This window comes from Azotobacter armeniacus (assembly GCF_054779355.1).
In genome coordinates, this window is sequence record NZ_BAAGYK010000112.1 from 1 (window position 1) to 55,052 (window position 55,052).

56 protein-coding genes (1 of these 56 running past the window's edge) are annotated in these 55,052 nt (G+C 64.3%); 47 read left to right on the forward strand and 9 right to left on the reverse strand.

Going from position 1 to position 55,052, the window contains the following annotated elements:
• From ACYVD0_RS14740 to ACYVD0_RS14765, 6 genes are all read left to right on the forward strand, one after another.
• Nucleotides 1–858: 3-hydroxyacyl-CoA dehydrogenase family protein (locus ACYVD0_RS14740; RefSeq protein ID WP_460427501.1), on the forward strand; the 858-nt coding region annotated here is incomplete at its 5' end.
• Nucleotides 859–876: 18 nt separating this feature from the next.
• Entirely contained in the window at nt 877–2,052 is a 1,176-nt protein-coding gene (gene fadA, locus ACYVD0_RS14745; RefSeq protein WP_460427502.1) for an acetyl-CoA C-acyltransferase FadA, read from the forward strand.
• A 92-nt stretch (nt 2,053–2,144) separates the two neighbouring features.
• Nucleotides 2,145–2,381, forward strand: coding sequence for a DUF1653 domain-containing protein (locus ACYVD0_RS14750; protein ID WP_460427503.1), 237 nt, complete (start codon nt 2,145–2,147; stop codon nt 2,379–2,381).
• Between the two features lie 269 nt (nt 2,382–2,650).
• Nucleotides 2,651–5,257 carry a type I DNA topoisomerase gene (gene topA / locus ACYVD0_RS14755; protein ID WP_460427504.1) on the forward strand — a complete coding sequence of 869 codons (2,607 nt, stop codon included), beginning with the start codon at nt 2,651–2,653 and terminating at the stop codon, nt 5,255–5,257.
• Nucleotides 5,258–5,391: 134 nt separating this feature from the next.
• The gene (locus ACYVD0_RS14760; RefSeq protein ID WP_460427505.1) at nt 5,392–5,916 is read left to right on the forward strand and encodes a DUF6586 family protein; all 525 of its coding nucleotides are present in this window, start codon (nt 5,392–5,394) and stop codon (nt 5,914–5,916) included.
• A 90-nt stretch (nt 5,917–6,006) separates the two neighbouring features.
• Nucleotides 6,007–6,240, forward strand: a complete 234-nt coding sequence (locus ACYVD0_RS14765; RefSeq protein ID WP_460427506.1) for a hypothetical protein — start codon at nt 6,007–6,009, stop codon at nt 6,238–6,240.
• A gap of 66 nt (nt 6,241–6,306) precedes the next feature.
• On the opposite strand, the gene sulA is transcribed toward ACYVD0_RS14765, so the two are convergent.
• The gene (gene sulA, locus ACYVD0_RS14770; RefSeq protein WP_460427507.1) at nt 6,307–6,786 is read right to left on the reverse strand and encodes an SOS-induced cell division inhibitor SulA; all 480 of its coding nucleotides are present in this window, start codon (nt 6,784–6,786) and stop codon (nt 6,307–6,309) included.
• An 8-nt stretch (nt 6,787–6,794) separates the two neighbouring features.
• Nucleotides 6,795–7,403, reverse strand: a complete 609-nt coding sequence (gene lexA, locus ACYVD0_RS14775; protein ID WP_460427508.1) for a LexA family protein — start codon at nt 7,401–7,403, stop codon at nt 6,795–6,797.
• A gap of 165 nt (nt 7,404–7,568) precedes the next feature.
• On the opposite strand from lexA, the gene ACYVD0_RS14780 reads away from it, so the two are divergent.
• Genes ACYVD0_RS14780 through ACYVD0_RS14795 form a run of 4 tightly spaced genes read left to right on the forward strand, consistent with a single transcriptional unit; the run spans nt 7,569 to nt 10,631 of the window.
• Nucleotides 7,569–8,306: a TetR/AcrR family transcriptional regulator gene (locus tag ACYVD0_RS14780; protein WP_460427509.1), complete on the forward strand. Its 738-nt coding sequence runs from the start codon at nt 7,569–7,571 to the stop codon at nt 8,304–8,306.
• 45 nt (nt 8,307–8,351) lie between these two features.
• Entirely contained in the window at nt 8,352–8,876 is a 525-nt protein-coding gene (locus ACYVD0_RS14785; protein WP_460427510.1) for a L,D-transpeptidase family protein, read from the forward strand.
• Between the two features lie 9 nt (nt 8,877–8,885).
• A complete protein-coding gene (gene nagZ / locus ACYVD0_RS14790) occupies nt 8,886–9,884 on the forward strand; it encodes a beta-hexosaminidase (RefSeq protein WP_460427511.1) in 999 nt (332 codons plus the stop codon).
• Nucleotides 9,885–9,893: 9 nt separating this feature from the next.
• Nucleotides 9,894–10,631, forward strand: coding sequence for an S-methyl-5'-thioinosine phosphorylase (locus ACYVD0_RS14795; RefSeq protein ID WP_460427512.1), 738 nt, complete (start codon nt 9,894–9,896; stop codon nt 10,629–10,631).
• 70 nt (nt 10,632–10,701) lie between these two features.
• Here the strand turns inward: ACYVD0_RS14795 and ACYVD0_RS14800 are convergent, their stop codons facing one another.
• Both ACYVD0_RS14800 and mfd read right to left on the reverse strand, forming a co-directional pair.
• Complete coding sequence (locus ACYVD0_RS14800; RefSeq protein WP_460427513.1) at nt 10,702–11,226, reverse strand: CsiV family protein; 525 nt, start codon at nt 11,224–11,226, stop codon at nt 10,702–10,704.
• A gap of 11 nt (nt 11,227–11,237) precedes the next feature.
• Nucleotides 11,238–14,684, reverse strand: a complete 3,447-nt coding sequence (gene mfd / locus ACYVD0_RS14805) for a transcription-repair coupling factor (RefSeq protein ID WP_460427514.1) — start codon at nt 14,682–14,684, stop codon at nt 11,238–11,240.
• Nucleotides 14,685–14,824: 140 nt separating this feature from the next.
• Here mfd and ACYVD0_RS14810 point away from each other — a divergent pair, with 140 nt between their 5' ends.
• The 10 genes from ACYVD0_RS14810 to sthA all read left to right on the forward strand — a co-directional run bounded on the left by ACYVD0_RS14810 (nt 14,825) and on the right by sthA (nt 25,235).
• Complete coding sequence (locus ACYVD0_RS14810) at nt 14,825–16,291, forward strand: glyceraldehyde-3-phosphate dehydrogenase (RefSeq protein ID WP_460427515.1); 1,467 nt, start codon at nt 14,825–14,827, stop codon at nt 16,289–16,291.
• 311 nt (nt 16,292–16,602) lie between these two features.
• Nucleotides 16,603–17,940 (forward strand): Na(+)-translocating NADH-quinone reductase subunit A, encoded by a 1,338-nt coding sequence (locus ACYVD0_RS14815; RefSeq protein WP_460427516.1) that lies wholly within the window; start codon nt 16,603–16,605, stop codon nt 17,938–17,940.
• 3 nt (nt 17,941–17,943) lie between these two features.
• Nucleotides 17,944–19,155, forward strand: a complete 1,212-nt coding sequence (locus ACYVD0_RS14820; protein WP_460427517.1) for a Na+-translocating NADH-quinone reductase subunit B — start codon at nt 17,944–17,946, stop codon at nt 19,153–19,155.
• Nucleotides 19,148–19,936, forward strand: coding sequence for a Na(+)-translocating NADH-quinone reductase subunit C (locus ACYVD0_RS14825; RefSeq protein ID WP_460427518.1), 789 nt, complete (start codon nt 19,148–19,150; stop codon nt 19,934–19,936). Before ACYVD0_RS14820 ends, ACYVD0_RS14825 begins: the two co-directional genes overlap by 8 nt.
• Entirely contained in the window at nt 19,933–20,607 is a 675-nt protein-coding gene (locus ACYVD0_RS14830) for an NADH:ubiquinone reductase (Na(+)-transporting) subunit D (protein ID WP_460427578.1), read from the forward strand. Before ACYVD0_RS14825 ends, ACYVD0_RS14830 begins: the two co-directional genes overlap by 4 nt.
• Complete coding sequence (gene nqrE / locus ACYVD0_RS14835) at nt 20,607–21,215, forward strand: NADH:ubiquinone reductase (Na(+)-transporting) subunit E (RefSeq protein WP_460427519.1); 609 nt, start codon at nt 20,607–20,609, stop codon at nt 21,213–21,215. The genes ACYVD0_RS14830 and nqrE overlap by 1 nt, the downstream gene beginning before the upstream one ends.
• A gap of 15 nt (nt 21,216–21,230) precedes the next feature.
• Nucleotides 21,231–22,454 carry an NADH:ubiquinone reductase (Na(+)-transporting) subunit F gene (nqrF, locus tag ACYVD0_RS14840; protein WP_460427520.1) on the forward strand — a complete coding sequence of 408 codons (1,224 nt, stop codon included), beginning with the start codon at nt 21,231–21,233 and terminating at the stop codon, nt 22,452–22,454.
• A gap of 13 nt (nt 22,455–22,467) precedes the next feature.
• The gene (locus tag ACYVD0_RS14845) at nt 22,468–23,481 is read left to right on the forward strand and encodes an FAD:protein FMN transferase (RefSeq protein ID WP_460427521.1); all 1,014 of its coding nucleotides are present in this window, start codon (nt 22,468–22,470) and stop codon (nt 23,479–23,481) included.
• The gene (gene nqrM / locus ACYVD0_RS14850) at nt 23,478–23,711 is read left to right on the forward strand and encodes a (Na+)-NQR maturation NqrM (RefSeq protein WP_460427522.1); all 234 of its coding nucleotides are present in this window, start codon (nt 23,478–23,480) and stop codon (nt 23,709–23,711) included. Before ACYVD0_RS14845 ends, nqrM begins: the two co-directional genes overlap by 4 nt.
• A 129-nt stretch (nt 23,712–23,840) precedes the next feature.
• The gene (gene sthA, locus ACYVD0_RS14855; RefSeq protein WP_460427523.1) at nt 23,841–25,235 is read left to right on the forward strand and encodes a Si-specific NAD(P)(+) transhydrogenase; all 1,395 of its coding nucleotides are present in this window, start codon (nt 23,841–23,843) and stop codon (nt 25,233–25,235) included.
• A 42-nt stretch (nt 25,236–25,277) separates the two neighbouring features.
• Here the strand turns inward: sthA and ACYVD0_RS14860 are convergent, their stop codons facing one another.
• A complete protein-coding gene (locus ACYVD0_RS14860; protein WP_460427524.1) occupies nt 25,278–26,000 on the reverse strand; it encodes a glycerophosphodiester phosphodiesterase in 723 nt (240 codons plus the stop codon).
• Between the two features lie 311 nt (nt 26,001–26,311).
• Here ACYVD0_RS14860 and ACYVD0_RS14865 point away from each other — a divergent pair, with 311 nt between their 5' ends.
• The 3 genes from ACYVD0_RS14865 to ACYVD0_RS14875 are packed head-to-tail and all read left to right on the forward strand — an operon-like array spanning nt 26,312 to nt 29,500.
• On the forward strand, nt 26,312–27,562 hold the full coding sequence (locus tag ACYVD0_RS14865; protein ID WP_460427525.1) for an ABC transporter permease: 1,251 nt from the start codon (nt 26,312–26,314) through the stop codon (nt 27,560–27,562).
• The gene (gene lolD / locus ACYVD0_RS14870; RefSeq protein WP_460427526.1) at nt 27,555–28,253 is read left to right on the forward strand and encodes an ABC transporter ATP-binding protein; all 699 of its coding nucleotides are present in this window, start codon (nt 27,555–27,557) and stop codon (nt 28,251–28,253) included. The genes ACYVD0_RS14865 and lolD overlap by 8 nt, the downstream gene beginning before the upstream one ends.
• A 2-nt stretch (nt 28,254–28,255) precedes the next feature.
• Nucleotides 28,256–29,500: an ABC transporter permease gene (locus tag ACYVD0_RS14875; RefSeq protein ID WP_460427527.1), complete on the forward strand. Its 1,245-nt coding sequence runs from the start codon at nt 28,256–28,258 to the stop codon at nt 29,498–29,500.
• Nucleotides 29,501–29,541: 41 nt separating this feature from the next.
• Here the strand turns inward: ACYVD0_RS14875 and ACYVD0_RS14880 are convergent, their stop codons facing one another.
• Nucleotides 29,542–30,069: a DUF2062 domain-containing protein gene (locus ACYVD0_RS14880; protein WP_460427528.1), complete on the reverse strand. Its 528-nt coding sequence runs from the start codon at nt 30,067–30,069 to the stop codon at nt 29,542–29,544.
• Nucleotides 30,070–30,195: 126 nt separating this feature from the next.
• Here ACYVD0_RS14880 and ACYVD0_RS14885 point away from each other — a divergent pair, with 126 nt between their 5' ends.
• The 8 genes from ACYVD0_RS14885 to murB all read left to right on the forward strand — a co-directional run bounded on the left by ACYVD0_RS14885 (nt 30,196) and on the right by murB (nt 37,036).
• Nucleotides 30,196–32,418: a ComEC/Rec2 family competence protein gene (locus ACYVD0_RS14885; RefSeq protein WP_460427529.1), complete on the forward strand. Its 2,223-nt coding sequence runs from the start codon at nt 30,196–30,198 to the stop codon at nt 32,416–32,418.
• Between the two features lie 72 nt (nt 32,419–32,490).
• Nucleotides 32,491–33,123 (forward strand): MotA/TolQ/ExbB proton channel family protein, encoded by a 633-nt coding sequence (locus tag ACYVD0_RS14890; protein WP_460427530.1) that lies wholly within the window; start codon nt 32,491–32,493, stop codon nt 33,121–33,123.
• Nucleotides 33,120–33,548 (forward strand): ExbD/TolR family protein, encoded by a 429-nt coding sequence (locus ACYVD0_RS14895; protein ID WP_460427531.1) that lies wholly within the window; start codon nt 33,120–33,122, stop codon nt 33,546–33,548. The genes ACYVD0_RS14890 and ACYVD0_RS14895 overlap by 4 nt, the downstream gene beginning before the upstream one ends.
• Nucleotides 33,548–34,549, forward strand: coding sequence for a tetraacyldisaccharide 4'-kinase (lpxK, locus tag ACYVD0_RS14900; RefSeq protein ID WP_460427532.1), 1,002 nt, complete (start codon nt 33,548–33,550; stop codon nt 34,547–34,549). Before ACYVD0_RS14895 ends, lpxK begins: the two co-directional genes overlap by 1 nt.
• 60 nt (nt 34,550–34,609) lie before the next feature.
• A complete protein-coding gene (locus tag ACYVD0_RS14905) occupies nt 34,610–34,795 on the forward strand; it encodes a Trm112 family protein (RefSeq protein ID WP_460427533.1) in 186 nt (61 codons plus the stop codon).
• Entirely contained in the window at nt 34,792–35,556 is a 765-nt protein-coding gene (gene kdsB, locus ACYVD0_RS14910; protein ID WP_460427534.1) for a 3-deoxy-manno-octulosonate cytidylyltransferase family protein, read from the forward strand. The genes ACYVD0_RS14905 and kdsB overlap by 4 nt, the downstream gene beginning before the upstream one ends.
• Nucleotides 35,556–36,020, forward strand: coding sequence for a low molecular weight protein-tyrosine-phosphatase (locus ACYVD0_RS14915; RefSeq protein WP_460427535.1), 465 nt, complete (start codon nt 35,556–35,558; stop codon nt 36,018–36,020). Before kdsB ends, ACYVD0_RS14915 begins: the two co-directional genes overlap by 1 nt.
• Nucleotides 36,017–37,036: a UDP-N-acetylmuramate dehydrogenase gene (gene murB, locus ACYVD0_RS14920; protein WP_460427536.1), complete on the forward strand. Its 1,020-nt coding sequence runs from the start codon at nt 36,017–36,019 to the stop codon at nt 37,034–37,036. Before ACYVD0_RS14915 ends, murB begins: the two co-directional genes overlap by 4 nt.
• A gap of 112 nt (nt 37,037–37,148) precedes the next feature.
• Here the strand turns inward: murB and rne are convergent, their stop codons facing one another.
• Nucleotides 37,149–40,454, reverse strand: a complete 3,306-nt coding sequence (rne, locus tag ACYVD0_RS14925; RefSeq protein ID WP_460427537.1) for a ribonuclease E — start codon at nt 40,452–40,454, stop codon at nt 37,149–37,151.
• Nucleotides 40,455–41,025: 571 nt separating this feature from the next.
• Between rne and rluC the strand changes: the two genes are divergently transcribed.
• Genes rluC through ACYVD0_RS14940 form a run of 3 tightly spaced genes read left to right on the forward strand, consistent with a single transcriptional unit; the run spans nt 41,026 to nt 43,632 of the window.
• The gene (gene rluC / locus ACYVD0_RS14930; RefSeq protein WP_460427538.1) at nt 41,026–41,979 is read left to right on the forward strand and encodes an RluA family pseudouridine synthase; all 954 of its coding nucleotides are present in this window, start codon (nt 41,026–41,028) and stop codon (nt 41,977–41,979) included.
• Nucleotides 41,972–42,655, forward strand: coding sequence for an HAD family hydrolase (locus tag ACYVD0_RS14935; protein WP_460427539.1), 684 nt, complete (start codon nt 41,972–41,974; stop codon nt 42,653–42,655). Before rluC ends, ACYVD0_RS14935 begins: the two co-directional genes overlap by 8 nt.
• Nucleotides 42,656–42,657: 2 nt before the next feature.
• Complete coding sequence (locus ACYVD0_RS14940) at nt 42,658–43,632, forward strand: S49 family peptidase (RefSeq protein WP_460427540.1); 975 nt, start codon at nt 42,658–42,660, stop codon at nt 43,630–43,632.
• A gap of 50 nt (nt 43,633–43,682) precedes the next feature.
• On the opposite strand, the gene ACYVD0_RS14945 is transcribed toward ACYVD0_RS14940, so the two are convergent.
• Nucleotides 43,683–44,261 carry a Maf family protein gene (locus ACYVD0_RS14945; RefSeq protein WP_460427541.1) on the reverse strand — a complete coding sequence of 193 codons (579 nt, stop codon included), beginning with the start codon at nt 44,259–44,261 and terminating at the stop codon, nt 43,683–43,685.
• 106 nt (nt 44,262–44,367) lie between these two features.
• Between ACYVD0_RS14945 and ACYVD0_RS14950 the strand changes: the two genes are divergently transcribed.
• From ACYVD0_RS14950 to ACYVD0_RS15010, 13 genes are all read left to right on the forward strand, one after another.
• Nucleotides 44,368–44,895 (forward strand): DUF177 domain-containing protein, encoded by a 528-nt coding sequence (locus ACYVD0_RS14950; RefSeq protein WP_460427542.1) that lies wholly within the window; start codon nt 44,368–44,370, stop codon nt 44,893–44,895.
• A 13-nt stretch (nt 44,896–44,908) separates the two neighbouring features.
• Nucleotides 44,909–45,091 carry a 50S ribosomal protein L32 gene (gene rpmF, locus ACYVD0_RS14955; RefSeq protein ID WP_007160601.1) on the forward strand — a complete coding sequence of 61 codons (183 nt, stop codon included), beginning with the start codon at nt 44,909–44,911 and terminating at the stop codon, nt 45,089–45,091.
• 3 nt (nt 45,092–45,094) lie between these two features.
• A complete protein-coding gene (gene plsX / locus ACYVD0_RS14960) occupies nt 45,095–46,111 on the forward strand; it encodes a phosphate acyltransferase (RefSeq protein WP_460427543.1) in 1,017 nt (338 codons plus the stop codon).
• 95 nt (nt 46,112–46,206) lie between these two features.
• On the forward strand, nt 46,207–47,145 hold the full coding sequence (gene fabD / locus ACYVD0_RS14965) for an ACP S-malonyltransferase (protein ID WP_460427544.1): 939 nt from the start codon (nt 46,207–46,209) through the stop codon (nt 47,143–47,145).
• 14 nt (nt 47,146–47,159) lie between these two features.
• On the forward strand, nt 47,160–47,903 hold the full coding sequence (gene fabG / locus ACYVD0_RS14970) for a 3-oxoacyl-ACP reductase family protein (protein ID WP_460427545.1): 744 nt from the start codon (nt 47,160–47,162) through the stop codon (nt 47,901–47,903).
• A gap of 209 nt (nt 47,904–48,112) precedes the next feature.
• Nucleotides 48,113–48,349 carry an acyl carrier protein gene (acpP, locus tag ACYVD0_RS14975; protein WP_004422318.1) on the forward strand — a complete coding sequence of 79 codons (237 nt, stop codon included), beginning with the start codon at nt 48,113–48,115 and terminating at the stop codon, nt 48,347–48,349.
• 214 nt (nt 48,350–48,563) lie between these two features.
• On the forward strand, nt 48,564–49,808 hold the full coding sequence (gene fabF, locus ACYVD0_RS14980; RefSeq protein ID WP_460427546.1) for a beta-ketoacyl-ACP synthase II: 1,245 nt from the start codon (nt 48,564–48,566) through the stop codon (nt 49,806–49,808).
• Nucleotides 49,808–50,623 (forward strand): aminodeoxychorismate lyase, encoded by an 816-nt coding sequence (gene pabC, locus ACYVD0_RS14985; protein ID WP_460427547.1) that lies wholly within the window; start codon nt 49,808–49,810, stop codon nt 50,621–50,623. Before fabF ends, pabC begins: the two co-directional genes overlap by 1 nt.
• A gap of 6 nt (nt 50,624–50,629) precedes the next feature.
• Nucleotides 50,630–51,706, forward strand: a complete 1,077-nt coding sequence (gene mltG / locus ACYVD0_RS14990) for an endolytic transglycosylase MltG (RefSeq protein ID WP_460427579.1) — start codon at nt 50,630–50,632, stop codon at nt 51,704–51,706.
• Nucleotides 51,703–52,335, forward strand: a complete 633-nt coding sequence (tmk, locus tag ACYVD0_RS14995) for a dTMP kinase (RefSeq protein WP_460427548.1) — start codon at nt 51,703–51,705, stop codon at nt 52,333–52,335. The genes mltG and tmk overlap by 4 nt, the downstream gene beginning before the upstream one ends.
• Complete coding sequence (locus tag ACYVD0_RS15000) at nt 52,295–53,314, forward strand: DNA polymerase III subunit delta' (RefSeq protein WP_460427549.1); 1,020 nt, start codon at nt 52,295–52,297, stop codon at nt 53,312–53,314. The genes tmk and ACYVD0_RS15000 overlap by 41 nt, the downstream gene beginning before the upstream one ends.
• 34 nt (nt 53,315–53,348) lie before the next feature.
• A complete protein-coding gene (locus ACYVD0_RS15005; protein ID WP_460427550.1) occupies nt 53,349–53,705 on the forward strand; it encodes a PilZ domain-containing protein in 357 nt (118 codons plus the stop codon).
• Nucleotides 53,706–53,709: 4 nt separating this feature from the next.
• A complete protein-coding gene (locus ACYVD0_RS15010; RefSeq protein ID WP_460427551.1) occupies nt 53,710–54,495 on the forward strand; it encodes a TatD family hydrolase in 786 nt (261 codons plus the stop codon).
• Nucleotides 54,496–54,671: 176 nt separating this feature from the next.
• Here the strand turns inward: ACYVD0_RS15010 and ACYVD0_RS15015 are convergent, their stop codons facing one another.
• Nucleotides 54,672–55,052, reverse strand: the final stretch of a protein-coding gene (locus ACYVD0_RS15015; protein WP_460427552.1) for an aminotransferase class V-fold PLP-dependent enzyme. The gene runs 798 nt beyond the window's last position; 381 of the gene's 1,179 nt are visible here — the last part of the coding sequence; its start codon lies off the right edge, out of view — the gene reads right to left on this strand; the stop codon is at nt 54,672–54,674.

Below are 55,052 nucleotides of genomic sequence, written 5' to 3' on the forward strand. Positions count from 1 at the left end.
ACCATCTCCATCGGCCTGCTGGCCGGCTCGCTCAAGCATCCGCAGCGCTTCTGCGGCATGCACTTCTTCAACCCGGTGCCGCTGATGCCGCTGGTGGAGGTCATCCGTGGCGAGCGGACCAGTGAGCAGACCATCGCCACCACTGTCGCCTATGCCCGCAAGATGGGCAAGACCCCCATTGTGGTCAACGACTGCCCGGGGTTCCTGGTCAACCGCGTGCTCTTTCCCTACCTCTCCGGCTTCACCCGGCTGCTGGCCGACGGCATCGACTTCCAGCACATCGACCGGGTGATGGAGGGGTTCGGCTGGCCGATGGGGCCGGCCTACCTGCTCGACGTGGTCGGCATCGACACGGCGGTGCATGCACGCAACGTGCTCGCCGAGGGTTATCCCGAGCGGATGAAGGAGGAAGGGCCCACCGCCATCGACGTGCTGCTCGGGGCCGGACGTCTCGGCCAGAAGAGCGGCAGCGGCTTCTACGCCTACGAGCACGACGGTAGTTCCAAACCGAAGAAGCTCGAGGACCCGCAGGTGGCCGAGCTGCTCCGCCCGCTGGTCCGCGAGACGCGCGAGCTGGACGACGAGGAGATCGTCAACCGGCTGATGCTGCCGCTGTGCCTGGAGACGGTGCGCTGTCTGGAGGAGGGCATCGTCGAGTCGGCCGCCGAGGCCGACATGGGTCTGATCTACGGCATCGGCTTCCCGCCCTTCCGCGGCGGTGCACTGCGCTACATCGACACCCTCGGCGTCGCCCGCTTCGTCGAGCTGGCCGACCGTCACGCCGACCTGGGGCCGCTGTACCAACCGACCGAAAAACTGCGCGAAATGGCCCGCCAGGGCCGGACGTTCTTTGCCTGAGCGAGGGAGAGCCGAGTCATGAGTCTGAATCCGCAAGACGCCGTCATCGTCGACTTCGCCCGTACCCCGATGGGCCGTTCCAAGGGCGGCATGCATCGCCACACCCGTGCCGAGAACCTCTCGGCGTACCTCATCACCCAGCTGCTGGCGCGCAACCCGCAGATCGATCCGGCGGAGGTCGAGGATGTGATCTGGGGCTGCGTCAACCAGACCCTGGAGCAGGGCTGGAACATCGCGCGCATGGCTTCGTTGCTGACACCGATCCCGCACAGCAGCGGCGCGCAGACCGTCAACCGCCTGTGCGGCTCCTCGATGAGCGCGCTGCACAGCGCGGTGCAGGCGATCCAGACCGGCAACGGCGAGGTGTTCGTGGTCGGCGGCGTCGAGCACATGGGGCATCTGCCGATGACCCACGGAGTCGACCCGAACCCGAAGCTGTCCCTGCAGGTGGCCAAGGCCGCCGGGATGATGGGGCTGACCGCCGAGATGCTGGCGATGATGCACGGCGTGAGCCGCGAGCAGCAGGACGCCTTCGCCCTGCGCTCGCACCAGCGGGCGCACCGCGCCACGGTCGAGGGCCACTTCGCCGAGGAGATCGTGCCGACCGAGGGCCACGACGAGCACGGCCTGCTGCGGGTCTTCGAGCAGGACGAGACGATCCGCCCGGACACCACCCTGGAGGGGCTGGCCAAGCTCAAGCCGGTGTTCAATCCGAAGAACGGCACCGTCACCGCGGGCAGCTCCTCGCAGATCACCGACGGCGCGTCCTGCATGATCGTCATGTCCGGCCAGCGTGCCCGCGATCTGGGCATCCAGCCGCTGGCCGTGGTGCGCGCCATGGCGGTGGTCGGGGTGGATCCGTCGATCATGGGCTACGGTCCGGTGCCGGCCACCCAGAAGGCGCTGGCGCGGGCCGGGCTGTCCATGGCCAACATCGACTTCGTCGAACTCAACGAGGCCTTCGCCGCCCAGGCCATTCCGGTGCTCAAGGACCTCAAGCTGCTCGATCTGCTGGACGACAAGGTCAACCTGCACGGCGGCGCCATCGCCCTGGGCCATCCCTTCGGTTGCTCCGGGGTGCGGATTTCCGGCACCCTGCTGAACATCATGCGCCAGAAGGGCGGCACCCTGGGGCTGGCGACCATGTGCATCGGCCTCGGCCAGGGGATCGCCACCGTCTTCGAACGCGTTTGAAGCCATCCAGCCGCTACTTGTGAGACCGGGGCCCTGTGCCCCGGTCTTGCGTTTCCGCGTCTCTTGGGCGCATTCACCACCGTGAGGACGCCATGACTATGCAACCCGGTCTCTACCGCCATTACAAGGGGGCCGAATACCGCGTGCTCGGTATGGCCCGGCACTCCGAAAGCGAGGAGGAGCTGGTGGTCTACCAGGCCCTGTACGGCGATTTTGGGCTGTGGGTCCGGCCGCTGGCGATGTTCGCCGGAAGCGTCGAAGTTGACGGCCGCCAGATGCCGCGCTTTGCTTTGATTCGAGCGGAAACCCCGGCTTTTCCAGCCATCTGAGCCACAAGTACGACCGTGCTGCCCTTGACCTCGCGTCGGCGGCCACTATATATAGCGCCAAGCTAGAGCCTTGCGGTCGGTTCGATGAGTCACTTTCGGCGTCCGAGGCCCTGATACTGCGTTGCCGCTCCTTGCCATAGCCCGGCTATGACCCGTCACAGCGCCTTGTCTCGGAACCTCGTTCGGCCGAACTTGCGTTCAAGCACTGACCCGGCAGGCCGATAGACGCTCCCCCGCTTTCATCTTTCGAATTAGGAACACTCCGATCCATGGGTAAATCGCTGGTCATCGTGGAATCCCCGGCCAAGGCCAAGACCATCAACAAGTATCTGGGCAGCCAGTACGTGGTGAAGTCGAGCATCGGCCACATCCGTGACCTGCCCACCAGCGGCTCGGCCAGTACCGCCAAGGAGCCGGCCAAGCGTGGCAAGAGCGCGGCCGAGGCGCCGGCGCTGTCGCCCCGGGAGAAGGCCAAGCGCCAGCTGATCGCGCGCATGGGGGTCGACCCCGAACACGGCTGGAAGGCCCACTACGAGATCCTGCCGGGCAAGGAGAAGGTGGTCGACGAGCTGCGTCGCCTGGCCAAGGAAGCCGACACCATCTATCTCGCCACCGACTTGGACCGCGAGGGGGAGGCCATCGCCTGGCACCTGCGCGAGTCCATCGGCGGCGACGACAGCCGCTACCGGCGCGTGGTGTTCAACGAGATCACCAAGAAGGCAATCCAGGAAGCCTTCGCCCAGCCGGGCGAGCTGGACATCAACCGGGTCAACGCGCAACAGGCGCGGCGCTTTCTCGATCGGGTGGTCGGCTACATGGTCTCGCCGCTGCTCTGGCAGAAGATCGCCCGCGGTCTGTCCGCCGGCCGCGTACAGTCGGTGGCGGTGAAGCTGATCGTCGAGCGCGAGCGGGAGATCCGCGTCTTCATCCCGGAGGAGTTCTGGGAGATCCATGCCGATCTGGGCACCGCCCGGGGCGACAAGGTGCGCTTCGAGGTGGCGAAAGAGAACGGCGAGGCCTTCCGCCCGCTCAACGAGGCTCAGGCGCTGGCCGCGCTGGAGAAGCTCAAGGCCTCCAGCTACACAGTGGCCAAGCGCGAGGACAAGCCGACCCGCAGCAAGCCCTCGGCGCCCTTCATCACCTCGACCCTGCAGCAGGCGGCGAGCAACCGCCTGGGCTTCTCGGTGAAGAAGACCATGATGATGGCCCAGCGCCTGTACGAGGCTGGCTACATCACCTACATGCGAACCGACTCGACCAACCTCTCGGCTGATGCCCTAGCCATGGCTCGCGGCTTCATCGAAGGCGAGTTCGGTGCGAAATACCTGCCGGCCAAGTCTAACGTCTACACCAGCAAGGAGGGCGCCCAGGAAGCTCACGAGGCAATCCGCCCCTCCGACGTCAACCTGAGGCCCAACCAGCTGTCCAGCATGGAGCGCGACGCCGAGCGTCTCTACGAGCTGATCTGGCGTCAGTTCGTCGCCTGCCAGATGCCGCCGGCCGAATATCTGTCGACCAACGTCAGCGTCCAAGCCGGCGCCTTCGAGCTGCGCGCCAAGGGCCGCATCCTCAAGTTCGACGGCTACACCCGCGTGCTGCCGCAGCTGGCCAAGCCCGGCGAGGACGACGTGCTGCCGGAAATGGGCGAGGGCGAGCGCCTAGATCTGCTCAAGCTCGATCCCAGCCAGCATTTCACCAAGCCGCCAGCGCGCTACAGCGAGGCTAGCCTGGTCAAGGAGATGGAAAAGCGCGGGATCGGCAGGCCGTCCACCTATGCAGCGATCATCTCCACCATCCAGGAGCGAGGCTACGTGACCCTGCAGAACCGCCGCTTCCATTCGGAGAAGATGGGCGACATCGTCACCGAGCGGCTGGCCGAAAGCTTCGCCAGCCTGATGGACTACGGCTTTACCGCCAGCATGGAAGAGCACCTGGACGACGTCGCCCAGGGCGAACGTGACTGGAAACATCTGCTCGACGAGTTCTATGGCGACTTCCGTAAGAAGCTCGATGCCGCCGAGTCCAGCGACTCGGGCATGCGTGCCAACCAGCCGACCCTGACCGGCATTCCCTGCCGCGAATGCGGCCGACCGATGATGATCCGTACGGCCTCGACCGGCGTATTCCTGGGCTGCTCGGGCTACAGTCTGCCGCCCAAGGAGCGCTGCAAGTCGACCATCAACCTGATTCCGGGCGATGAGATCGCCGCGGACGACGAGGGCGAGTCCGAATCGCTTTTGCTGCGTCACAAGCGCCGCTGCCCGAAGTGCGGCACGGCGATGGACGCCTATCTGCTCGACGAGCAACACAAGCTGCACATCTGCGGCAACAATCCGGACTGCTCCGGCTACGAGATCGAGGAAGGCCAGTATCGCATCAAGGGCTACGAGGGCCCGAGCCTCGAGTGCGACAAGTGTGGCAGCCAGATGCAGCTCAAGACCGGGCGTTTCGGCAAGTTCTTCGGCTGCACCAACGCCGCCTGCAAGAACACCCGCAAGCTGCTGAAGAGCGGCGAGCCGGCTCCGCCGAAGATGGATGCAGTGAAGATGCCGGAACTCCGCTGTGAGAAGGTCGACGACGTCTACGTGTTGCGCGACGGTGCCTCCGGCCTGTTTCTCGCAGCCAGCCAGTTCCCGAAGAACCGCGAGACCCGCGCGCCGCTGGTCCTGGAGCTGCTTCCGCACCGGGATGAGCTCGATACGAAGTACCACTTTCTGCTGGAAGCTCCGGCCAGGGATCCGGAGGGACGCCCGGCGGTGATCCGTTTCAGCCGCAAGACCAAGGAGCAGTACGTGCAGAGCGAGGTCGAGGGCAAGCCCAGCGGCTGGCGTGCCTTCTATCAGGATGGCAGCTGGAGGGTCGAGGACAAGCGCTGATCCGCGTCGTTCGCCGATTTTTCCTGCCTGCGGGGCACCCACCGTCGGGGACGGCAGGTGCCGTCCGCGCTGCGGGTCCATAATTGCACTTCAGCCCGGTATACAGTGGCTGTCTTGAACCGGAGGGCGCCGCCATGGCCCACGAGCTTTATATTCGTACCAACCAGAAACTCTATTTTGCTGGCCTGGCACTGGTATCCCTGCGCCAAGCGGAGGAAAGCCGGGCGCTGAATGCTCAGGCGCAGGTCCTGGCGCAGGGCGAAGCGGTGCTCTTCCATCTGTATGGCGCCTTGCTTGGACTGTGCCATGAAATCGCCGGTTTCTATCGTCTGCCCGAGGCCGGATCGCCACAGGTCGAGCGGCTCTTGAGTCGCGAGCTGCTGAGCGCGGCTCCCTGTCCGGAATTGGCTGAGCTGGTGGAGCTGGCCAGTCAGCCGGAGACCTGGCTGGCGCAGTTGCTGGCCGAATACGCCCGGCTGTTTCAGCCGCCGCAGACGCCGAAGAAGGCCAGAGTCGATCCTGGATTGCCGCTGATAGAGGCGCTCAGACTGGAGGAGGTGGAGCAGGCGCCGGCCCTGAGCGCCGCGCAGCTGGAGCAATGGCACCAATTGCTCAAAGAGTTGACCCTGCGCTTTCGCGAGTCCATGACTGAGTGCTGAGTCGGCAGGGAAGGGGCGAAGCGGTCACCCAGGGATGCCCGGGACCGACTGTTACATTACAATGTCCAGCCTTTCCCAAGAGCAGAGCCCATGCCTACGTCCTTTCTCGAAATTGTCGAACTGCCCGATGGGCGCATTGCCTTGCGTCGTGCCGATGACGAAGAAGAGCTGGTCGTCCTCGACTTTTCCGAAAGTGCGAAGACCTTTCTGCAAGGCCACCACATCGAGGTGGCCAAGGCCATGCTGAACGTGGGTGTGCAAATGGCGGGGCGTCTGGCCGAGGGCGACTTCGAGAGCGACGAGCTGCCGCGGGTTCTGCACTGAATCCGGATCCGCCCGCGGGGCGGGCGACGGCAGTCGGTTGCCTCCCGCCGTCTCACCGTGCAGGCTTCAGCCCAGGCGAATGTTCAGGCTCTGTGCCTGGCCGATCCGGGCTGCCTGGAGCAGTTGGCGCCGGGTCGATCGATTGATCTGACTGAGCCAACTGACCACCGTGTGGCTGCGCCCCAGACGCAGGGCTTCGCAGACCAGCTCGCTGGCTTCCTGTCCCTGAGAAGGTTGCAGCAGGAGAATCCGCTCGCGATTCAGGCCGGCCTCGCGCAGCCAGCCGTGGCTCAGGTTGGCGGGGGCCGCGACCAGGGTCAGCCAGCGTCCGTCATCGCCCTGGCTCAGCTCGCGCAGGATGGGCGCGAGCAGGAACAGGCACTGTCCGGCGCCGCCGCGCAGGCTGAGTTCGCTGAAGGGCTCTGCCTCCCCTGCGTGGGTTGATCCTGGCGTTCCCTTCTCGCTGTGGGGCGGCTGCTGGGCCAGAGCCGCTTTGAATAGCATCAACTGCGAAGGTTTCAGCGGCTGTGGGAGCGGGAGCGACATGGTTCCTCCTAGCGGCGTATCACGCCGACACTCAATCCCTCGATGGTCAGGTCCTGCTCGTTCAGATCGATCTCGAGCGGGGCGAATTCGGAGTTTTCAGCAATCAGCCAGACCTTGTCTCCTTCACGCTTGAAGCGTTTCACCGTGACCTCGTCGTTGAGGCGCGCCACCACGACCTGGCCGTTGCGTGCCTCGCGGCAGGTGTGCACGGCGAGCAGGTCACCATCGTAGATGCCGATGTCCTTCATGCTCATGCCGCGCACCCGCAGCAGGTAGTCGGCACGGGGATGGAAGAAGTGGGGGTTGATCTGGCAGGTTTCCTCGATGTGCTGCTGGGCGAGGATCGGTGCGCCGGCCGCGACCCGGCCGATGATGGGCAGGCTGGTCGGTTCGCTATCGGCCTCGCTGCCGGGGATGCGGATGCCGCGGGAGGCGCCCGGGGTCATTTCGATCGCCCCCTTGCGCGCCATGGCCTTGAGGTGCTCCTCCGCCGCGTTGGGCGACTTGAAGCCGAGCTCCCTGGCGATCTCCGCTCGGGTCGGCGGATAGCCATTTTCCTCCAGGCAGCGCTTGATGAAGGCAAGGATTTCGACTTGGCGAGGCGTCAGTTTGAACATGGAGGCTGCTCTGTCTTTTTATCCAGGTCCTGGAATTATATACAGTATCACTTGGCTGGCAACCTTTCGTCACGGCTACGCTGGCAATCCCCGCTCAGTCCAGTGTTCGAATTGAAATACAATGGCGGCTAAAAAATGACAGGGTCGTCACCCTGCGGAGGAAGCATGCCCCACTCGGAAACTGTCGAGCGCATCTTGGACGCAGCGGAGCAGCTGTTTGCGGAACGGGGATTCGCTGAAACCTCGCTACGGCTGATCACCAGCAAGGCCGATGTCAACCTGGCGGCAGTGAACTATCACTTCGGTTCGAAGAGCGCGCTCATCGAGGCGGTCTTTTCCCGGGTTCTCGGCCCTTTCTGTGCCAGTCTGGAGCGCGAGCTGGATCGTCGCCAGGCTGGTCCGGAGCGCGGCATAAGCCTGGAGGAGCTGCTGGAGATCACCATCGAACAGGTGCGGTCGGCACGTCCGCGCAGCGGCGGCGACCTGGCCATTTTCATGCGCCTGCTCGGCTTGGCCCTGAGCCAGGGGCAGGGGCATCTGCGGCGCTACCTCGAGGACATGTACGGCAAGCTCTTCCGGCGCTACCTGCTGCTGCTGCAAGAGGCGGTGCCGCGGATTCCGCCGTTGGAGCTGTTCTGGCGCACCCATTTCATGCTCGGCGCGGCCACCTTCAGCCTGTCCGGAATCGATATGCTGCGTGCCTTCGCCGAGGAGAGTTTCGATGTGCAGACCTCCAGCGAACAGGCGATGCGTCTGCTGGTGCCCTTTCTTGCCGCCGGTATGCGGGCGGAGAGCGCCATCCATGATCCGCAACTGGCCAGTGCCAAGCCCAAACCGCGCGGCAAGGTGGCAGTGTCCTCCAGAAGCGCGGCTCGTCCCGCTCCACCCGGTGCGGACGAGTAGCGGGGCGGTGGGCGTCGTCGTCCCGATCGGCTAAGCTAGCCGCCCATGCGACCTCTCGATCTTATCCATATTTCCCTGGCGGATCAGGCTCTGTACGGCTTTGCCGACGGCCGTCTGCTTCTGCGCCTAGCAGTTTCCACCGCACTGAATGGCCCCGGCGAGCTGTCCGGTTCCGGCTGTACGCCGCGCGGGCTGCATCAGGTGCGCGCCAGGATCGGCGAGGGGCTGCCGGCAGGAGCGGTGCTGCGCGGGCGGCGCTGGACCGGCGAGGTCTGGACGTCGCAACTGCACGAGGCCTTTCCCGGTCGCGACTGGATCCTCAGCCGGATCCTCTGGCTGAGCGGCTGCGAAGTCGGGCGCAATCGGCTCGGGGCGGTCGATACCTTCCGCCGCTACATCTATCTCCATGGCACGCCGGACAGCGAGCCCATGGGGGTGCCGCGCTCTCATGGTTGCGTGCGCCTGCGCAACGCCGACCTGCTGGAGCTCTACCCGCGCGTGCCCCTGCACTGTCGCGTGCGGATCGAAGAAGCGCCGTGCCCCGGGTGGGCGGCGGCCGATCTCACTTAAGGATTTTTCATGCAAGGCTCTTTGATGCTGGACATCGCCGGCACCTGGTTGACGGCCGAGGATCGCCGCTTGCTGCGCCAGCCCGAGGTGGGCGGTCTGATCCTGTTCGCCCGTAATATCGAGCACCCCGCCCAGGTCCGCGAGCTCTGTGCGGCGATCCGGGCCGTGCGTCCCGACCTGCTGCTCGCCGTGGATCAGGAGGGCGGCCGCGTGCAGCGCCTGCGCCAGGGCTTTGTCCGTCTGCCGGCGATGGGCGCGCTGGTCGGCTACGACGAGGCTGAACGGCTGGCCGAGGAGTGCGGCTGGCTGATGGCGAGCGAGGTGCTGGCGGGGGGGCTGGACTTCAGTTTCGCTCCAGTATTGGACTTGAACTACGGGCGCAGTGCGGTGATCGGTTCGCGTGGCTTTGCGGGCGATCCACAGGCGGTCGTCCGCCTGGCCGGAGCCTTCGTCCGCGGCATGCACGCCGCCGGCATGGCCGCCACCGGCAAGCATTTCCCGGGACATGGCTGGGCGGAGGCCGACTCCCATGTGGCCATTCCCACCGACGAGCGCAGTCTCGAGGCGATTCGTGGCCAGGACCTGCTGCCCTTCCAGCGCCTCGGCGGGCAGCTGGATGCTGTGATGCCAGCGCACGTCATCTACCCGCAGGTGGATGCGCAGCCGGCCGGCTTCTCCCGTCGCTGGCTGCAGGACATCCTGCGCGGCGAGCTGGGCTTCGACGGGGTGGTGTTCAGCGATGATCTATCGATGGCCGGCGCCCAAGTGGCCGGCGATGCGGCGGCGCGGATCGAGGCGGCACTCGCTGCTGGCTGCGACATGGGGCTGGTGTGCAACGACCGGGCGGCGGCCGAGCTGGCCCTGTCCGCCCTGCAGCGCCTCGGCGTGAAGCCGGCACCCCGACTGGCGCGGATGCGCCGGCGGGCCTTCCCGGGGATCGACTACAAGCAGAATCCACGCTGGCTGCGCGCGCTCGAGAGTCTGCGCCAGGCCCGGCTGATCGATTGAGGAGATGAGATGACGGTTCATGCAATCATCGGCGGCACCGGTCTGACCCAGTTGGACGGGCTGAGCATTCGTCAGTCTCTGTCACAGGAGACGCCCTATGGCGCTCCTTCGGCGGACATCCTCCGCGGTGAGTACGCCGGCCGCGAGGTGCTGTTCCTGGCGCGCCATGGCCATCCGCACCGCATTCCGCCGCATCGGGTCAATTACCGGGCCAACCTCTGGGCGCTGCGCCAGGCCGGCGCCACGGCCGTCCTGGCGGTCAATGCGGTCGGCGGCATCCATGCGTCGATGGACACCGGGCACTTCTGCGTGCCGCACCAGATCATCGACTACACCTTCGGCCGGGCGCATACCTACTTCGAGGACGATCTCGATACCGTCACCCACGTGGACTTCAGCCATCCCTACGACGAGGCGCTGCGCCAGCGGCTGATCGCGGCACTGGCCGTCGAAGGCTGCGCCTTCAGCAGGCACGGGGTCTACGGCTGCACCCAGGGACCGCGCCTGGAGACCGCCGCCGAGATCGTCCGTCTGGAGCGGGACGGCTGCGACATCGTCGGCATGACCGGCATGCCCGAGGCTGTGCTGGCCCGCGAGCTGGGGCTGCCCTACGCCTGCCTGGCGCTGGTGGTAAACCCGGGGGCGGGCAAGGGCTCGGCGCTGATCACCATGGACGACATCGAGCGCGCCCTGGGCGGGGGCATGGGCAAGGCCAAGGCGGTGCTGGGGCGCGTGCTGGCGGCTTGAGCCGTTCGGGGGCGTGAAAATGAAAAAGGACCGCTGCGGGCGGTCCTTTTTCATTTGTAAGAGGAGAGCGTCAGAGCGGGTTCACCCGGATCAGCAGGCCCAGGTTGCCGTGATCGAGAAAGGTGAGTTGGCCGACGGACAGGCGGCTCGTCTGTTTCAGGCGCTCGCTGCCTGCGAGGAAGCCGGTATTGTCGAAGCGGTTGATCCAGAACTCCGCCGCGATGTCCAGATAGCGGCCCTGGGTCAGGCTCAGCGTGCCCTCGATGGGAAAGTGGCCGTGACGCTCCTTGCCGGAGCTCAGTGCCATCCGGCTCGGCACGCCGCCCAGTTGCTGCTGCCAGGCCTGATGCAGCAGCACCTTGTAGCCATTGGTCGCGGACAGCTTGGCAGCCTGCTCTTCAAGTGAAGGTGTCCGGCGGTTCGCGTCATTGAGGGTCTGCGCTCCGGCTGCCCAGTTCTCTGCCGGCGGCTGGCCGGCAGGCAGCGGATTGCCGGGCTGGCGGAACAGGATCAGTTCGACCTGGTAGAGCCCCTCGGCAAATGCGGCTGGGGCGAGCAGGACGAACAGCAGGGGAAGCAGGCGTAGCGCACGCATGGGATCTGTCCTTAAGCGGATTGCGGGGTCAGGCGCTCGAGCAGCGCCTCCAGGGCATTGAAGCGTTCTTCCGGGCGCTCCATGGGGATCTGGAATTTGAGCAGGGTGGCGCCTTCGAATTTGTAGCGGTTCGGCTGGCTCTGAATCAATTTGATCAGCACCAGCGGATCGACGCAGGTATGGGCGGCGAACTCGATGCGCCCGCCCTGAGGCCCGGCGTCGATCTTGGCGATGCCGAGCTGCTCCGCCTGCAGCTTCAGCCGGGTCAGGCACATCAGGTGCTTGGTCGGTTCGGGCAGGAGGCCGAAGCGATCGATCATTTCCACCTGCAGCTCCTTGAGCTCGTCCTCGTCGGCCGCCGAGGCGATGCGCTTGTAGAGGATCAGGCGGGCGTGCACGTCCGGCAGGTAGTCCTCGGGGATCAGTGCCGGCACCCGCAGGTTGATGTCCGGACCGCTGCCCAGCGGCTGCTCGAGGCTCGGTTGCTCGCCCTTGCGAATGGCCTTGACCGCGCGCTCCAGCATTTCCATATAGAGGGTGAAGCCAATCGCCTGGATCTGCCCGCTCTGGCCCTCGCCGAGCAGCTCGCCGGCGCCGCGGATTTCCAAGTCGTGGGTGGCCAGGACGAAACCGGCGCCGAGGTCTTGGGCGCCAGCGATGGCTTCCAGGCGCTTCTGCGCGTCCTCGGTCATCTGCTTGCGCGGCGGGGTGAGCAGGTAAGCGTAGGCCTGGTGATGGCTGCGTCCGACCCGCCCGCGCAACTGATGCAGCTGGGCCAGGCCGAACTTGTCGGCGCGCTCGATGACGATGGTATTGGCGCTGGGCACGTCGATGCCGGTTTCGATGATGGTCGAGGCCACCAGCACGTTGAAGCGCTTGTGGTAGAAGTCGCTCATCACCTGTTCCAGCTCGCGCTCGCGCATCTGTCCGTGGCCAATGGCGATGCGCGCCTCCGGCACCAGCTCGGCCAGCTCGCGGGCGCATTTCTCGATGGTCTTCACCTCGTTGTGTAGGTAATAGACCTGGCCGCCACGCAGCAATTCGCGCAGCAGCGCCTCACGGATCAGCGTGTTCTGCTGCTCCATGACGAAGGTGCGCACCGACAGTCGGCGTGCTGGCGGGGTGGCGATGATCGACAGGTCGCGCATCCCGGCGACGGCCATGTTCAGGGTGCGCGGGATCGGCGTGGCGGTCAGGGTAAGAATGTCCACCTCGCTGCGCAGGGCCTTGAGCTGCTCCTTCTGGCGCACGCCGAAGCGGTGTTCCTCGTCGATGATCACCAGGCCCAGGTTCTTGAACTTGACGTCGTCCTGGAGGAGCTTGTGGGTGCCGATGACGATGTCGATCTTGCCCTCGGCCAATGCAGTGATGGCGCCTTCGACTTCCTTGGCCGACTTGAAGCGGCTCATCACTTCGACCTTCACCGGCCAGTCGGCAAAGCGATCGCGAAAGCTGTTGTAATGCTGCTGGGCGAGCAGGGTGGTAGGCACCAGCACGGCCACCTGCCGGCCGCTGTGCACGGCGATGAAGGCGGCGCGCATGGCCACCTCGGTCTTGCCGAAGCCGACGTCGCCGCAGATCAGGCGGTCCATCGGCCGGGGCGCCAGCATATCGGTGCGTACCGTGTCGATAGCGGCTTGCTGGTCCGGAGTTTCCTCGAAGGGAAAGCTGGCGCTGAAGGTCTCGTAGTCGGCGGTCGGGTCCCTGAAGGCGAAGCCGGCGCGGGCGGCACGCCGGGCATAGATATCGAGCAACTCGGCGGCGATGTCGCGGACCTGCTCGGCGGCCTTGCGCTTGGCCTTCTGCCACTGTTCCGAACCCAGCCGGTGCAGCGGGGCAAGGGCATCGTCGCTACCGGTGTAGCGGGCGATCAGGTGCAGGTTGGCCACTGGCACGTAGAGTTTGGCTTCCTCGGCGTATTCCAACATGAGGAATTCAGCGGCCTGGCCTTCGACCTCCAGAGTGATCAGGCCGTGGTAGCGGCCGACGCCGTGGTCGATGTGCACCACCGGCGCGCCCTCACGCAGCTCGGTGAGATGCTTGATGACGTTGTCACCGCCGTCGCGGGCCTTTTCCCGGCGCCGGCGCTGCATCACTCGCTGGCCGAACAGCTGGCTTTCCGCAACCAGCGCCAGAGCCGGCTGGTCGAGCAAAAGGCCTTCGTCCAGCGGGGCGATGGCGATGGCCAAGTGCTCTGTGCCAGCGAGGAAGCCTGTCCAGCCGTCCACGCTCTGCGGGCGCAGGTTCAGGCGCGCGAGCAGCTCCAGCAGGACTTCGCGTCTCCCGGCCGACTCGGCGGTGAACAGCACGCGGCCTGGGAACTCCCCCAGGAAGTCCGCCAGGGCTGCCAGTGGCTGGCTGGCCTTGGCATCGATGGCCAGCGCCGGCAGATGGCGCGCCGGCAGGCGTTCGCGGCCGACACCGGGTTCGAGGTCCTCTGCCGAGACGACCACCCGCGGCCAGTCCTTCAGGCGAGCGAAGCAGTCTTCCACTGGCAGGAACACCTCAGTGGGCGGCAGCAGAGGGCGTTCCGGGTCAAGGCGGCGCTCCTCATAGCGGTTACGCACGTCGTTCCAGAAGTGTTCGGCAGCCTGTTCGATGCCGGGCAGGGAGAACACCTGGGTGGTGGACGGCAGGTAGTCGAGGAGGGTAGCGGTTTCCTCGAAGAATAACGGCAGGTAGTACTCGATGCCGGCTGGGGTGATGCCGCTGGAGAGGTCCTGATAGATCGGGCAGCGTCGGAAATCGACGTCGAAGCGCTCGCGAAAGCGGGCGCGGAAGGTGGCGACCGCCTCCTTCTGCAGCGGGAATTCGCGGGCCGGCAACAGGCGGATCGATTCGACCTTGTCGATCGAGCGCTGGGTTTCCGGGTCGAAGGTGCGCAGGGTCTCGATCTCGTCGTCGAGCAGGTCGATGCGGTAGGGCCGCTCGCTGCCCATGGGGAAGAGGTCGATCAGCGCACCGCGCACGGCGAATTCGCCGTGCTCATAGACAGTCTCCACGCAGCGGTAGCCGGCCGCCTCCAGGCGCTGGCGCATCTGCTCCACGTCGAGCCGCTGGCCGACGTCCAGTACCAGGCTGTTGCCCAACAGGAAGGGCTTCGGCGCCAGGCGGTGCAGCGCAGTGGTGACCGGTACCACTAGCACGCCGTGGCTCAGTTCCGGCAGGCGGTAGAGGCTGGCGATGCGCTGGGAAATTATGTCCTGATGGGGTGAGAAGAGGTCATAGGGCAGGGTTTCCCAGTCCGGGAACTGCAGCACCGGAAGCTCCGGGGCGAAGAAACGAAGTTCCTGTTCCAGGCGTTCGGCGCTCAGACTGTCAGCGGTGAGGAGCAAGGTGAATCGCTTGGCGGCGCTGGCAGCCTCGGCGATCGCCAGAGAGAGCGCCGTACCTTGCAGGTTGCCCCAGTGTTGTTTGCCGGGTGCGGCCGGCAGGCTCGGAATACGCAGTACAGACACAGGGAGGCGTGGCTCCGGTGGAAAATTGATATCCGGTCGATTGTAACTATCCGCACGCTTTGCTGTCAGTGTTTCATCCGCTGCAGATTGTCGAGCCGTGTCGGCATGATCATAATGTAGTTCTTTTTATTAGCCCCTACATGTGGAAGGTATCACCCGTGAATCAGAAGCCCGACCAGTGTCTTGGTGAATGGATTGACCGTGAAGCTCTCGCTGAAGCGATGATCCCGTTGATCGGCCAGCTCTACCGCAATAACAATGTGGTGACCTCAATCTTCGGCCGTAGCTTGATCAACCGCTCCGTGATTGCCATCCTCAAGGCCCACCGTCTCGCTCGTCACCGCCAGAGCGACGAGAGCGAACTCTCGGTGCACAATACCTTCCCGATCCTCAAGGCGATGAGTGAGCTGAAGCTCGGCGCCGCTTCGGTCGATCTGGGCAAGATGGCCGGCAAGTACAAGGAGGCTGGTGCTGGTCGTCCGGTCGAGCAGTTCGTCCGCGACGAGCTGGCAGAGGTTGCCGGCAAGCAGAACACCGCGCCGCACAAGGGTGTCGATGTGGTGCTGTACGGCTTTGGTCGTATCGGTCGCCTGCTGGCACGCATCCTGATCCAGAAGACCGGCGGCGGCGAGGGCCTGCGCCTGCGCGCCATCGTCGTGCGCAAGGGCGCTGACAACGATCTGGCCAAGCGCGCCAGCCTGCTGCGTCGCGACTCAGTGCATGGCCCGTTCGAGGGTACCATCACTGTGGACGAGGAAAACAACACCATCCTCGCCAATGGCAACCTGATCCAGGTGATCTACTCCAACGATCCGACCTCCGTCGACTATACCCAATACGGCATCAAGGACGCCATTGTGGTGGATAACACCGGCAAGTGGCGCGATGCCGAGGGACTTGGCCAGCACCTGAAGTGTCCGGGTGTCGCCCGCGTGGTTCTGACCGCTCCGGGCAAGGGTGCCCTGAAGAATATCGTGCACGGCATCAACCACCGCGATATCACCGACGAGGACAAAATCGTCTCCGCGGCTTCCTGCACCACCAATGCCATCGTGCCTGTGCTGAAGGCAATGAACGACAAGTTCGGCATCGCCAATGGTCACGTGGAGACCGTGCACTCCTACACCAACGACCAGAACCTGATCGATAATTTCCATAAAGGCAGCCGTCGCGGTCGCAGCGCTCCGCTGAACATGGTTATCACCGAAACCGGTGCAGCCACCGCGGCAGCCAAAGCGCTGCCGGAATTGGCCGGCAAGCTGACCGGCAACGCAATTCGTGTGCCGACGCCGAACGTCTCCATGGCGATCCTCAATTTGAACCTGGAGAAATCCACTAATCGCGAAGAGATCAACGAATACCTGCGCCAAGTGGCGATGTTCTCCGACCTGCACAAGCAGATCGACTTCGTCAACTCGTCCGAGGTGGTCTCCACCGACTTCGTCGGCTCCCGTCATGCCGGCGTGGTGGATGCCGAAGCCACTATCTGCACCGACAACCGTGCCGTGCTCTATGTCTGGTACGACAACGAGTTCGGTTACAGCTGCCAGGTGGTGCGCGTGCTGGAGGAAATGGCCGGAGTCAATCCGCCAACCTTCCCCCGCTGATCGCTGCGTCGACTGCAGAACGGGAGCCTATGGGCTCCCGTTTTTGTTTTCCGCTTTCCATTCCTTTCCTCCGCCGCTTCCGGCGTTGTGGGGAGGGGGCGTGGACAGAAAAACTCCCTTTTAGACAGTGTAAAAAACAAGCCCTTGGGTGGCCATCATCCGGGAGCATCCTTATAATTGACCGGATTTTTTTCCTGGATTCGAAGGCTGCGGAGCGCTGGAAAGGTCGCGGTTCACCGTTGCTTGTCCCTCGTCTGCGTTCTTTGAGTTTCTTATATGTTGTTGGAGTCAGTGGGTTAGGCCTAAAACCTATGATCAAAATCAAAGAAGGGCTCGATTTGCCCATAACAGGTGAGCCGACGCAGCGCATAGAAGCTGCGAGACCGGTCCATAGCGTAGCGGTGATAGGCTTCGACTATCACGGCATGAAGCCAACCATGAATGTTCAGGTTGGCGACCGGGTCAAGCTCGGTCAGGTCCTGTTCAGCGACAAGAAGACTCCGGGGGTTCAGTACACCGCACCGGGGGCAGGTGTCGTCAGCGCCATCCATCGTGGCGCGCAGCGTGTCCTGCAGTCGGTGGTCATCGACCTGGAAGGTAACGAAGAAGAAACCTTCGCCCAGTACTCGCCGGAGCAGCTGGAAGGCCTGAGCGGTGAGCAGGTGCGTGAGAACCTGTTGCGCTCCGGCCTGTGGATCGCACTGCGTACCCGGCCATTCAGCCGTGTGCCAGCGGTCGACGCGACGCCCAGCTCGATCTTCGTCACCGCCATCGACACCCATCCGCTGGCGGCGAATCCTGCAGTGATCATCGCCGAGCAGGCGGCGGATTTCGAGAGCGGCCTCAAGGTGCTCGCCAATCTCGCCGGGGTCTACCTGTGCAAGGCCGACCGCGTCGCCTTGCCCGGCGAGCAGTTGGCCAAGGTTCGGTCCGAGGCGTTCGCCGGTCCGCATCCTGCAGGTCTGGCCGGTACCCATATCCATTTTCTCGATCCGGTCAGCACCAGCAAGAGTGTCTGGACCATCAACTACCAGGATGTGATCGCCGTCGGCAAGCTGTTCACCACCGGTCGGCTGTCGGTCGAGCGCGTCGCCGCCCTGGGCGGCCCGGTGGTCGAGCGTCCGCGTCTGCTGCGTACCCGTCTGGGCGCCAATCTAGACGAGTTGACCGCCGGCGAGCTGCAACCCGGCTACAACCGTGTGGTGTCCGGTTCGCTGCTTGGCGGTCGCAGCGCCCATGGTGCCTTTGCCTATCTCGGCCGCTATCACCTGCAGGTGTCCTGCCTGAAGGAAGGCGACGAGCGGGAAATGCTGCACTACCTGCGCGCCGGCACGGACAAGCATTCACTGCTCAACGTATTCGTCTCCACGCTGATGGAAGACCGGCGTTTCGCTTTCTCCACCACCACCAACGGCAGCCCGCGCGCCATGGTGCCGGTCGGCAACTACGAAGAGGTGATGCCGCTGGACATCCTGCCGACGCAGTTGCTGCGCAGCCTGATCGTCGGCGATACCGAGATGGCGCAAAAGCTCGGTGCACTGGAGCTGGACGAAGAGGATCTGGCCCTGTGCAGCTATGTCTGTGCCGGCAAATACGAGTATGGCCCGATTCTCCGGGACAACCTCACCCGCATTGAGAAGGAGGGTTGATTGATGGGAATCCGAGCGTTTCTCGACAAGATCGAGCACAACTTCGAGAGGGGTGGCAGGCTCGAGAAGTGGTACGCCCTCTACGAGGCCGTCGATACTTTCCTCTATCGTCCGGCCAGCGTGACCAAGACCACCGCCCATGTGCGTGACGGCATTGACCTCAAGCGGATGATGATCTTTGTCTGGCTCTGCACCTTTCCGGCGATGTTCTTCGGCATGTGGAACACCGGCTACCAGGCCAACCTGATTTTCGCCAAGAGCCCCGAGCTGCTCGCGGCCCAGGACGGCTGGCGTTTCGCCCTGACCGGCGCCCTGGCTGGATTCGACCCGAACAGCCTGTGGGACTGCTTCGTTCAAGGGGCAGCCTACTTCCTGCCGATCTACGCGGTGACTTTCATTGTCGGTGGTTTCTGGGAAGTGCTGTTCGCCTCAGTGCGCAAGCATGAGGTCAACGAGGGCTTCTTCGTCACCTCGGTGCTGTTCTCTCTCATCCTGCCGCCAAGCATTCCCCTCTGGCAGGTGGCGCTGGGCATCAGCTTCGGCGTGGTGATCGGCAAGGAGGTGTTCGGCGGTACCGGCAAGAACTTCCTCAATCCGGCACTGGTCGGTCGTGCTTTCCTGTTCTTCGCCTACCCGGCGCAATTGTCCGGCGATGGGGTGTGGACTGCGGTTGACGGCTATGCCGGCGCCACCGCCCTGAGCCTGGCGGCTGCCGGTGGCGTCGAGAGCGTGGTTGGCGCTGGCGCCAGCTGGATGGATGCCTTCCTTGGCACCATGCATGGTTCCATCGGCGAGACCAGCACCCTGGCCATCTTCATCGGCGGTGGCGTACTGCTGATGACCAAGATCGCCGCCTGGCGCATCGTCGCTGGCGTGATGGTGGGCATGATTGCCCTGAGCAGCCTGTTCAACCTGATCGGTTCCGAAACCAATCCAATGTTCGCCATGCCCTGGTACTGGCATCTGGTCGTCGGCGGCTTCGCCTTTGGCATGCTGTTCATGGCCACCGACCCGGTCTCGGCGTCCATGACCAATACCGGCAAGTGGGTATTCGGCACCCTCATCGGGTTGATGGTCGTGCTGATCCGTGTGGTCAACCCGGCATTCCCCGAGGGCATGATGCTGGCGATCCTGTTCGGCAACCTGTGTGCGCCGCTGATCGACCACTTCGTCGTTCAGGCCAACATCAAGCGGAGGCTGGCACGCAATGTCTAATCAGAAAGAATCCACCGTCCGCACGCTGACGGTGGCCCTGGTAGTCTGCCTGGTGTGCTCGGTGTTCGTCGCCGGCGCAGCCGTGGCGCTGAAACCCACCCAGGTCGAGAACCGTCAGTTGGACAAGCAGCGTAGCATCCTGGCCATCGCCGGGCTGGGCGATGCGGAACTGTCCAGCAAGCAGGTCAAGGCGCTGTACAAGGAGCGCATCGTCGCCAAGGTGGTGGACTTGGAGTCCGGCACGTACAGCGAGGCGCATGATGCAAATACCTTCGATCCGCTCAAGGCGGCCAAGGATCCCAAGCTGTCCGACGTCCTGCCGGGCGAACAGGACATGGCCTCGATCAAGCGTCGTGAGCGTTTCGCCACCGTTTATCTGGTGGAGGAGGACGGCCAACTGGACACCTTGATCCTGCCGGTGCGCGGCTACGGTCTGTGGTCGACTCTGTACGGCTTCATGGCGCTCAAGGGCGATCTGAACACCGTGGTCGGCATGGGCTTCTACCAGCACGCCGAGACCCCCGGTCTGGGCGGCGAAGTGGACAACCCGAAATGGAAGGGCCTGTGGCCGGGCAAGACCCTATTCGATGAGGAGGGCAAGCTGGCCGTGGAGATCGTCAAGGGCGGCGTCGATCAGCAAAGCTCGAAGGCCATCCATCAGGTGGATAGCCTGGCTGGCGCGACCCTGACCAGCAACGGCGTCGAGAACCTGCTGCGCTTCTGGCTCGGCCAGAAGGGCTTCGGCCCGTTTATCGCTAACCTGCGCAATGGGGGGGCCTGAGCATGGCGCAACCGACTATCAAGGAAGTCCTGTTAAATCCGGTCTTCAACAACAATCCGATCGGCCTGCAGATCCTCGGCATCTGTTCGGCCCTGGCAGTCACTTCCAACCTGAAGACCGCGCTGGTGATGTCGATTGCCCTGACCCTGGTGACCGGCTTCTCCAACCTGTTCATCTCGTTGATCCGCAGCCAGATCCCCAGTTCGATCCGCATGATCGTGCAGATGGTGATCATCGCCTCGCTGGTGATCGTGGTCGACCAACTGCTCAAGGCCTTCGCCTACGGGCTGTCCAAGCAGCTCTCGGTGTTCGTCGGCCTGATCATCACCAACTGCATCGTGATGGGCCGTGCCGAGGCCTTTGCCATGCAGAACCCGCCGCTGCTGTCGTTCTTCGATGGCATCGGCAACGGTCTCGGCTACAGCGTCATGCTGGTCGTGCTGGGCACCATCCGCGAACTGTTCGGCGCCGGCAAGCTGCTCGGCTACACCATCCTTCCTGCAATCAAGGATGGTGGCTGGTATCTGCCCAACGGTCTGCTGCTGCTGCCGCCCTCGGCGTTCTTCCTCATCGGCCTGATCATCTGGGGCCTGCGTAGCTGGAAGAAAGGTCAGGTCGAGAAGCCGGCCTACCGTCTGGCCCCGCAGGTCTCGAACAAGGAGGCTTACTAATGGAGCATTACATCAGCCTGTTCGTGAAGGCCGTGTTCGTGGAGAACATGGCACTGGCCTTCTTCCTCGGCATGTGCACCTTCATCGCCATTTCCAAGAAGGTGGAAACCGCCATCGGCCTCGGCATCGCTGTCGTGGTGGTGCAGACCATCACGGTGCCAGCCAACAACCTGATCTTCACCTACTTGCTGAAGGATGGGGCGCTGGTCTGGGCGGGCCTGCCGGACATCGATCTCAGCTTCCTCGGCTTGCTCAGCTACATTGGCGTCATCGCTGCCATCGTGCAGATCCTCGAGATGCTGTTGGATAAGTACGTGCCTTCGCTCTACAACGCGCTGGGCGTGTTTCTGCCGCTGATCACGGTGAACTGCGCCATCATGGGCGGTACCCTGTTCATGGTCGAGCGCGACTACAGCCTCTCGGAAAGCGTGGTCTACGGCGTCGGTTCGGGTTTCTCCTGGGCGCTGGCCATTGCCTTGCTCGCCGGCATCCGCGAGAAGCTGAAGTACAGCGATGTACCTGGGGGCTTGCAGGGGCTGGGGATCACCTTTATCACCATTGGCCTGATGTCCCTGGGCTTCATGTCTTTCTCCGGCGTACAGCTGTAAGGACGGGATGAGCAGATGAGTTACGAAATATTCCTCGCCATCGGTATGTTCACCGCCATCGTGCTGGCGCTGGTGGTGATCATTCTCGCCGCCCGGGCCAAGCTGGTGTCCAGCGGTGACGTGAACATCGAGATCAACGCCGAGCGCACCATTACCGTGCCAGCCGGCGGCAAGCTGCTGCAGACCTTGGCTGCGAACAACATTTTCCTGTCCTCCGCCTGTGGTGGCGGCGGCACTTGCGCGCAGTGCAAGTGCGTCGTCGAGTCGGGCGGCGGCGAAATGTTGCCCACCGAGGAGTCGCACTTTACCCGCCGTCAGGCCAAGGAAGGCTGGCGCCTGTCCTGCCAGACTCCGGTCAAGCAGGACATGCAGATCGAAGTGCCGGAAGAAGTCTTCGGCGTGAAGAAATGGGAGTGCACCGTCGAGTCCAACCCCAACGTCGCCACCTTCATCAAAGAGCTGACACTGCGTCTGCCGGAAGGCGAGAGCGTGGACTTCCGCGCGGGCGGCTACGTCCAGCTGGAGTGCCCGCCGCACGTGGTCAACTACAAGGACTTCGACATCCAGGAGGAGTACCGCGGCGACTGGGACAAGTTCAACATGTGGCGCTTCGTGTCCAAGGTGGACGAGACGACGATCCGCGCCTACTCCATGGCGAACTACCCGGAAGAGAAGGGCCTCGTCAAGTTCAACATCCGCATCGCCTCGCCGCCGCCGAACCGCGACGATATCCCGCCGGGCAAGATGTCCTCCTTCGTGTTCAACCTCAAGCCGGGTGACAAGGTCACGGTGTACGGTCCCTTTGGTGAATTTTTCGCAAAGGATACCGACAACGAGATGGTGTTCATCGGCGGTGGTGCCGGCATGGCGCCGATGCGCTCGCACATCTTCGACCAGCTCAAGCGTCTGAAGTCCACGCGCAAGATGAGCTTCTGGTACGGCGCACGCTCCATGCGCGAGGCCTTCTACGTCGAGGAATATGATCAGCTGCAGGCGGAGAACCCGAACTTCCAGTGGCGCCTGGCGCTGTCCGATCCGCAGCCCGAGGACAACTGGACCGGGCTGACCGGCTTCATCCACAACGTGCTGTACGAGAACTACCTGAAGGACCATCCGGCTCCCGAGGATTGCGAGTTCTACATGTGTGGCCCGCCGATGATGAACGCGGCGGTGATCAAGATGCTGCTTGAGCTGGGCGTCGAACGGGAAAACATCCTGCTTGACGACTTCGGCGGCTAGTGTGGTCGCTGCAATGCTGAAGCCCGCTATCGTGGTCGCCTTGGCGGCCGCGATAGCGGGCTGCATGTTTTCTGATCAGGTGGAAAGTTTTGCCGGCCCGACCATGGGCAGCACCTATTCGGTGAAATATGTCCAGCGCCAGGGCATGCCTGCCCGGGAGGATCTGCAGCGCGAGAGCGAGGCGATCCTGGCGGAGCTTGATCGACAGCTTTCCACCTACCGTGCCGATTCGGATATCGAACGCTTCAATGCTCTTCCGGCGGGCAGCTGTGCGCCGATGCCCAGCGAGGTGCGCAAGCTGGTGTCGGCTGGCGAGCGGCTTTCTGTGGAAAGCGAGGGGGCGCTGGATCTGACCGTCGGTCCCCTGCTTGATCTCTGGGGCTTCGGCCCGCACGGTCACGGCGAGCGGGTGCCGGATGCCGGGGCGATCGCCGCAGTGCGCCAGCGTGTGGGGCACCAGTATCTGCGCATCGACAGCGAGCGACTGTGCAAGGACGCCCCGGTGCAGGTGGATTTCAACAGCATCGCTGCCGGCCATGCGGTCGACCGGGTCGCCGCCCGTCTCGAGGCGCTGGGCGTGGACAGCTATCTGGTGGAGATCACCGGCGAACTCAAGGCCCGGGGGCGCAAGCCCGACGGCACGACCTGGCGGATCGCTATCGAGGCTCCCCACGACAACGAGCGGGTCGCGCAGAAGATCATCGCCCTCGACGGCTATGCGGTTTCCACCTCGGGCGACTACCGGAACTTCTTCGAGCAGGACGGCAAGCGCTATTCCCATACGATGGATCCCAAGGCCGGCACGCCGGCCCTCCATCGTCTGGCGGCAGCGACGGTCGTGGACCCTTCGGCTCTCAGGGCGGACGGTCTGTCCACCATATTGATGGTGCTCGGCGACGAGCGCGGACTGGCCTTCGCAGAGCGGCAAGGGATCGCCGCCTTTCTGGTGATTCGCGAGGATCAGGGATTCACCACCAAAAGCACCGCAGCCTTCGATCAGCTGTTCGGTGCAGGAGACAACCAATGACCTGGGTACTGGTTTTTCTCGTCATGTTGCTGGTGGTGCTGGGCATGTCCATCGGCGTGATCATGGGCCGCAAGCCCATCGCCGGCTCCTGCGGCGGCATCGCCAACCTGGAGATCGAAAAGGATGACTGTCCCATCTGCGGAGGCGATCAGGACAAGTGCGAGGAAGCGAATGCCGGGGGTGACAAGGCGGCCAAGCCCAGTCTGGGTTACGACGCCAACAGGGATTAGCCGCTCCGTGGCAGGGCGGTGAGCCCCAAAAGGCCTATAGCGGCAGGGCCGGCATTGGGGCATCCAGTCAGGTTCGAACGAATTCGTCAATCGCGCCGGGGGCACCCCGCTGCGTTTTCAGGAGTAAGTATGGCTGTATATAACTACGATGTGGTGGTAATCGGCACAGGCCCCGCTGGCGAAGGGGCTGCGATGAATGCCGTGAAGGCCGGGCGTAAGGTGGCGGTAGTGGATGACCGCCCCCAGGTCGGCGGCAACTGCACCCACCTCGGGACCATTCCCTCCAAGGCGCTGCGCCACTCGGTGCGGCAGATCATGCAGTACAACAACAACCCGCTGTTCCGCCAGATCGGCGAGCCGCGCTGGTTCTCCTTCGCCGATGTCCTGAAGAGCGCCGAGCAGGTCATCGCCAAGCAGGTTTTCTCGCGGACCAGCTACTATGCGCGCAACCGCATTGACACCTTCTTCGGTACCGCGAGCTTCTGCGACGAGCACACCATCGAGGTTGTCCACCTCAACGGCATGGTGGAGAAGCTGGTGGCCAAGCAGTTTGTCATCGCCACCGGCTCGCGTCCCTACCGTCCGGCCGACGTCGATTTCAGCCACCCGCGCATCTACGACAGCGACACCATCCTCAGCCTCGGACACACGCCGCGCCGGCTGATCATCTACGGGGCAGGGGTCATCGGCTGCGAATACGCCTCCATCTTCAGTGGTCTGGGTGTGCTGGTCGACCTCATCGACAACCGTGAGCAACTGCTCAGCTTCCTCGACGCCGAGATCTCCGATTCGCTCAGCTACCACCTGCGCAACAACAACGTGCTGATCCGCCATAACGAGGAGTACGAGCGCGTCGAGGGCCTGGACAACGGGGTGATCCTGCACCTCAAGTCCGGCAAGAAGATCAAGGCCGACGCCTTTCTGTGGAGCAACGGCCGTACCGGCAACACCGACAAGCTGGGCCTGGAGAACATCGGCCTCAAGGCCAATAGCCGCGGGCAGGTCCAGGTCGACGAGCATTACTGCACGGAAATCGGCAACATCTATGCGGCAGGCGACGTGATTGGCTGGCCGAGCCTGGCCAGTGCCGCCTATGACCAAGGCCGTTCGGCGGCGGGCAGCATCACGGAAAACGACAGCTGGCGCTTCGTTGACGACGTGCCGACCGGCATTTATACCATTCCGGAGATCAGTTCGGTCGGCAAGACCGAGCGCGAGCTGACCCAGGCGAAGGTTCCCTACGAGGTCGGCAAGGCTTTTTTCAAGAGCATGGCCCGGGCGCAGATCGCTGTCGAGAAGGCGGGCATGCTGAAGATCCTCTTCCATCGCGAGACTCTGGAAATCCTCGGCGTGCACTGCTTCGGCTATCAGGCCTCGGAAATCGTCCACATTGGCCAAGCGATCATGAACCAGAAGGGCGAGGCGAACACCCTCAAATACTTCATCAATACCACCTTTAACTACCCGACCATGGCCGAGGCATACCGGGTGGCGGCGTACGACGGCCTCAACCGGGTTTTTTGAGAGACTCCGACCGGTGGCCTGAACCGGTCGGAGGGGGCGACTTCAGCCTTTCCCAAGGGTGGCAATGGCCAAACCGGGAAAGTCTGTGATCAGGCTGTCTACCCCGAAATCGGCGAGCCGGCGCATCAGCGCCGGTTCGTTCACCGTCCATACCGATACCTGCAGCCCCACCTGTCGTGCCCTTTTCAGCCGTTCCGGGGTGCACAGAGTCCAGTTCAAGGCGAGCAGCTCGCAGCCGTGGTTGCGGGCGATCTTCACCGGGTCGAGCCACGCGTATTCGGCAACCAGGCCGCGAGACAGGCGAGGCGTCAGCCGTCTCAGGGCCCGCAGGACTTCCCGCGAGCTCGAGGTCACGGTGACCCGCTCGAACAGTCCATAGCGCTCCACCAGCTCCTGGATAGCCGTCACGGTGTGTGCCGCGCGCACCCGCGAAGCGCTCTTCACTTCCAACTGCCAATGCTCGAAGTCACATCTCTCGAAAAGTTCGGCGAGGCGCGGGATGGCGCAGGGCTGTACCCAGCCTGGGCCGCCCCGGCGGGCGTCAATGTTCACCAGTTCGGCGGCATCCTGCTCGCTGACCTTGCCGCGACGGCCGGTGGTGCGCTTCAGGGTCGGGTCATGGATGACCATCAGCTCGCCGTCGCGAGACAGGTGCAGATCGAGTTCGCAGCGTCGTACGCCATGTTCGAGACAGCGCTGGAAGCTGACCAGGGTGTTTTCCGGGGCTTCGCCCTTGGCGCCGCGATGACCGTAGATGAGGGTCACGATTATTCCTTTCGGAGCGATTCCGCTCTGCATGGTTGAGGATGGCGAAAGCTTGTCGGGAGCACGCTCGCAGGGCATGCATGATAGGCTCTGCCGCATGGTCGGAAAGGGTACCTGCCGAGCCTGTCCCCTGGCAGCGGCCGGGCAATTTCCGGTGCCATCGGTCGCTGCGATACGGTAGTATGCGCGGCGATTTCATGTCGACATGGCGTCCCCCATGGCCAGCTGCCGGCCCTGAGTGTAACAGCTAGGATCGGCCCTCAGGCCCCGCCAGGGGCGCTTCTCTTTCGCCGGCGATAACGACCTCCGCTATGTTCACACCGCTGTCCGTTTTCATCGGCATGCGTTATATGGGTGCCAAGCGTCGCAACCATTTCGTCTCCTTCATTTCGCTGACCTCGATGACCGGACTGGCACTCGGCGTGCTGGTGATGATCCTGGTGCTGTCGGTGATGAACGGCTTCGATCACGAGATGCGCACCCGGGTACTCGGCATGGTTCCTCACGCGACTATCGAAAGTCCGGTGCCAATCGACGACTGGCGCAGTCTGGCGGCGCGGGCGCAGGCCCATCCCCAGATCGTCGCGGTGGCGCCCTTCACCCAGATGCAGGGGCTTCTGACCCACAACGGTCAGGTGCAGAAGGTGCTGATCAATGCCATCGAGCCCGCGCTCGAACCGCGCGTGTCGATCATTGGCGACTTCTTTCTCCAGGGCAGCCTGGCCGCGTTGCAGCCGGGCGAATTCGGCATCCTCATCGGCGACAAGGCGGCTGCCAAGCTGGGCGTCGGTATCGGCGACCGACTCACCTTCGTCGCCCCTGAGGTGACGGTCACCCCGGCCGGCATGTTCCCGCGGATGAAGCGCTTCACTGTGCAGGGGGTCTTCCATGTCGGCGCCGGCGAGCTGGACGGCTACGTGGCCGTGGCTCATCTCGACGACCTGGGGCGTCTGCATCGCTGGAAACCCGGTCAGGTCCAGGGGCTGCGGCTCAAGCTCGCCGACCTATTCCAGGCGCCACGCACCGCCTGGGAGATCGCAGGGAGTTTGGGCGGTGAGGATTTCTACGCCCGCGACTGGACGCGCAGCCACGGCAACCTATATCAGGCGATTCGCATGGAAAAGACCATGATCGGTCTGCTATTGCTATTGATCGTCGCAGTGGCGGCTTTCAACATCATTTCCACGCTGGTCATGGTGGTCACGGACAAGAAGGGAGACATCGCCATTCTGCGCACGCTGGGCGCCACGCCGGGACAGATCATGGCTACTTTCATGGTCCAGGGCACGGTGATCGGCGTGATCGGCACCTTGATCGGCGGTGCCCTGGGCATTCTCGCCGCGCTCAACATCGGCAGCTGGATCGCTGCCCTCGAGAAGCTGCTGGGCCACAAGTTCCTCAGCGCGGATGTCTATTTCATCGACTACCTGCCTTCGCAGCTGATGGGCGAGGACGTGGCGCTGGTCTGCGGTGCAGCCCTGCTGCTGAGTTTCCTCGCCACCCTGTATCCGGCCTGGCGCGCCGCGCGCACCCAGCCCGCGGAGGCCTTGCGTTATGAGTGACACTGCTATGAAAGATCGGGCCGTTCTCAGTTGCCGCAACCTGGGCAAGCGCTACGAGGAGGGTCCGCAGTCGGTGGTGGTGCTTTCCGGCCTGGAGCTGGAGCTGCATCCGGGCGAGCGGGTGGCCATCGTAGGCAGCTCGGGCTCTGGCAAGAGCACTCTACTCAATCTGCTCGGCGGCCTGGACACGCCCAGTGAGGGCAGCGTGTGGCTGGCTGGCGAGGAGCTTTCGGCGCTCAACGAGAAGGCGCGGGGCCTGCTGCGCAATCGCGCGCTGGGCTTCGTCTACCAGTTCCATCACCTGTTGCCGGAATTCACCGCCCTGGAGAACGTCTGCATGCCCCTGCTGATCGCCCGGGTGGCGATTCCCGAGGCGCGCCAGCGGGCCGCCGCGCTGCTCGAGCGGGTCGGCCTGGGGCATCGCCTCAGGCACAAGCCGGCGGAGCTTTCCGGCGGCGAGCGCCAGCGCGTGGCGATCGCCCGTGCCCTGGCCAACCAGCCGGGCCTGGTGCTGCTCGACGAGCCGACCGGCAACCTCGACCAGCATACCGCCCAGGGTATCCAGGAGCTGATGCTGGAGCTCAGCACGTCCCTGCACACGGCCTTCCTGGTGGTGACCCACGATCCCCAACTGGCCCGGCAGATGGACCGGGTGCTGCGTCTCGAAGACGGTCGACTGGTTGCGGAGTGAGCATGTTTCGTCCCCTGGCGGTTTTCATCGGTGCCCGCTACACCCGGGCCAAGCGGCGCAATCACTACATTTCCTTCATTTCGCTGACCTCAATGATCGGCCTCGCCCTCGGCGTGCTGGCGATGATCCTGGTGCTTTCGGTGATGAACGGTTTCCAGAAGGAGATGAGCTCGCGGATTCTCGGCATGGTGCCGCATGCCGCCATCGCCGGCGTCCAGCCGGTAGACGACTGGCGTGCCCTCGCCGGGGCGGCGCTGGGGCATCCGGAGGTGCGGGCCGCGGCGCCGCTCACTGAGCTGGAGGGGATGCTGTCCTACAAGGGGACGATGCAGCCGATCCAGATCCAGGGCATCGATCCGCACGAGGAGCCGAAGGTCTCCATCGTCGCTGGCCACCTGCAGCAAGGGCACCTGGCCGACCTGGCGCCCGGCGAGTTCGGCGTGGTCATCGGCGAGATCACCGCGCGCCGCTTCGGTCTGCAGGTCGGCGACAAACTGACCCTGATTGTCCCCGAACTAAGCGATACCCCGGGCGGCATTACCCCGCGGATGCAGCGTCTCAATGTGGTCGGAATATTCAAGATCGGCGCCGAGCTGGACGGCTCACTGGCGCTGATCCATGTCGCCGATGCGGCGCAGTTGATGCGCTGGCAGCCCGAGCAGGTGCAGAGCGTGCGCCTGGCGCTGAAGGATCTGTACCAAGCGCCGCAGGTGGCGGCGGGGATCGCCGGGGAGTTCGGCGTGGGCTACCGCGCCGTCGACTGGACACAGACCCAAGGCAGCCTGTTCAGCGCCATGCAGATGGAAAAGACCATGATCGGCCTGCTGCTGCTGCTGATCGTCGCGGTGGCGGCGTTCAACATCGTCGCCACACTGATCATGGTGGTCGCCGACAAGGGAGCGGATATCGCCATCCTGCGCACTCTGGGTGCCACGCCGGGACAGATCATGGCGATCTTCATGGTCCAGGGCACGGTGATCGGGGCGCTTGGCACCTTGGTCGGGGCCGTGCTGGGGGTGATCGCGGCGTTGAACGTCAGCGAGCTGATCGCCTGGCTGGAGTCGGTCAGTGGCCAGCAGATCCTCAGTTCGGACATCTATTTCGTCAGCTATCTGCCGTCGGATCTGCAGGCGCTGGACGTGCTGCTGGTCTGCACGGCGGCCTTCGTCCTGAGCTTTCTCGCCACCCTTTATCCGTCTTGGCGTGCCGCCGGCACCCAGCCGGCCGAGGCTCTGCGCTATGAATGAAGAGGTTTGGCCGCGCACGCTTTTCCCGCCGTGCGGCTGTTTCAGCTTTCGGGTTTGCGCCGTCTTTCCTGGCGTTTCCGCCAAGTGTGGCGGACCCACCAGCGCCAGAACAGCATGGTCGCCACGTAGCCGATGATGCCGAGCACGATCCCGGTGATGAGCGAACCGACCAGAATGGGGCCCCACAGGGTGGCCAGCCGTTCGGTGATCCAGGCCATGGTCAGCTCGCTGGGCAAGGTCAGCGGCGGCGTGTCCAGAATCCAACTGCCGATCTTGTAGGTGCAGTAGAACACCGGTGTCATGGTGATGGGGTTGGTCAGCCAGACCAGGCCGATGGAAATAGGTAGGTTGGCCCGCAGCGGGATGGCCAGGCCGGCGGCGAGCAGCATCTGCATCGGGATCGGCATGAAGGCGCTGAACAGGCCGACGAGCATGGCTCGCGCCACCGAGTGGCGGTTCAGGTGCCAGAGGTTGGGATCGTGGATCAAGCTGCCCAGGAAGCGCAGGGATTTGTGTTCCCTGATGCTATCCGGATGTGGCATGTAGCGCTTAAATATGCGACGGGGCATGGCGACACTCGGCGGTTCGAAGCGCCAGTATTATGCACGCATTGATGACGGCTTGCTGTAGGTATTGTTGCAGCCAATCGCGGCCACCCGTCCCCATGAGATGCACGAACTGCGGAGTCGTTTCGAATGCTGCGCACAGGGATATTGGCGCTTGCGGCAGGCCTGCTCGTCCTGCGTTTTCTCCCGGCCCTGCCGCCTTGGTGGCTGTGGCCTCTATTGTTGTTGAGCGGAGCGGCCTGCCTGCCGTTTCGCCGCTATCTGCCAGCGCTTTTTCTCCTCGGCCTGAGCTGGGCCGGCCTGTCCGCACAATGGGCGCTGGATGGGCGTTTGCCTGCCGAGCTCGACGGTCGCACCCTGTGGCTGGAGGGGCAAGTGGTTGGTCTGCCGGAGGCGATCGACGGCACGCTGCGCTTCCAACTGGAGGGGGCGCTGTCCCGGCGTGCCGAGTTGCCCCAACGGCTGCGCCTGGCGTGGCATGCCGGGCCGGAAATCCGCGCCGGCGAGCGCTGGCGTCTGGCCGTTACCCTCAAGCGCCCGCGGGGCCTGGTCAATCCGCAAGGGTTCGATTACGAGGCCTGGCTACTGGCGCAGCGCATCGGCGCCACTGGTACGGTGAAGGCGGGGAAGCGCCTCGCACCGAGCGCTGTCGCCGGCTGGCGCGATAGCCTGCGCCAGCGCCTGAGGCAGGTCGATGCCCATGGCCGCGCAGGCGCCCTCGCTGCACTGGTGGTGGGCGATGCCTCCGGGCTGAGCGCGGCGGACTGGCACCTCCTGCAGGATACGGGCACCGTGCATCTGATGGTGATCTCCGGCCAGCATGTCGTCTTGCTCGCCGGCCTGGTCTATGGACTGGTTGCCCTGCTGGCGCGTCACGGCCTGTGGCTGCGGCGCCTGCCCTGGCTGCCCTGGGCCTGTGGCTTGGCCTTGGTCGCGGCCTTGGGCTATGGCTGGCTGGCCGGTTTCGGGGTGCCGGTGCAGCGGGCCTGCGCCATGGTCGCCATGGTGTTGCTCTGGCGCCTACGCTTCCGCCACCTGGGGCTCTGGCTGCCCCTGCTGCTGGCACTGGGTGGGGTGCTGCTGCTCGACCCCCTGGCCAGCCTGCAGCCGGGGTTCTGGCTGTCGTTCGGCGCGGTGGCGATTCTCGCCTTGGCCTTCGGCGGCCGGCTGGGCGCCTGGTCGTGGATGCAGACGCTGTGGCGCGCCCAGTGGACGACCGCGCTGGGGCTGTTGCCGCTGCTGCTGGCCCTGGGGCTGCCGGTCAGTCTCAGCGGCCCGCTGGCCAATCTGATCGCGGTGCCCTGGGTCAGCCTCGTGGTGGTGCCGCTGGCGCTGCTCGGAACCCTGTTGCTGCCCCTGCCCACGCTGGGCGAGGGCCTCCTCTGGCTGGCCGGCGCCTTGCTGGCGGCTCTGTTCTGGCTGCTCGGCGAGATCGCTGGCGCGGTGCCGGCCTGGCTGCCCCATGGAGTGCCGCTCTGGGCCTGGCTGCTGGCGGCGCTGGGTGCCTTGCTGATTCTGCTGCCGGCGGGGGTGCCGCTGCGCGCCTTGGGGTTGGCACTGCTGCTGCCCCTAAGCTATCCGCCCGAGGAGCGGATTCCGCCTGGTCGGGCCGATATCTGGCTGCTGGATGTCGGCCAGGGGCTCGCCCTGCTCCTGCGCACCCGCGAGCATGCCCTGCTCTATGACGCCGGGCCGCGCTTCGGCGATTTCGATCTGGGCGAGCGGGTGGTGCTGCCTTCGCTGCGCAGCCTCGGCGTGACCCGTCTGGATAGCCTGCTACTCAGCCATGCTGACGGCGACCACGCCGGCGGTGCCCTGGCCGTGCAGCGGGGCCTGCCTCTGGGGGAGGTTATCTCCGGCGAGGCACAGGCGCTGCCGGCGGCGCTCGCCGCCCGGCCTTGCACCAGCCAAGAGTGGCAATGGGACGGCGTGCGTTTTGCCACCTGGCACTGGGCGCCTGCCCGGGACGGCAATCAGGCTTCCTGCGTGCTGCTGGTGGAGGCCGGCGGCGAGCGCCTGCTGCTGACCGGCGACATCGATGTCGCGGCTGAGCGGGCACTGCTCGACAGCCATCCCGAGTGGCGCGCTGACTGGTTGCTGGCGCCGCACCACGGTAGTCGCAGTTCGTCCTCCCGGGCCCTGCTCGAGGCACTGGCGCCGCGAGCAGTACTGATCTCGCGCGGTTGGAGCAATTCCTTCGGCCACCCGCATCCGGAGGTCATGGCACGTTATCGGGACCTTCCGGCGGTGATCTACGACACCGCCCGCCAGGGTGCCCTGAAGTTCCGCCTGGGGGACTGGGGCAGGGCGCAGGGGCTACGCGAAGAGCCCCGCTTCTGGCGGGAAAAATGAGAACGACGGCCGTCGGCGAGCGGGTACGCTTGTGCTAGAGTTGCGCCACTTTTTTCAAGGGGATTTGCCACCGTGTGGGAGCTTGTCAAAGCGGGCGGCTGGATGATGCTGCCAATCGTTCTCTGTTCCGTCGTTGCCCTTGCCATCATTGCCGAGCGCCTCTGGACCCTGCGGCCGAGCCGGATCACCCCTCCGCACCTGCTCGGACAGGTCTGGCGCTGGATTCAGGACAAGCAGCTGAACAGCGACAAGCTCAAGGAGCTGCGCGCGAATTCGCCGCTGGGGCAGATTCTCGCGGCGGGGCTGGCCAACTCCAAGCATGGCCGGGAAGTCATGAAGGAGTGCATCGAGGAGGCGGCAGCCCGTGTCATTCACGAGCTGGAGCGCTACCTCAACGCCCTCGGCACTATCGCCGGCATCGCGCCGCTGCTCGGCCTGCTCGGCACCGTGCTGGGCATGATCGAGATCTTCAGTAGTTTCATGGGCTCCGGCATGGCCAATGCCCCGCAGCTGGCCGGCGGTATCTCCACGGCACTGATCACCACAGCCGCCGGTCTGTTCGTGGCGATTCCCGCGATGTTCTTCCATCGCTATCTGCAGCGTCGTGTCGACGAGTTGGTGGTCGGCATGGAGCAGGAGGCGATCAAGCTGGTCGAGGTGCTGCAGGGAGATCGCGAAGTCGATCTCAACGGGGGCAAGGCGTGAAATTCCGGCGTAAACCGCGGGAGAATGTCGAGATCAATCTGGCATCCCTCATCGATGTCGTATTCATCCTGCTGCTGTTCTTCGTGGTCACCACCACTTTCACCCGCGAGACCCAGCTCAAGGTCGATCTGCCCGAGACCGTCAGCGGCACGCCGCCTGAGGGTGTCGAGCCGAAGCAACTGGAGGTGCTGATCGATGTCGACGGCAGCTACTCGTTGAACGGCCAGGCCCTGATCAGCAGCGACCTGGACAGCCTGATGCGGGCCCTGCAGAAGGAGTCGGGCGGCGACAACAGCCTGCCGCTGATCATCAGCGCCGACGGCAAGACCCCTCATCAGGCAGTCATCACGGCGATGGATGCCGCGGGCAAGCTCGGTTTCGCTCGTTTGCGCATCACCACGGTCGAGGCTCAGGCGGCACCCTGATGGCCTGCGCCGACCGCCTGCTCGAGGCCTGGTACCGCGGCCATCCCGCTCTGATTCTGCTGCGCCCGTTGGAGGTGTTGTTCCGGCGTGTGGTGCTGCGCCGCCGGGAGCGCTTTCTGCGCGGCGAGGGAGATATCTACCGGGCGCCGGTGCCGGTTCTGGTGGTTGGCAACATCACCGTCGGCGGCACCGGCAAGACCCCGCTGATTCTCTGGCTGATCGAGGCCTGTCGACGCCGTGGTCTGCGCGTCGGGGTGGTCAGTCGCGGCTACGGTGCCAAACCGCCGCGCTTGCCCTGGCAGGTCGGCGCCGATCAGTCGGCCGAGCAGGCCGGTGACGAGCCGCTGTTGATCGTCCAGCGCAGTGGCGTGCCACTGGCGATTGACCCGGATCGTCCACGGGCCGTGCAGGCGCTGCTCGAGGCGCAGCCCCTCGACCTCATCCTCTGCGACGACGGTCTGCAGCACTACCGCCTGGCCCGCGACCTGGAGCTGGTGCTGATCGATGCGGCCCGCGGTCTCGGCAATGGCCATTGCCTGCCGGCCGGCCCTCTGCGCGAGCCGGCCGAGCGTCTGGGCTGCGTCGATGCCGTGCTCCACAACGGCGCCAGCAAGGATCCGTTGGGTGCCTATGCCCTCACCCTCCAGCCCAGTGCCCTGGTTCATCTGGCCAGTGGCGAGCGCCGGCCGCTGGATCACTTTCCGCCTGGAACGGTCCTGCATGCCCTGGCTGGCATCGGCAATCCCCGGCGTTTCTTCGCCACGCTCGAGGCGCTACACTGGCGCCCAATTCCGCATGCCTTCGCCGACCATGCCCGCTACAGCGCGGAGCAGCTACGCTTCAGCCCAGCGCTGCCAGTGGTGATGACGGAAAAGGATGCGGTGAAATGCCGGGCCTTCGCCCATGCCGATTGCTGGTATCTGGCCGTCGATGCCATGCCTTCGCCGGCTTTTGCGGACTGGTTCGACGCGGCTCTCACCCGCCTGCTGGCGTCGCGCTGAGTGCTCGGCCCCTGCCAGGCGCGTGCCGCCGGCTTTCCATTGCCTTCCCAGGATTTCACCATGGACCCCAAACTACTCGACATTCTCGCCTGCCCGATCTGCAAGGGGCCACTGAAGCTGGCCGATGACAAGTCCGAGCTGATCTGCAAGGCTGACGCCCTGGCCTTCCCGGTGCGCTCCGGCATCCCGGTTATGCTGGAAAGCGAGGCGCGAACCCTCAACGTCGACGAGCGCCTGGATAAATGAGCAACGCCTTCAGCGTGGTGATCCCCGCCCGCTATGCCTCCAGCCGTCTGCCCGGCAAGCCGCTGCAGGACATCGCCGGCAAGCCGATGATCCAATATGTCTGGGAACAGGCCCGCCGAAGCGGGGCGCAGCGGGTGGTGGTGGCCACCGATGATGCGCGCATCGAGGCGGCCTGCCAAGCCTTCGGCGCCGAGGTGCTGCTGACCCGTGTCGAGCACAACTCCGGGACCGATCGGCTGGCCGAGGTGGCCGGCCGGCTCGAGCTGGCCGATGATGCTATCGTGGTCAACGTGCAGGGCGACGAGCCGCTGATTCCGCCGGCGATCATCGATCAGGTAGCGGCTAACCTGGCGGCCCATCCAGAGGCGGCCATCGCCACTCTGGCCGAGCCGATCGAAACCGCCGAGGCCCTGTTCAACCCCAACGTGGTGAAGGTATCGAGCGACATACACGGCCTGGCCCTGACCTTCAGCCGTGCGCCGCTGCCCTGGGCGCGGGATGCCTTCGCCGCTAGCTGCGGACGCTTGCCGGCCGGCATTCCTTATCGCCGCCATATCGGCATCTATGCTTATCGCGCGGGCTTTCTCCATGATTTCGTCGCCTGGGGGCCGTGCTGGCTGGAAAACGTCGAATCCCTGGAGCAGTTGCGCGCGCTCTGGCATGGCGTGCGCATCCATGTGGCAGACGCCCTGGAGGCACCGCCGGCTGGTGTGGATACTTCGGAAGATCTGGAGCGCGTGCGGCGTATGCTGGGGGCCTGATGCGCATCCTGTTCGTCTGTCTCGGCAACATCTGTCGCTCGCCCACCGCCGAGGGGGTATTCCACCAGCGGGTACGCGCGGCGGGGCTGGCGGAGCGCATCCGTATCGACTCGGCTGGCACCGGCGATTGGCATGTGGGCAAGGCGCCGGATGCCCGTACCCGCCGGGCGGCCCGCCTGCGCGGCTACGATTTGGATGCCCTGCGCGCCCGTCAGGTCTGTCGGGAGGACTTCTCCCGCTTCGACCTGATCCTCGCCATGGACCGCAGCAACCTGCAGAACCTGCAGGTCTTGCGCCCGAGTGATTCGGTCGCCGAACTGGATCTCTACCTGCGCCGCTACGCGCTGGAAGAGGATGAGGTGCCGGATCCCTATTACGGCGGCGAAGAGGGGTTCGAGCGGGTGCTCGATCTCCTCGAACGCGCCAGCGACGAGCTGCTCGCCGAGATCCGGAGGCGCCTGTGAGCCTGCAGATACAGGAAAACCTTTCCCTCATGCCGTTCAACACCTTCGCCCTCGAGGCGCGGGCGTGGCTATTCACCGAGGCCCATGACGAGACCGAGGTGCGCGAAGCGCTGGCGTTGGCCGCCGACCGTGGGTTGCCGCTACTGGTGTTGGGTGGTGGCAGCAACCTCCTGCTGACCCGGGATGTCGAGGCGCTGGTGCTGCGCATGGCCAGCCGTGGCATGCGCCTGCTGGCCGACGACGGCGAGCGGGTGCTGATCGAGGCGGAGGCGGGCGAAGCCTGGCATCCCTTCGTGCTACACACACTGGAGTTGGGGCTGGCGGGACTGGAAAACCTCAGCCTGATTCCCGGCACCGTGGGGGCCGCGCCGATGCAGAACATCGGTGCTTATGGCGTGGAGCTCAAGGACGTGTTTGCCGGTCTCAGTGCCCTCGACCGGCAGAGCGGCGAGCTGCGCGAGTTCGCCCCCGAGGAGTGCGCTTTCGGCTACCGTGACAGCCTGTTCAAGCGCCAGGCCGGACGCTGGCTGATCCTGCGTGTGCGCTTCGCTCTGCAGCGCACGCCACGATTGCATCTGGATTACGGTTCGGTGCGCCAGTGGCTGTCGGAACAGGGCGTGGTATCGCCGACACCCATGGACGTCAGCCGGGCGATCTGCGCCATCCGCCGGGAAAAGCTACCCGATCCCGCCGTGCTGGGCAATGCCGGTAGCTTTTTCAAGAACCCGGCGGTCTCTGCCGAACAGGCCGAGCGCCTGCGCGTCCAGTATCCCGACTTGGTCGCTTATCCGCAGGCCGGCGGCGTGGTGAAGCTGGCAGCCGGCTGGCTGCTCGAGCGGGCTGGCTGGAAGGGTTATCGCGACGGTGATGCCGGCGTGCATTGCCTGCAGGCGCTAGTGCTGGTCAACCATGGGCGAGCGAGTGGCAGACAGATGCTGGCATTGGCCGAACGCATCCGTGAGGACATCGGGAGGCACTTCGGCGTGTCTCTGGAGATCGAGCCCTGCGTGATCTGAGCCAGGGCTCGGATGCCGCTTCCGGCGCCACTTACGAAAACGAAAAAGGGGATGCACTGCATCCCCTTTTTCGTTGCGGGCCGGCGTGAAAGCCGGCTCGAGGTTTCCGACCTTAACCGGCCGTCTGATCCTGCTTGTTGGCCAGCTTCTTCTCTGCGGTTTCGTCCTTGGCCTCGGCTTCCTTGGTCCGGGGCTCGGCAGCTTCTTCGCTTTCCTCCCAGGAAGCGATTTTCGCTTCGTTGGAGTCGCTTTCCGGCTGCTCGATGGCCGGCTGGAGATCGAGCGTCTGCTGCTCTTTCCGTGCGGCAGGCAGTTCGTCCTCCACCTGGACGACCAGTTGCTCGAGTGGATTTTCGCCTGGCTCCTCCGCCGAGACGGGGGGCTGGACTTCCGGCTGGATCAGCTCGAACGGGGCTTCGATCGGCTCTGGAGCCGCCATGGGTTCTTCGGGTTCAGGCCGAGCCTGCTCGCTCGGCACCTCGACCGACTCAGCGACCGGAAGGGGAGCCTCGTTTACAGCCTGAGGCTGCTCAAGCGGGACTTCGACCTTTTCCTGTGCTGCTTCCTGCGCAGCGATTTCGACGACGAGCTCAGCCTCGGGTTGTGTCTCGATCACCGGCGCTTCGGCAGCCACTGTGGTGGTTTTCGCGGCCTTTGCCGCCTCGGCGGCCTCGCGCTTGCGGCGACGGACCTCGCGCGGATCGTTGGCGGCGCGAGCAGTGCTGCGTGGTACCTCGACCGGCGCCTCGGCGATCGGTGCGGGCTCCTTGGGTGGCAGTGGGGACGCCTGCGGCGCTTCGCTCACGCCGACTGCCGGCTCCTCGACTTTGGCGGGCTGCGGCTGCTCAAGCCGGGCGGTGAGATCCGGCATCTCTGCAATACTGGCCTCGACTTCAGGTGCGGCAGTGATAGTCATGCTGGGTGCTTCGCTTTCCACGGCGACGGGCTTTTCGGTGAGCGGGGCGATGCCGACAGGTGCTTCCATGGTGATCTCGTCAGCCTGACTCTGCACAGCGTCCGTGGCCGTGGAGACTGCTGCGGCTTCGCTTTCTTCGCTGCCCTCGATCTCATTTCCCAGGCTGTCGCGCTGGCGCTCGCGACGATTGCTGCGGCGACGCTGGCCGCGGGAGCGCCGGCGGGGGCGTTCCTCGCCGCTGGCTTCCAACTCTTCTTCCTGGGCTTCCTCGCTGGGCAGGGCCTCTTCTTCGGGAGCCTTCAGCTCGCTCAACTGGCGTTCTTCATGCGGATGACGCTCTTCCCTCTGGGGTTGTCCCTCGCGCGGCACGCGGGCAGGGCGCTCTTCCCGCGGACTTTCCTGGATATCGAGCGGCTCGCGCAGTTCGCGGCGGCGCTCCTCGCGGGGCGGGCGCTCGCGGCGGCTCTCCCGCGGCTCGCGGGTTTCCATGGTTTCTGCGGGCTGGCGTTCCTCGCGCGGAGCACGCTCTTCGCGAGGCGGGCGCTCGCGGCGGCTTTCCCGCGGCTCCCGCGTTCCCACGATTTCGATGGGCTGGCGCTCTTCACGCGAGGCGCGTTCCTCGCGGGGCTGGCGTGGCATGCGCTCTTCGCGCGGCTTGCGTTCTTCGTCGCGGCCATTGCGGCTTTCGCGGCGGCGGTTCTGCTGGCGGCTGCTGCGACGCTCTTCGCCGCTGCGCGACAGGCGCTCTTCGACCAGCCTCTCGGCCGCGATGGGTTTGGCGGTTTCCTTGCCGGCGAACAGGCTGACCAGAGACTTCACCAGTCCCTTGAACAGGTTGAGCTCCAAGGCAGGGTGAGGGGCTGCTGCCGGCACCGCCGGCAGTTCGACCGGGACCGGCACCAAGGCGTTGCGCTGCGGTGCAGTCTTGACCGCGGCTTCCTGGCGTACCAGGGTGCGGGTGGCGCTGACCAACTGGACCTCTTCCACTTCCGCCGGGGTCATTTCGTAGCTCGACTGGGTGCTCTGCGCTTCCGAGCTGTCATCGCGCAGGCGCTGCACTTCGAAGTGCGGCGTTTCCAGGTGATCGCTCGGCAGGATGACAATACGCACGCGGGTGCGCAGCTCGATCTTGGTGATGGAGTTGCGCTTCTCGTTGAGCAGGAAGGCGGCGACCGGGATCGGTACCTGGGCGCGCACTTCAGCGGTGCGGTCCTTCAAGGCCTCCTCCTCGATCAGGCGCAGGATCGCCAGGGACAGGGATTCAACGTCGCGGATGATGCCCTGGCCGTTGCAGCGTGGGCAGACGATGCCGCTGGTCTCGCCGAGGGACGGGCGCAGGCGCTGACGGGACATTTCCAGCAGACCGAAGCGCGAGATGCGGCCGATCTGCACGCGCGCGCGGTCGGCTTCCAGGCACTCGCGCATGCGGTCTTCCACGGCGCGCTGGTTCTTCGCCGGAGTCATGTCGATGAAGTCGATGACGATCAGGCCACCGATGTCGCGCAGGCGTAGCTGGCGGGCGATCTCCTCGGCTGCTTCCAGGTTGGTCTGCAGCGCAGTTTCCTCGATGTCGCCGCCCTTGGTAGCGCGCGCCGAGTTGATGTCGATGGATACCAGGGCTTCGGTCGGGTCGATGACGATGGAGCCGCCGGACGGCAGCTTGACTTCGCGCTGAAAGGCGGTCTCGATCTGGCTCTCGATCTGGAAGCGGTTGAACAGCGGTACGCTGTCTTCGTAGAGCTTGATCTTGCTCTGGTACTGCGGCATCACTTGGCGGATGAAGCTCAGGGCCTCTTCCTGGGCTTCCACGCTGTCGATCAGCACTTCGCCGATATCTTGGCGCAGATAGTCGCGGATAGCGCGGATGATGACATTGGATTCCTGGTAAATCAGGAAGGGGGGAGAGCGATCCAGCGAAGCTTCCTTGATCGCGGTCCACAGTTGGACCAGATAGTCGAGGTCCCACTGCAGTTCTTCGCTGGAGCGACCGAGGCCGGCGGTGCGCACGATCAACCCCATGTCGCCGGGAACGTCGAGACCGTTCAGGGCTTCACGTAGCTCGTTGCGCTCCTCGCCCTCGATACGCCGGGAGATGCCTCCAGCTCGCGGGTTGTTCGGCATCAGCACCAGGTAGCGGCCGGCGAGGCTGATGAAGGTGGTCAGGGCTGCGCCCTTGTTGCCGCGCTCTTCCTTCTCGACCTGAACGATGACTTCCTGGCCTTCGGAGAGCACTTCCTTGATGTTGATGCGGCCTTCGGGAGTCTTCTTGAAGTACTCGCGGGAGATTTCCTTGAGGGGGAGAAAGCCATGGCGCTCGGCGCCAAAATCGACGAACGCCGCCTCGAGGCTGGGCTCGACGCGGGTGATGCGGCCTTTGTAGATATTGGCCTTCTTCTGCTCGCGGGCGCCCGATTCGATGTCCAGGTCGTAGAGACGTTGGCCGTCGACCAAGGCAACACGCAACTCCTCGGGCTGAGTTGCGTTAATCAGCATTCTTTTCATGTAGTACCGTTCAGTTTCCGGGCTGCCGGAAACGGCGTTCGGCACACACGACTCTCGCGGTCGGTGACAGGGGCGTTCAGGAAAGGTTGTAGCCCGTTCCCGTGTCAAGCAACGTTTGGCTGGTGGCCAGAGTCGCGACTACGTCTCCTGCTTACTGTTGTGGCAGAAAGCAATTAATCAGGAGGAGGAATCAAGCATCGGCAGCGGACGCCATGTGCGTCTGGATGAAAGCTTGCAGCTACGCAATCCGATGATTGTGCATCTCCACCCTGCACGTATCCTTTGAAAATCGGGTGCCGTTCGCAGAATCTGCAGCGAGTTGGCAATTATTGCGACCTCCTTTGGGTGGAGGTGCGCCATCATATAACTAAGGCATTTGTTTCCGAGGCTTCGCGATGTTTGGGTGAAGTCCCGTCGGACGGCCTTACGCCCTGGATCGGGTAGTATGGGGATGGGATGACTGTTCTATTTTACGCCCATCCGCTGGCCTGGCCGTATAAATGACGGCATTCATGATTATAGCAGCTATTAATAAGTGCTTCAATTCTCTGAAAATTGATATGATGCGGCAATGATAAATCCCTCCCATGCAAATTCTGGCGTCCAGTTGCTCGAGGTCGGCCCGGAAACGGCCGGCCAGCGAATCGATAATTTTCTCCGCGCCCAGCTCAAGGGCGCCCCAAAGACCTTGATCTACCGCATCCTCCGCAAAGGTGAAGTGCGGGTGAACAAGGGGCGGATCAAGCCCGAGTACAAGCTGCAGGCCGGCGACTTGGTGCGCGTACCGCCGCTACGCTTGGCCGAACGCGACGAGCCGGTCCCGCTGGCGCAGGGGTTGCTCGAGCGGCTCGAGGCAGCCATTCTCCACGAAGATAAAGCTCTGATCGTGTTGAACAAGCCGGTCGGCATCGCCGTGCATGGCGGTAGCGGACTCAGTCATGGCGTGATCGAGGCGCTGCGCCAATTGCGTCCGGAGCTCAAGGGGCTGGAATTGGTCCACCGGCTCGACCGGGATACCTCGGGTTTGTTGATGATTGCCAAGAAGCGCAGCATGTTGCGTCATCTGCACGAGGCGTTGCGTGGCGATGGGGTGGACAAGCGCTATCTGGCGCTGGTGCGCGGATCCTGGCCCAGTGCCCGGAAGCAAGTATGTGCCCCGTTGCAGAAGAATACCCTGCGCTCCGGCGAGCGGATGGTGGAGGTCGACGAGGAGGGGCGGGAGGCGCTGACGCTCTTCCGCGTGCTGCGGCGTTTCGGCGATTTCGCCACTCTGGTGGAGGTCAGGCCGATTACCGGGCGGACCCATCAGATCCGGGTTCATGCCCGGCATGTCGGGCATCCGATTGCTGGCGATGCCAAGTATGGCGACGAGGATTTCAGCCGCGAGATCCGTGCGCTTGGAGGCAAGCGCCTGTTTCTGCACGCCTGCTCGCTGGCGGTGCCGTTGCCGGAGGGGGGCGAGTTGCGTCTGGAAGCTCAGGTGGATGAAGTGTGGGCGCAGACCCTGGAGCGTTTGAGTGACTGATTATCGGCTGTTGATCTTCGATTGGGATGGCACGCTGGTCGACTCCATCGGTCGCATCGTCGAGTCCATGCGGGTCGCGGCGATGGTTTGTGATCTCGAGCCGCGCAGCGATGCGGCAATAAAAAGCATCATCGGCCTGGGATTGCCGGAAGCAATCCGTACGCTTTATCCAAATCTGCATGATGCCCGGCTATTGGAGCAAGTCCGTCGGCTTTACAGCGAGCATTATCTGGCCTTGGAGAGCGAGCCGTCGCCGCTGTACTCTGGTGTGGCCGAGGCGCTGGAGGTATTTCGGGCGGCGGGGTACCGTCTGGCGGTGGCTACCGGCAAGACCCGCCAGGGGCTTGACCGGGTTCTGGCGGGGCGTGGCTGGCAGGGGTATTTCGATGTCAGCCGCTGTGCGGACGAAACCGCCAGCAAGCCGGATCCGCGGATGCTGCACGAGATCCTCACGCACTGCCGGATGTCGCCCGAGCAGGCCCTGATGGTAGGGGACTCCTCTTTCGATCTGCAAATGGCGCGACATGCCAGGATGGAGGCTGTGGCTGTGAGCTATGGGGCGCAGCCCATCGAGACGCTGCGCTTGCATGGGCCGCGTTTGATTATCGATGACTTTGGCGAGTTGTGCGCCTGGCTGGGTCTCCGGCCAGCGCAGAATGTCGTTGTTGAGGGGTAGGCATGGCGAATGAATGGAAGGCGCCGCCGGAGGGCGGTGACGAGAAGAGCTGGAGGCTGCTGGAAAAGACCTTGCTGGCCACCGTGGAAGAGCGGCGGCGGGCGCGCCGTTGGGGCATCTTCTTCAAATTGCTGGGGTTCGCCTACCTGCTCGCTCTCCTGATTATGCTTTTTCCGGGGCTGAGCCTGAAGGGGGCGGCACGCACAAGTGATCACACCGCGCTGGTTGAGGTGCGCGGGATGATCGTCGACGATGATATTGCCAGTGCCGACAACGTTGTCGGCGGTCTGCGGGCTGCTTTCAAGGATAAGCATACCAAGGCTGTAGTGCTGCGCATCAACAGTCCTGGCGGCAGTCCTGTGCAGTCCGGCTACATCTATGATGAAGTTCGTCGGCTGCGCGCCGTGCATCCTGACATCAAGCTCTATGCGGTGATAACCGATCTCGGGGCCTCTGGTGCCTACTATATTGCCAGCGCCGCCGACGCGATCTATGCAGACAAGGCCAGCCTGGTCGGCTCGATCGGGGTAACGGCGGCGAGCTTCGGTTTCGTTGAAGCAATGGAACGGCTTGGGGTCGAGCGCAGGGTCTACACGGCTGGCGAGCACAAGGCTTTCCTTGATCCGTTCCAGCCGCAGAAGGAGGGTGAGGTTCGTTTCTGGCGGGAGGTGCTGGATGTCACTCATCGACAGTTCATCGATAGTGTCAAGCAGGGGCGCGGCGAGCGTCTGAAGGACAAGGACTATCCTGAGCTGTTTTCCGGCCTGGTTTGGTCTGGTGAGCAGGCCTTGCAGCTGGGATTGGTCGATGCGCTGGGCAGTGCCAGTCATGTGGCTCGCGAAGTAGTCGGCGCGGAGAATCTGGTCGACTTTACAGTGCAGGAAACGCCGCTGGGCCGTTTCGCCAAGAAGCTGGGAGCTGGTGTGGCGGAGCGTCTGGGGATATGGATGGGCTTGCAGGCTCCGGCCCTGCGCTGATGCATTCGTGGAGCCGGCCTGGCGCCGGACCTATTTTCGGGGGGGGCGGTTCAGGGAATCTGTACGCCCTCGGCCAGCAGCATGTCGACCAGGCGGATCAGTGGCAAGCCGATCAGGCTGGTGGCGTCTTCACCCTCGGTTGAGCGGAGCAGGCTCACGCCGAGCCCTTCTGATTTGAAGCTCCCGGCGCAGTCGAAGGGTTGTTCGGCTGCCAAGTAGCGCTCGATTCGGGCTTCGTCCAGGTGGCGGAAGTGTACTCTGAAGGGAATGCAGTCGATCTGTAGTGTTCCGGTGGATGTATTGAGCAGAGCCAGGCCGGTCAGGAAGGTCACGCTATTGCCGCTGGCGTTCTGCAGTTGGGCGCGGGCACGCGGCAGGCGGTGAGGTTTGCCGAGGATCTGTCCGTTTAGTACGGCGACTTGGTCCGAGCCGATGATTAGGTGTTGCGGGTACTCTTTGGCAGGGGCTTTGGCCTTTTCGGCAGCCAGGCGCCTGACCAGGCTGTCGGCGCCCTCTCCGGGGCGGGATGTTTCGTCGATGGACGGTGAGGCCCAAGTGAAGGGCAGTCGCAGGCGGCTTAGTAGTTCGCGACGATAGATGGAGCTGGAGGCGAGCACGAGAGGCAGCATGGCATTCTCCTGGCAGGGTGGCACGATTCTAGCGGGGCCGCCGATCGGCGGACAGGGCTGAATTCCCTTTGACACCGCTCCGGCCCATCCATAGAATGCGGCCCCTATGTTGAATGGGCCGATTCCACCTCACGTTGATCCACGCAAGCTGGCTGATCGCAGCTCGACCCTTGAGGGCGAGCTGTCGCTGGCAAGCTTGTCGCGTCTTTGTGATCCGCTTGCCGACGCTTCGGGGGTGGTGCACGCGAAACTCCATTTTGAGCGCGACGAGCGCAAGACTGTGGTCATCCACAGCGAGCTCGATGTCGAGGTCAAGATGGTTTGCCAGCGTTGCCTGGAGCAGGTCGCCCTGCCGATCCACAGCGAATGCCATTACGCGGTGGTCAAGGAGGGGGCGAACACTCAGTCGCTGCCCAAGGACTATGACGTGCTGGAGGTTGGAGAAGATCCCTTGGATTTGCTGGCGCTGGTCGAAGACGAGCTGCTGCTTGCCTTGCCCATCGTTCCGCTCCATGACCCTGATGTTTGCCAGCCGCCGGCCGGGCTCGAAGAGCCCGAACCGAGCGAGGACGAGGTATCGCGGTCCAACCCGTTCAGCGTACTGGCGCAGTTAAAGCGTGACCCAAACGTTTAGGAGTTAATCAGTTATGGCTGTTCAGCAGAACAAAAAATCCCGTTCCGCGCGTGATATGCGCCGCTCCCATGATGCGCTTGAGGCGAACGCTCTGTCCGTCGAGAAGAGCACCGGTGAAGTGCATCTGCGTCACCACGTGTCCCCGGACGGTTTCTACCGTGGTCGCAAGGTGATCGACAAGGGCTCCGACGAGTAACTCTTGTCCGCTTCGCTCATCGCTGTCGATGCAATGAGTGGGGACTCCGGTCCCCGCTGTATTGTTCCGGCCTGTCTTGCCTGTCTGGCCGAGATTCCTTCGCTGCATCTGGTCCTCGTTGGCCAGGCTTCCCTTCTCGAAGAGTTGATTGCCCGTCATCCCCGGGTCGATCATGCGCGCCTGAGCATCGTACATGCTAGGGACGTGATTGCTATGGATGAGCGTCCGGCTCATACGCTGCGCAGCAAGGCGGACTCCTCCATGCGTGTGGCCCTGGATTTGCTGCGCGAGGGGCGGGTCCAGGCCTGTGTCAGCGCTGGCAACACGGGCGCCCTGATGGCGCTATCCCGACATGTGCTGAAGACCCTGCCGGGCATCGACCGGCCAGCGATGTTCGCGGCTCTCCCCACCGAGCAGGGCATCTGTCATCTACTTGATCTGGGCGCCAACATGGATTGTAGCGCCGAACATCTATATCAGTTCGCCGTGATGGGGTCGATTGCCGTGGAAACGCTCGGCGTGGAACGCCCACGGATAGCGCTGCTGAACGTCGGTACCGAGGAGGTCAAGGGCAATCAGCAGGTCAAGCAGGCAGCCGTCCTGCTGCAGCAGGCCAGAGGAATTAATTACGTCGGCTTCATCGAAGGTGATGGTCTCTATCGGGGAGAAGCCGATGTGGTGGTCTGCGACGGTTTCGTTGGCAACATCCTGCTGAAGGCCAGCGAAGGGCTCGCCGCCATGATCGCCGGAGAGGTCAAGGCGCAGTTCAGGCACAGCCTCGCCTCGCGGCTGGTCGGTGTCCTGGCTTTGCCATTCTTGCGCCGATTGCAGGCTCGCCTGGCGCCGGCTCGACACAACGGCGCCAGTTTCTTGGGGTTGCAGGGGATCGTGGTGAAAAGCCATGGTGCGGCAGGCACCGAGGAGTTTCGCAGCGCGATTCTCTGTGCGCAGACGGAAATTCGCGAGAACTTGCCGCAACATCTGCATAACCGTCTGGAAGCGCTGTTGACGGGGCGCTGATGTGACTGCATCCAATGGCCTGTCATCCAACTGATTAACACGCGTCCGGCCCGGCTGGGCGCCTCCCGAAGAAAGATCATCAGGGATCTGTTCATATGTCTGTTTTGCCCGCATTCGTCTTTCCCGGCCAGGGTTCGCAGTCGCTCGGCATGCTGGCCGAGCAGGGTGCCCAGCACCCGCTGATCGGCACTACCTTTGCCGAGGCTTCCGAATCCCTCGGCTATGATCTCTGGGCGCTGGTCCAGCAGGGGTCAGAAGAGCTACTCAATCAGACCGACAGGACCCAGCCGGCGATCCTGGCCGCCTCGATTGCCCTGTGGCGGCTCTGGCAGGCCGAGGGTGGGGCGCTGCCGGCCTTCGTCGCGGGACACAGCCTTGGCGAGTATTCCGCACTGGTAGCCGCTGGCAGCCTGCCCTTTGTCGATGCGGTAAAATTGGTTGAGTATCGAGGGCAACTGATGCAGCAGGCTGTGCCCGCTGGTTTGGGTGGCATGGCGGCGATTCTTGGCTTGGACGACGCCGATGTGCTGGCGGCCTGCGCCGAGGCCGAGCAGGGTGAGGTGGTCAGTGCAGTGAACTTCAATGCGCCGGGTCAGGTGGTGATTGCCGGTTCCGCTGCAGCGGTCGGGCGTGCTATCGAGGCCTGCAAAGCGCGCGGCGCCAAGCGTGCCATGGCCTTGCCGGTCAGCGTGCCGTCGCACTGCGCACTAATGCGTCCGGCGGCGGAGCGCTTTGCCGAGGCGATGGAAGCGATCGCCTGGCAGGCGCCGCGTATTCCACTGGTACAGAATGCCAGCGCCGCCGTGGTGAGCGATCTGGATACCCTCAAGCGTGATCTGCTGGCGCAGCTCTACAGCCCGGTGCGCTGGGTCGAGTCAATGGTCTGCCTGGCCGGCCAGGGCGTCATCGATCTGGTCGAATGCGGCCCAGGCAAGGTGCTCTCTGGATTAAACAGGCGCTGCGTCAAGGGCATTAATACCCACAACCTGGATACCCCCGAGGCCTTCGCCGCTGCCCGTGCTGCGCTGGCCTGAACAAGGAGACGACAATGAGTCTGCAAGGCAAAGTGGCGCTGGTGACCGGCGCCAGCCGTGGCATCGGTCAGGCTATCGCGTTGGAACTGGGCCGGCAGGGCGCGGTGGTGATCGGCACCGCCACTTCCTCGGCCGGTGCCGAGAGCATCGCCGAGTCCCTGAAGAGCAACGGCATTGAGGGAGCCGGTCTAGTGCTGGATGTATCCAGCGACGAGTCCGTCGCCACGACCTTGGAGCACATCCAGCAGCATCTGGGGCAGCCGGCGATCCTGGTCAACAATGCCGGCATCACCCGCGACAACCTGATGCTGCGGATGAAGGATGAGGAATGGCATGATGTCATCAACACCAACCTCACCAGCCTCTATCGCCTGTCCAAGGCGGTCCTGCGCGGCATGACCAAGGCCCGCTGGGGGCGGATCATCAATATCGGCTCGGTGGTGGGAGCCATGGGCAACGCCGGCCAAGTCAACTATGCTGCGGCCAAGGCGGGGCTGGAAGGATTCAGCCGTGCCCTGGCCCGCGAGGTCGGTTCGCGGGGGATCACCGTCAATTCGGTTGCACCCGGCTTCATCGATACCGACATGACTCGCGAGCTACCTGAAGCGCAGCGCAATGCGCTGTTGGGCCAGATCCCGCTGGGCCGCCTGGGCCAGGCCGAGGAAATCGCCCAGGTTGTCGCCTTCCTTGCCTCCGATGGTGCATCCTATGTCACCGGAGCTACCATTCCGGTTAACGGTGGAATGTACATGAGTTAAGTGGAATGTACATGAGTTAATGTGACGAGCGCCTCAGGGCAGCAGTCAAAGAGCAATCCGAAATCTGCATCGAGCTGCCAAAGTGGAAAAGGCAGATCGTCGGGGCAGTCCGGAGGAGCATGGCTTCAGCTTGAAAAGCTGAAATCCCTTTCTATAAACTTACTCGCATTACCATCTGCCTGGTTTGTCCATAGGAGTGAAAATAAGGTATGAGCACCATCGAAGAACGCGTCAAGAAAATCGTTGCTGAGCAACTTGGCGTCAAAGAAGAGGAAGTCACCAACAGCGCTTCCTTTGTCGAAGACTTGGGCGCCGACTCTCTTGACACCGTTGAGCTGGTGATGGCTCTCGAAGAGGAATTCGAGACCGAGATTCCGGACGAACAGGCCGAGAAAATCACCACTGTTCAGGAAGCCATCGATTACATCAATGCCAACGCGCAATAAGTAATCGTCGACTCCCTACTCGGATAAGCCGCACTGCCCAAAAGGCGTGCGGCTTTTCTTTAATAGAAATAACAAAAAGTTTTACCTGATACATGCTGGCTCTGCCCGGTTCGCAAGGGTGGCTGTGGGGTATGTGCTCGCATGGGCGCCGCTTATCGCCTGCAGGCAGGTTACCGGCCCCGCTTGCGCAGTAACGAAGAAAGAGGAGATTGCTTTGTCACGTAGACGCGTCGTGGTCACTGGACTGGGGATGTTGTCGCCGCTGGGTACTGATGTACCGAGCAGTTGGCAGGGGGTCCTGGCTGGTCGCAGTGGCATTGCTCCGATCGAGCACATGGATCTTTCTGCCTATTCCACCCGTTTCGGTGGTTCGGTGAAAGGGTTCGACGTGGAGCAATACCTGTCGCTCAAGGAGGCCCGCAAGCTCGACTTGTTCATCCAGTACGGTCTGGCTGCCAGCTTCCAGGCCGTGCGCGATTCCGGCCTGGAAATCACCGATGCCAACCGCGAGCGCATCGGCGTGGCGATGGGCTCCGGCATTGGCGGTCTCACCAATATTGAAAACAACTGCAAGTCCCTCATCGAGCAGGGGCCGCGGCGGATCTCACCGTTCTTCGTGCCGGGCTCGATCATCAACATGATTTCCGGCTTCCTGTCGATCCATCTGGGTCTCCAGGGGCCGAACTATGCCCTGGCCACGGCCTGTACCACCGGCACCCATTGCATCGGCATGGCCGCGCGCAACATCGCCTACGGCGAGGCCGAGGCGATGGTCGCCGGTGGCGCCGAAATGGCGGCCTGTGGCTTGGGCATCGGTGGTTTCGGTGCCGCCCGGGCGCTGTCTACCCGCAACGACGATCCGACGGGTGCCAGCCGTCCCTGGGACAAGGGACGCGACGGCTTCGTGCTCTCCGACGGTGCCGGCGCACTGGTGCTGGAAGAGCTGGAGCACGCCAGGGCGCGGGGAGCGAATATCTACGCCGAGCTGGTCGGTTTCGGCATGAGCGGCGATGCCTTCCACATGACTTCGCCGCCGGAGAATGGCGCCGGCGCGGCCCGATGCATGCACAACGCCCTGCGCGATGCCGGCCTGAACATCGGCCAGGTGCAGTACATCAATGCCCATGGCACCTCGACTCCGGCGGGCGATCTGGCCGAGGTGGCGGCGCTCAAGTCGGTTTTCGGCGAGAGCGCCTACCGGCTGTCGGTCAGCTCGACCAAGTCCATGACCGGCCACCTGCTGGGCGCCGCCGGTGCGGTCGAGGCGATCTTCAGCGTGCTGGCGATCCGCGATCAAGTCGCTCCGCCGACCATCAATCTGGAGGAGCCCGACCTGGGCTGCGATCTGGACTTCGTCGCCCATGAGGCCAGGAGCCTGCCGATTGACGTGGTGCTTTCCAACTCCTTCGGTTTCGGCGGTACCAACGGTACGTTGGTGTTCCGCCGGTTCGCTGGCTGATGCCCTGCTGGATCGATGGCCAGCCTGGCGAGTCGCTGCCTCTAGCCGACCGCGGGCTGGCCTACGGCGACGGTCTGTTCGAGACCATTGCCGTGCGCCGGGGGCAGCCACTTCTGCTGGAGCGGCATCTGGCGCGTCTGGCTGAGGGCTGTACCCGACTGGCCATCCCTGGCGACCTGCCACTGATCCGCGCCGAGTTGCTGGCCTTCTCGGCCGTGCTGGGGGATGGCGTGGCCAAACTGCTGTTGACCCGTGGCGACGGCCTGCGCGGGTACACGGTCTTTCAGCCACTGCAGCCGCGGCGCATTCTCCTGGGCAGCCCGCTACCGCATTATCCGCCAGCCAATGCCGAGCAGGGCGTACGGCTCCATCCCTGTCGCACCCGTCTGGCCGAGCAGCCCCTGCTGGCCGGGCTCAAGCATCTCAATCGCCTGGAGCAGGTGCTCGCCCGCGCCGAGTGGCAGGACGCCGAGCATGCCGAGGGGCTGTTGCGCGATCTGTCCGGCCGGGTGATCGAGGGTGTTTTCAGCAATCTGTTCCTGGTCAAGGATGGCCTCCTTCTGACCGCCGACCTGTCCCGCTGCGGCGTTGCCGGGGTAATGCGTGCGGAAATCCTCGCCCAGGCAGAGCGCACGGGTATCCCCGTACAGGTGCGCGATATTGCTTTTGCCGAATTGCTGGCGGCGGACGAAGTATTTCTCTGCAACAGCCTCTACGGCATCTGGCCTGTGCGTGGGTTCGAAGGACATGACTGGCCGGTCGGCACGCTCACCCGTAAACTGCAGAACCTCATCCGCAAGCTACTGGATTCTTGATACGTGATGCGAAAATGGCTGCTGCTGCTGGAAAGCGGCCTGTTGCTGGGAGGGCTGGCTTTGTCGTTTGCCGTCTGGCAGCAGAAGTCCGCACTCGAACAGCCCCTGATGCTCACAGAAGAGCGCCTGTTGGAGGTGCCGGCCGGTGCCACGCCTGGCGGTCTGCTCAATCGTCTGCAGGACGACGGTCTGCTGCGCAGGAGCTTCTGGCTGCGCCTGTACTGGCGCTTCAATCTGTCCGAGCAGAGCCTGCGCAGCGGCGAGTATCGCTTGGCGCCGGGCATGACCGCCGTCGAGTTGCTCAGCCTCTGGCAGCGTGGCGAGGTGGTGCAGTACAACCTTACCCTGGTCGAAGGTTGGAACTTCCGCCAGGTGCGGGCCGCGCTGGCCCGGGCGAATAAGCTGGAGCAGTCCCTGAAGGGGGTTTCCGACGCCGAGCTGATGGCCCGGCTCGGCCAACCGGAGGTCCATCCCGAAGGGCGCTTCTTTCCCGATACCTACCGCTATGTGCGCGGCATGAGCGATTTCGAGCTGCTCAAGCAGGCCCATGGGCGGCTACAGCAGGTGCTCGCCGAAGAATGGGCCGAACGGTCGCCGAACCTGCCCTATGAAACCCCCTACCAGGCACTGATCATGGCCTCGATCATCGAGAAGGAAACCGGCGTTCCCCGCGAACGCATGCAGATCGCCGGGGTGTTCGTGCGCCGGCTGGAGCAGGGCATGCTGCTGCAGACCGACCCCACGGTCATTTATGGCCTGGGCGAGCGCTACAACGGCAAGCTCGGACGCGCCGATCTGCTCGCGGCGACCCCCTATAACACCTATGTCCAGCCCGGCCTGCCGCCAACTCCCATCGCCCTGCCCGGGCGTGAGGCGATCCATGCGGCGCTGCACCCGGCGGACGGCCGCGAGCTGTATTTCGTCGCTCGCGGCGACGGCAGCCATGTCTTCTCCGAAACCCTCGAGGCCCACAATCAGGCGGTTCGCGAATACCAGCTCAAGCGGCGCGCGGATTATCGCTCCAGTCCATCGCCCGAGGCGCTGGGGCGCTCCGGGCAGCAGGACGGTGAGGAAAACCCGTGAACGGCCTGTTCATTACCCTCGAAGGTCCGGAGGGAGCTGGCAAGAGCACCAATCGCGAATACCTCGCCGAAGGCCTGCGGGCGTGCGGCTGCGAGGTGGTGCTGACTCGTGAGCCGGGCGGAACGCCATTGGCCGAGAGCATCCGCGAACTGCTGCTGGCACCCAGCAGCGAGCCGATGGCGCTCGACACCGAGTTGCTGCTGGTTTTTGCCGCCCGCGCCCAGCATCTGGCCGGAGTAATCCGTCCGGCGCTGGCGCGCGGCGCCGTGGTGCTCTGCGACCGCTTCACCGATGCCTCCTACGCCTACCAGGGCGGCGGCCGCGGCGTACCCGAGGCGCGCATTGCGATTCTGGAAGACTTCGTGCAGGGTGACCTGCGTCCCGACCTGACCCTGGTCTTCGACCTGCCGGTCGAGGTGGGCCTGGCCCGCGCCGCTGCCCGCGGCCGTCTGGACCGTTTCGAACAGGAGGGCCGCGCCTTCTTCGAGGCAGTGCGCCAGGCCTACCTGCGCCGGGCTGCGAGCAATCCGGCGCGTTATCGGGTGGTGGATGCGGGACGGCCCCTGGCGGACGTCCAGCGCAGCCTGGATGCTTTGCTCCCGCAGCTGCTGGAGCCGCGTGGTGCCTGAGGTCTACCTCTGGCAGCAGGCGCTCTGGCAGCGGTTGGCCGGGCGCAGCCGGCACGCCCATGCCTATCTGCTGCATGGTCCGGCCGGCATCGGCAAGCGGGCGCTGGCCGAGCGCCTGGCGGCTCGTCTGCTGTGCCAGAGCCCGGCCGGCCTGGAAGCCTGTGGCCAGTGCAAGTCCTGCCGCCTGCTACAGGCCGGCAGCCATCCGGACCATTTCCTGCTGGAGCCGGAGGAGGCGGACAAGGCGATTCGCGTCGATCAGGTGCGCGAGCTGGTGGAGTTCGTCGTGCAGACGGCGCAGCTCGGCGGACGCAAGGTCGTCCTGCTGGAACCGGCCGAGGCGATGAACCTGAATGCTGCCAATGCCCTGCTGAAGAGCCTTGAGGAGCCTTCCGGGGAGAGCGTGCTGTTGCTGATCAGCCACCAGTCCAGCCGTCTGCTGCCGACCATCAGGAGCCGCTGCGTGCAGCAGGTCTGCCCGCTGCCGGGCGCCGCCGACAGCCTGGCCTGGCTGCGCGGGGCCTTGCCGGAGCGGACCGACGAGGAACTGGCCGAGCTGCTCGTCCTGGCCGGCGGGTCGCCGCTTTCCGCCTTGCGTCTGCACGGCGAGGGTGTCCGTGAGCAGCGCGCGCGGGTGGTGGAAGGGGTGAAACAGCTGCTCAAGCAGCAGGCCGGCGCCAGCCAGCTGGCCGAGACCTGGAACGGCGTGCCGCTGCTGCTGCTGTTCGACTGGTTCTGCGACTGGAGCCTGCTGATCCTGCGTTATCAGCTGACCGCCGACGAGCAGGGCCTGGGCCTGGGCGACATGGCCAGGGTCGTCCGCTACCTGGCGGAGAAGAGTGCCCAGTCCCGGGTGCTGGCCATGCAGGACTGGCTGTTGGTGCAGCGCCAGAAGGTCCTCGCCAAAGCCAATCTTAACCGTGCCCTGCTTCTCGAGGCGCTGCTCGTGCAGTGGGCAAGCTTGCCCGGGCCGGGCTAGAATCGGCGCCTGAGTCAGCCGTCGGGAAATCTGCATGAGCATGCCATCTGGTCTGGGATCGCGTAATGGCATCCTGCCCCTGTCGATCAAGGACAAGTCACTCCTCTACGCCTCCTATATGCCTTTTCTCAAGAATGGCGGCCTGTTCATCCTTACCAACAAGAGCTACAAGCTCGGTGACGAAATCTTCCTGTTGCTCAGCCTGATGGACGAGCCGGAAAAGATCCCGGTGGCTGGCAAGGTCGTCTGGATCACCCCATCCGGCGCCCAGGGCAATCGCGCCGCCGGGGTCGGCGTGCAGTTCGGCGATGGCGACAATGCGGCGCGCAACAAGATCGAAACCTATCTGGCCGGCGCCCTGAAGTCGGACCGCCCCACCCATACGATGTAACCCCATGCTGATCGACTCCCACTGTCACCTCGATCGTCTCGATCTCGGCGCCCATGGCGGTTCCCTGGACGCCGCACTGGACGCAGCCCGTGCCCGGGGCGTCGGGCATTTCCTGTGCATCGGCGTGAGCGCGGACAACGCAGCCGTGGTGAAGGCGCTGGCCGAGCGTCATGCCGACGTGGACTGCTCGGTCGGGGTGCACCCGCTGGACGTCGAGCCCGATGCCGTGCCCGCCCTCGACTGGCTGCTCGGCGAGCTCGCCCATCCGCGGGTGGTCGCCATCGGCGAGACTGGTCTGGACTATCACTACCAGCCGGAAGCCGCCGTCCTGCAGCAGCAGGCCTTCCGTCTGCATCTGGAGGCGGCGCGCATCACTGACAAGCCGCTCGTCGTGCACACCCGCGCGGCGCGTGACGATACCCTGCAGCTGCTGCGCGAGGCTGCCCTGCCACAGGCCGGCGTGCTGCATTGCTTTACCGAGGACTGGGAAATGGCCCGGGCGGCGCTGGATCTCGGCTTCTACATCTCGCTGTCCGGTATCATCACCTTCCGCAATGCCGAGGCCTTGCGCGAGGTGGCCCGGCGGATGCCGGCGGACCGTCTGCTGGTGGAGACCGACGCCCCCTACCTGGCCCCGGTCCCCCACCGCGGCAAGCCCAACCTGCCGCAATATGTCCGTGAGGTGGCGGAGTTTCTCGCCGAGCTGCGCGGAGTCCCCTTCGAAGCTCTGGCCGAGCAGACCACCGACAACTTCCGGCGGCTGTTTCCGCTGGCCCGGGTCGGGCGCTGAGCACTCTGCCGCGCAAAAAAAACCCGGAGTCTGGGGGAGGAAACCGGGTCAAAAACATTAGGAGTAAGCGAAGACACACGTTCCTTGGATGTCTTCGGCTGGCTTGGCATCGGGGGAAATGCCATGTCAGTAGGGGAAGTATCGCCTCGGATCGGCTCTAGTCCAGTACGAGCTGTTCATTTTTTAAACGGTTTTGGAATACCTTCGCCGCTGTTGAGTACCTGGCTGGATGCTAGCTGGCGCAGGATCGCCAGGGTTTCGTCGAGCACTGTGGTCGGCGTGTAGAAATGCGGCGACAGGCGGATTCCGCTGCCACGCTGGGCGCAGACGATCTGCTCGTGCTTGAGGCGCTCGAACAGCTGCCGGTTGTCCCAACCATCCAGCGCGAAGGTCAGGATGCCGGCACGCCGCTCGGGATCGCTCGGGCTGTGCAGACGCACGCCGGGGGTCTGCCGGAGGCCTTCCTCGAGGCAGGTCATCCGCTCGTGCAGGCCTTGGGCGACGTTGACCATGCCCACCTGTTCCAGCAGCGACAGGCTGCTTTCCAGCGCCACGGC

What these genes read in the sequence shown, in the direction of transcription:
- fadA (WP_460427502.1), top strand. Translation starts at nt 877, where the DNA reads ATGAGTCTGAATCCGCAAGACGCCGTCATCGTCGACTTCGCCCGTACC.
- ACYVD0_RS14750 (WP_460427503.1), top strand. Translation starts at nt 2,145, where the DNA reads ATGACTATGCAACCCGGTCTCTACCGCCATTACAAGGGGGCCGAATAC.
- topA (WP_460427504.1), top strand. Translation starts at nt 2,651, where the DNA reads ATGGGTAAATCGCTGGTCATCGTGGAATCCCCGGCCAAGGCCAAGACC.
- ACYVD0_RS14760 (WP_460427505.1), top strand. Translation starts at nt 5,392, where the DNA reads ATGGCCCACGAGCTTTATATTCGTACCAACCAGAAACTCTATTTTGCT.
- ACYVD0_RS14765 (WP_460427506.1), top strand. Translation starts at nt 6,007, where the DNA reads ATGCCTACGTCCTTTCTCGAAATTGTCGAACTGCCCGATGGGCGCATT.
- sulA (WP_460427507.1), bottom strand. Translation starts at nt 6,786, where the DNA reads ATGTCGCTCCCGCTCCCACAGCCGCTGAAACCTTCGCAGTTGATGCTA.
- lexA (WP_460427508.1), bottom strand. Translation starts at nt 7,403, where the DNA reads ATGTTCAAACTGACGCCTCGCCAAGTCGAAATCCTTGCCTTCATCAAG.
- ACYVD0_RS14780 (WP_460427509.1), top strand. Translation starts at nt 7,569, where the DNA reads ATGCCCCACTCGGAAACTGTCGAGCGCATCTTGGACGCAGCGGAGCAG.
- ACYVD0_RS14785 (WP_460427510.1), top strand. Translation starts at nt 8,352, where the DNA reads ATGCGACCTCTCGATCTTATCCATATTTCCCTGGCGGATCAGGCTCTG.
- nagZ (WP_460427511.1), top strand. Translation starts at nt 8,886, where the DNA reads ATGCAAGGCTCTTTGATGCTGGACATCGCCGGCACCTGGTTGACGGCC.
- ACYVD0_RS14795 (WP_460427512.1), top strand. Translation starts at nt 9,894, where the DNA reads ATGACGGTTCATGCAATCATCGGCGGCACCGGTCTGACCCAGTTGGAC.
- ACYVD0_RS14800 (WP_460427513.1), bottom strand. Translation starts at nt 11,226, where the DNA reads ATGCGTGCGCTACGCCTGCTTCCCCTGCTGTTCGTCCTGCTCGCCCCA.
- ACYVD0_RS14810 (WP_460427515.1), top strand. Translation starts at nt 14,825, where the DNA reads ATGTGGAAGGTATCACCCGTGAATCAGAAGCCCGACCAGTGTCTTGGT.
- ACYVD0_RS14815 (WP_460427516.1), top strand. Translation starts at nt 16,603, where the DNA reads ATGATCAAAATCAAAGAAGGGCTCGATTTGCCCATAACAGGTGAGCCG.
- ACYVD0_RS14820 (WP_460427517.1), top strand. Translation starts at nt 17,944, where the DNA reads ATGGGAATCCGAGCGTTTCTCGACAAGATCGAGCACAACTTCGAGAGG.
- ACYVD0_RS14825 (WP_460427518.1), top strand. Translation starts at nt 19,148, where the DNA reads ATGTCTAATCAGAAAGAATCCACCGTCCGCACGCTGACGGTGGCCCTG.
- nqrE (WP_460427519.1), top strand. Translation starts at nt 20,607, where the DNA reads ATGGAGCATTACATCAGCCTGTTCGTGAAGGCCGTGTTCGTGGAGAAC.
- nqrF (WP_460427520.1), top strand. Translation starts at nt 21,231, where the DNA reads ATGAGTTACGAAATATTCCTCGCCATCGGTATGTTCACCGCCATCGTG.
- ACYVD0_RS14845 (WP_460427521.1), top strand. Translation starts at nt 22,468, where the DNA reads ATGCTGAAGCCCGCTATCGTGGTCGCCTTGGCGGCCGCGATAGCGGGC.
- nqrM (WP_460427522.1), top strand. Translation starts at nt 23,478, where the DNA reads ATGACCTGGGTACTGGTTTTTCTCGTCATGTTGCTGGTGGTGCTGGGC.
- sthA (WP_460427523.1), top strand. Translation starts at nt 23,841, where the DNA reads ATGGCTGTATATAACTACGATGTGGTGGTAATCGGCACAGGCCCCGCT.
- ACYVD0_RS14865 (WP_460427525.1), top strand. Translation starts at nt 26,312, where the DNA reads ATGTTCACACCGCTGTCCGTTTTCATCGGCATGCGTTATATGGGTGCC.
- lolD (WP_460427526.1), top strand. Translation starts at nt 27,555, where the DNA reads ATGAGTGACACTGCTATGAAAGATCGGGCCGTTCTCAGTTGCCGCAAC.
- ACYVD0_RS14875 (WP_460427527.1), top strand. Translation starts at nt 28,256, where the DNA reads ATGTTTCGTCCCCTGGCGGTTTTCATCGGTGCCCGCTACACCCGGGCC.
- ACYVD0_RS14880 (WP_460427528.1), bottom strand. Translation starts at nt 30,069, where the DNA reads ATGCCCCGTCGCATATTTAAGCGCTACATGCCACATCCGGATAGCATC.
- ACYVD0_RS14885 (WP_460427529.1), top strand. Translation starts at nt 30,196, where the DNA reads ATGCTGCGCACAGGGATATTGGCGCTTGCGGCAGGCCTGCTCGTCCTG.
- lpxK (WP_460427532.1), top strand. Translation starts at nt 33,548, where the DNA reads ATGGCCTGCGCCGACCGCCTGCTCGAGGCCTGGTACCGCGGCCATCCC.
- ACYVD0_RS14905 (WP_460427533.1), top strand. Translation starts at nt 34,610, where the DNA reads ATGGACCCCAAACTACTCGACATTCTCGCCTGCCCGATCTGCAAGGGG.
- kdsB (WP_460427534.1), top strand. Translation starts at nt 34,792, where the DNA reads ATGAGCAACGCCTTCAGCGTGGTGATCCCCGCCCGCTATGCCTCCAGC.
- ACYVD0_RS14915 (WP_460427535.1), top strand. Translation starts at nt 35,556, where the DNA reads ATGCGCATCCTGTTCGTCTGTCTCGGCAACATCTGTCGCTCGCCCACC.
- rne (WP_460427537.1), bottom strand. Translation starts at nt 40,454, where the DNA reads ATGAAAAGAATGCTGATTAACGCAACTCAGCCCGAGGAGTTGCGTGTT.
- rluC (WP_460427538.1), top strand. Translation starts at nt 41,026, where the DNA reads ATGATAAATCCCTCCCATGCAAATTCTGGCGTCCAGTTGCTCGAGGTC.
- ACYVD0_RS14940 (WP_460427540.1), top strand. Translation starts at nt 42,658, where the DNA reads ATGGCGAATGAATGGAAGGCGCCGCCGGAGGGCGGTGACGAGAAGAGC.
- ACYVD0_RS14945 (WP_460427541.1), bottom strand. Translation starts at nt 44,261, where the DNA reads ATGCTGCCTCTCGTGCTCGCCTCCAGCTCCATCTATCGTCGCGAACTA.
- ACYVD0_RS14950 (WP_460427542.1), top strand. Translation starts at nt 44,368, where the DNA reads ATGTTGAATGGGCCGATTCCACCTCACGTTGATCCACGCAAGCTGGCT.
- rpmF (WP_007160601.1), top strand. Translation starts at nt 44,909, where the DNA reads ATGGCTGTTCAGCAGAACAAAAAATCCCGTTCCGCGCGTGATATGCGC.
- fabD (WP_460427544.1), top strand. Translation starts at nt 46,207, where the DNA reads ATGTCTGTTTTGCCCGCATTCGTCTTTCCCGGCCAGGGTTCGCAGTCG.
- fabG (WP_460427545.1), top strand. Translation starts at nt 47,160, where the DNA reads ATGAGTCTGCAAGGCAAAGTGGCGCTGGTGACCGGCGCCAGCCGTGGC.
- acpP (WP_004422318.1), top strand. Translation starts at nt 48,113, where the DNA reads ATGAGCACCATCGAAGAACGCGTCAAGAAAATCGTTGCTGAGCAACTT.
- pabC (WP_460427547.1), top strand. Translation starts at nt 49,808, where the DNA reads ATGCCCTGCTGGATCGATGGCCAGCCTGGCGAGTCGCTGCCTCTAGCC.
- mltG (WP_460427579.1), top strand. Translation starts at nt 50,630, where the DNA reads ATGCGAAAATGGCTGCTGCTGCTGGAAAGCGGCCTGTTGCTGGGAGGG.
- ACYVD0_RS15000 (WP_460427549.1), top strand. Translation starts at nt 52,295, where the DNA reads ATGCTTTGCTCCCGCAGCTGCTGGAGCCGCGTGGTGCCTGAGGTCTAC.
- ACYVD0_RS15005 (WP_460427550.1), top strand. Translation starts at nt 53,349, where the DNA reads ATGAGCATGCCATCTGGTCTGGGATCGCGTAATGGCATCCTGCCCCTG.
- ACYVD0_RS15010 (WP_460427551.1), top strand. Translation starts at nt 53,710, where the DNA reads ATGCTGATCGACTCCCACTGTCACCTCGATCGTCTCGATCTCGGCGCC.